This is a genomic window from Bacillus cereus group sp. MYBKT111-2, from assembly GCF_051915205.1.
GTDB classification, from domain to species: Bacteria; Bacillota; Bacilli; order Bacillales; family Bacillaceae_G; genus Bacillus_A; species Bacillus_A paranthracis.
On sequence record NZ_JBQAEG010000007.1, the window covers coordinates 173,015 to 215,232 of the forward strand.

The following is a 42,218-nucleotide window of genomic DNA, read 5'->3' on the forward strand; positions in this document are numbered from 1 at the left end:
TTCCACCTTTTTGAATAGCATCTTCAATATGTTCTTGTACTTTTGAAACTGCATTCTCGTCAATAAGTGGTCCTACAGTCGTTCCGTCACTGAAACCGTCCCCTACTTTTAACTGCCCTACTGCCTTTTGAAACTTCTCTACAAACGCTTCATACACTTCTTCCTGAACAAATACTCGGTTTGTACATATACACGTTTGTCCTGCGTTACGGAATTTCGAACCGATTACTGCCTCTACTGCTTTATCTAAGTCTGCATCATTCATAACAATAAACGGTGCGTGACCGCCTAACTCAAGTGAAACCTTTTTCATCGTTTGTGCCGCACTAGCCATTAACTCTTTCCCAATTTCCGTTGATCCTGTAAAGGACACTTTTCGAACACGCCCATCTTCCATCCACGTATCAGCAATTGCTTTCGCACTACCTGTTACAATATTTATTACGCCTTTTGGAATGTCTGCTTCATGAGCTAATTCAGCTAATTTTAACGCAGTTAACGGCGTTTGACTTGCAGGTTTTACAACCGCTGTACATCCTGCTGCAAGCGCCGGAGCTACCTTTCTCGTAATCATAGCAGCCGGGAAGTTCCAAGGCGTAATAGCTGCCATAACACCAACTGGTTGCTTCATGACTAAAATACGTTTATTCGGATGAGAAGCAGGAATCATTTCACCATATACGCGTTTTCCTTCTTCTGCATACCATTCAACAAAACTATTTGCATAATTCACTTCACCAAGCGCTTCTGCAAAGGGCTTTCCTTGTTCTTTCGTCATGATCGCTGCAATCTCTTCTTTATTTTCTTCAATAAGTGTGAACCATTTTTTTAATTTCGCTGCACGATCTGCCGCTGTTAACTTAGACCATAATTTAAAAGCTTCATGCGCAGCATCAACAGCTTGCTTTGCCTCTGTTACCCCGCCCTTTGGTACAGTCGCAAATATTTCCTTCGTTGCTGGATTATTTACTTCGATTTGCTCTTGCAATGTAATCCACTCACCATTTATATACATCGCCTTTTTCTCTACATTTACAAACGTCGCTTTTTTATCCAATATTCTCTTCCTCCTCTATAAGTTTCTTTATTTTCCTAGTGGCAGCAGATTGACTTATTTTTAAAAACTCCGCTACTTTATAACTCGATCCATATGTTTTATATGCTTTCAAAATAATATTCCGTTCTACTTCTTCTAACATTTTATAGAGACTTTGACCGGACTGTTCAACTGTTGATTCTTGCATCGCTATTGGTAAATCTTCTATCGTAACGATATCATCGGCAGTTATAACAATTCGCTCAATCACATTTTCAATCTCTCTATTATTTCCTTCCCACGGGTAACTAACAAACATTTGTAATGTGCTAGGCGCTAATTTTACATTTCTACCATATTTCTCGTTAAAGTGTTGTAAATAATGATAAATAAGTGGCAAAATGTCTTCTGTTCTTTCCCGTAGTGGCGGGATTACAATGGGAATGACATTCAGACGATAATATAAATCTTTCCGAAATGTTCCTTGTTTCACCATCATACTTAAATCTCTATTTGTTGCCGCTACAATTCTAACGTCCACCTTTTTTAATTCTCTTCCGCCTATAGGGCGAAACGTTTTTTCTTGCAACACTTGCAAAAGCTTTGCTTGAGTTTCAAGCGGCATTTCGCCAATTTCATCTAAGAATAGCGTTCCTTTATGCGCTGATTCTAATAGTCCCTTTTTCCCTTCACGATTCGCACCTGTAAAGGATCCGCCCGAGTATCCAAAAAGCTCTGATTCAATTAAATTTGTCGGCAATGCCGCACAGTTAATTTCATAGAAACTTTCATTCTTCCGGTTACTCACTTCATGTAAATGACGCACCAATCGACTCTTTCCTACTCCTGTCTCACCTAAAACGAGAACCGTACTATCTACCACGGATACTTTCTTGATTGTCTCGACTATTTTTTGCATAGCGATACTTTTAAAAATAAGTCCTTCATGTTCATATGTTTCTCTTAATTCTTTTTTATATGTTTTTAACTGATTATCCATTTCTTCTACCTTTTGACGTAATTGATAGAGTTCTGTAAGATCACGAGAGTAACTAATTACTCTTCTTAAATTGCCCTCTTCATCAAAAACAGGCCTTGTACGAACGTGTAAATACTCTCCTGATTTTGTCGTCTGAACGAGTTCGATTGGCCTCTTTTTTTCAATTACTTCTAACGTTGCTGATGGATAAAAGATACCATCTTTCTGCAATTCTTTTACATGTTTACCCACTAACTCTTTTGCAGCCAATTGATAGTGCCTTTCACATGTACTATTTACACGTACAACGATTCCCTTTTCGTCAGTCACAAAAATTTCGTCAAACGCATATTCAAATACATCTTGTAAATCCATTAACACTCGTTCCTTTTCTGCAACCATCCTAGCCACCCCTAACTTCCAATCCGTCGATTCACTTCACTACCTTTATTATAAAGTGAATTTTCTGCATTTTATATAGAGTCAGCTAGAATGTTTGCTGTTTTATTATTTAACTTTTAAACACGAGCAATATTTGCTTTCTCATAACAGACTTGCAACGATTCTTCAATGATTGTTAATCCTTCTTCCAGTTGCTCATCTGTAATCACTAATGGCATTAGCACACGAATAACATTACCGTATGTTCCTGCTGATAGTAGAAGTAAGCCGCGTTTATTTGCTTCTGCGCATAAATTAGCTGTTAACGTTTTATCAGGTGCTTTCGTCTTACGATCTTGAACGAGCTCAAATGCACACATTGCTCCTAAACCGCGCACATCACCGATGCAATTATATTTATTTCTCATCTCTTCGAATCGGTTCATTACGACTTTTCCTAATTCTATCGCTCTATCATTTAAATTCTCTTTTTCTATTACATCAAGTACTGCTAATGCTGCCGCACATCCTAGCGGGCTTCCTGCATACGTTCCACCAAGTTCTCCTGGTGCAGACTCATTCATAATTTCTTTGCGCCCAATAACACCACTAATTGGTACACCAGCACCTAATGATTTAGATACCGTAATTAAATCCGGAACGACATCATAATGATCAATGGCGAAATATTTTCCTGTACGGCTAAATCCAGTTTGAATTTCATCCGCTACAAATAAGATGCCGTGTTCTGAACAAATATTGCGTACTTCTTGCACAAACTTCTTACTTGGGACGATAAATCCACCTTCCCCTTGAACAGGTTCCATTACAACGGCTGCAATCGTTTCTGGTGCTACTTCTGATACGAAGAAATTCTTAAACTCTTCAATCATAAAGTTATCGTACTGCTCTTCCGTTAATCCTTCTGGGCGGCGATATTCGTACGGGAATGGTGCTTTATAGACTTCAGGCGCAAATGGACCAAATCCAAACTTATATGGTTTTACTTTACTTGTCATCGTCATTGTCATTAATGTGCGTCCATGGAAACCTTTAGAAAATGCAATAATACCAGGTCTTTTTGTATATTTACGAGCGATTTTCACCGCATTCTCAACTGCTTCTGCACCACTATTTAAAAATAGTACTTGCTTATCAAAACTTCCCGGCGCTAATGCCGCAAGTTTTTCTGCTAATTCAATATATGGCTCATACATCATGACATTAAAGCCAGTATGAATGTATTGATCTACTTGTTTATGGAGCGCTTCTTTAACAGCTGGGTGACAATGTCCTACGTTAATTGTTCCTATCGCTCCAGCGAAATCAATGTACTGATTACCATCAACATCAGTAACAAGAGCACCATTTGCAGATTGTACAAACGTTGGGATGCCATTACTTACTCCTTTTGGTACTATATTTTGGCGGCGTTCTAATAAAGACGCTGCTTTCGGTCCAGGAATTTGTTCATTTACTTTAGCAAATTTTTTTATATTCATTACGTACCCCATCCTTTTCTTTACATTGTTTTCTCTTTTCATTGCAAAATGTATGCCAATATTCTTTTCTAGTATTCATCTATTTCGCCATAAAAAATAAGTCTATAAAGACTCATAACGAGTCTTTATAGACTTATTTTTCTTACACATTAGACTTTCCTTGTTCCCAAGTCAACTCACCTGAATGCGAAATAAAGTCCCCAACAGATTGTACTACTAAATCCGCAAGTGGTTCTAATGTTTGACGATTCCCTGTACCAGATAGTACTCCAATTGCATAGCAATCACCATTTTTCGCTAAATATAAATCAGTCGGTGTATCCCCAACGACCGCTACTTCACATGCCTTTAAATGAAACTTCTCACAGAAGGATTCTATAATTCTTTTATCGGGTTTTTGTGCCGCAAATGTATCTGAAGCTACAACATAATCAAAAAAGGTCTCTAATTGATACTGTTTTAAAAATAATTCTGTCGGTGCAAAATCATCAGCTGTAACAACACCTAAAATAAATCCTCTATCCTTTAAGCTTTGTAAAATTCTCGGTAAATCTGCCGTCATTTTCATGTAAGAACGATGCTCGTACATAAGGGCAAACAGTTTTTCACTTACCCATTCATGCATTTCCTCTTCTTTAGATGACGTAATATACTTACAAAGCCCCTTTGCCACATCAAGGCTTGTTCCTGCCGCTATTGCGCTACGTGGGTGAACAAATACCCCATCCACACCGATTTCTTTTAATAAAGTCGGCTGCATTGATTGTGGCAGTTGGTATAATTTTATACATTCAGCCACAAGTTCTTCAGCCACTTTTATCCAAATTGAATGAAAATCCATTAATGTCCCATCTTTATCAAATAGTATTGCTTTTACTTTCTCCATAACACCCCACCTCTCGTCTCTTATCTCCTCCAGTGTATCAATAAAGTATGGATATAAAATAAACGAATTGTAAAAATACCATGAAAATCAAACTAACTTCCAATTTACAATACAAACCGGATTGTTTGACTATTACGTAACAGAAGCGTAAAATTACTCTCATCTTATTGAAAATCAGCTAATTACTTAACCTCATTAACTATCATGATAGTTTCCTAATTCTTTTTTTAAGTAGGAGATGTTTATATATGGTTGAAGAAATATTTTATAAGAAAACATTAGAAAATCTGTTTTTAGATCCTGTTCAAATTACACTTTGGGATGGAAACACTGTACAGTACGGTGAAGGGAATCCTCAATTTCATATTACATTCCACAAACCTCTTGCCAAAAAAGAGATAATAAAAGATCCCTCCATCGCATTACTAACATAACTAATCAGCATTTCTTTATAGTTGATGTTGAAAGCTTGCGCAGACATTACGGTAAAACACTTCAACACTGGGCAGAAAACTTTGAAAATACACTAGATGAAATACGTAAAACAAAAGATGAACGATTTATTCGTATGTGGCGCTTGTATTTAAATGCTTGTGCAGCTTCGTTTTATACTGGTAACATTGATTTACATCAATTTGTATTTACAAAAGGGATTAGTGATTCCATTCCTTGGACACGTTCATATATGTATAAATAAAAAAGGATGCCTTTACAGGGCATCCTCTTGATGTTCAGGAACAAATAGTTCCAGACAATGATATATATTTTCGAATTCCATCGGTGCATCTCCACCATATTCACCGTCTAAATTAATCATTAGTTTATCTGGTGAATGTACTTTAATTCGGTTCGCTTGTGTGTACAGTACTTTTGGATTGTTAATATGTTCACCACGCTGCGCTTGTGTTGCAGCTTTAATTAAGTCGGCAATCGAACCTTTTTTCAGCACTAATAAATCAAATAAGCCATCGTTAATCGATGCATATGGTGCTACCTTTTCAAAGCCACCCACTGAACGAGTATTCGTAATTAAAAACATCGTAATTTCTTCTTGTAGTAATTTTCCATCATACTCAATTTCAACATATGTTGGATGTAGTGATGGTAGCATTTCGATACCTTTTAAATAATAAGCAAGTTGTCCTAATACAGTCTTTAGCTTACTTGGTACTTCATATGTTAATTCTGTAATACGGCCGCCACCAGCGATGTTAATAAAATATGTATCGTTTGCTCTACCAAGGTCTAATGGCACAGTTTTTCCTTCACAAATAATATCCGCTGCCTCTTCAATAGAACGAGGTACACCGATTGCACGTGCAAAGTCATTAGTCGTTCCAACCGGAATAATTCCAAACTTTGGACGATGTTCATGCCCTACTAAACCGTTCACTACTTCATTTAACGTGCCGTCACCACCAGCAGCGATAACAACATCAAATTTACGATCCGCAGCTTGCCTCGCCGCCACAGTTGCGTCTCCAGGACCCGTTGTCGCATGACAAGATGCTTCATATCCAGCTTGTTCTAATTTTTGTAATACTTCCGGTAAGCTCTTCTTAAATAGCTCACGCCCAGAAGTAGGATTATAAATAATTCTTGCTCGCTTCATCATTTATTAGCACAGGAAATTTCTTTATGTATCGACAAAGAACATACCGAACTTCTATTCAGTATTCCCGTGCCTACCTCCTCTCATCTTCCTATCCTTCTTTTATCTCGCTCAAACAGGCAGTAAGAACCCGATTCGTGTAGCCCATCAAAAGTAAATATTCATTTCAATGGTTTTGTTTTATTTGACAAAAAATGTATGTCCATCTATTTCCTCACAACAATTTACATATAACGAATAATAATTATCTATTATTTCATGAGATGAAAAAACCTCTATTTCTAGATTTATCATTATTCCCACCTTTTTGCAACTATCATACCATAGTTGCTATACAAACATTTTTCCACTTTTGACAGTTAATCAAACGTTTGTTTAAATGATTTTCTCTCATTTAAACAAACGTTTGATTAACCTAGAAAAACACCCATGTACGGGTGTTTTTCTGCTTAATCTTTAAAAGTTACTACTATTATCGCTTATTAATCTCTTCAAGTAAGATTTTGTTAACAAGCGGTGGATTTGCTTGTCCTTTTGTAGCTTTCATAATTTGACCAACTAAGAAGCCAATCGCACGGTCTTTACCGTTTTTAAAGTCTTCGATAGATTGCTCATTATTATCAAGAATTTCTGTTACAACTTTACGAAGTGTACCCTCGTCAGAAATTTGAACAAGACCTTTCGCTTTAACGATTTCCTCTGGGTCTCCACCTTTTTCAATTAATTCGTTAAATACTTTCTTCGCAATTTTAGAAGAAATTGTACCTTTTTCAATTAATTGAACCATTTTAGATAAACCAGCAGGCGTTAATGCAACATCTTTTAATTCTTTTTGTTGTTTGTTTAAGTATGCAAGTACTTCACCCATTAACCAGTTTGATGTTAATTTCGCATCAGCACCGTCTGCAACAGTTGCTTCAAAGAAATCAGACATTTCTTTCGTTAATGTTAATACGTGTGCATCATAAGCTGGTAAGCCTAATTCTGCAACGTAGCGAGCTTTACGTGCATCTGGAAGTTCTGGAATAGAAGCACGAACTGCTTCTTTCCACTCATCGTCGATGTAAAGTTCAACTAAGTCTGGTTCTGGGAAGTAACGGTAATCATCAGATCCTTCTTTCACACGCATTAAGATTGTTTTCTTCGTTGCTTCATCATAACGACGTGTTTCTTGTTGGATGATACCACCAGATAATAATTCTTTTTCTTGACGCACTTGCTCGTGCTCAAGACCTTTTTGTACGTAAGTGAATGAGTTTAAGTTTTTCAGTTCTGCTTTTGTACCGAACTTCTCTTGTCCAACTGGACGAAGAGAAATGTTCGCATCACAACGCAAGGAACCTTCTTCCATCTTACAATCAGATACGCCAGTGTATTGAATGATTGATTTTAACTTCTCTAAGTATGCATATGCTTCTTCCGGTGTACGCATATCTGGCTCAGACACGATCTCGATTAAAGGCATACCTTGACGATTGTAGTCTACTAATGAACCATCAGCCGTATGCGTTGATTTACCAGCATCTTCTTCTAAATGAAGACGTGTAATACCGATACGTTTCTTTTTACCGTCTACTTCGATTTCAATCCAGCCATTTTCACCAATTGGCTTATCAAATTGAGAAATTTGGTAAGCTTTCGGATTATCTGGGTAGAAATAGTTTTTACGGTCGAACTTCGTTTCCGTTGCGATTTCACAATTTAATGCCATTGCAGCTTTCATTGCAAAGTTAACTGCTTCTTTATTTAAAGTAGGAAGTACCCCTGGGTATCCTAAGTCAATTACACTTGTTTGTGTATTTGGCTCCGCTCCGAATTCTGTTGGACTCGCAGAGAAAATTTTCGAATTTGTTTTTAACTCAACGTGAACCTCTAAACCAATAATTGTTTCTAAATTCATCTATGCTCGCCTCCTTACAGACTTGCTTTTTTTGTATGATAGTCTGTTGCTTGCTCAAACGCATGTGCAACGCGGTAAATTGTCGCTTCATCGAAGTGTTTACCAATGATTTGTAAACCAAGTGGCATGTTGTTAGCACCGAATCCACATGGAACAGAAATCGCTGGAACACCCGCTAAGTTTACTGGGATTGTTAAAATGTCGTTTGCATACATTGTCATTGGATCATCAACCTTTTCGCCCACTTTAAATGCCGGAGTTGGCGTTGTTGGTCCAATAATAACATCGTAGTTAGCAAATACATTTTCAAAGTCGTTTTTAATTAATGTACGTACTTGTTGTGCTTTTTTGTAATATGCATCATAGTAACCAGAGCTAAGTGCAAATGTACCAAGCATAATACGACGTTTTACTTCATCACCGAAACCTTCGCTACGTGTGTTTTTGTAAAGGTCTAATAAATTATTTACATTATCAGAACGAACACCGTAACGTACGCCATCAAAGCGTGAAAGGTTAGCAGATGCTTCAGAAGAAGATAATAAGTAATACGTTGCTAGAGCGTATTTAGAGTGCGGAAGAGATACTTCCTCCCAAGTTGCGCCCATACCTTCTAATACTTTTAAAGCAGCTAGTACTGACTCACGAGCTTCTTCGCCAACACCTTCTCCTAAGTATTCTTTCGGTACAGCAATACGTAAACCTTTAACGTCGCCTGTTAAACCAGCTAAGTAGTTTCCTACTTCAACGTTTGCAGAAGTTGCATCCATACGGTCAAGACCTGAAATAGCTTGTAATAAGTATGCATTATCTTCTACTGTACGTGTAATCGGTCCGATTTGGTCAAGTGAAGATGCGAATGCAACTAATCCGTAACGAGATACACGTCCGTAAGTTGGTTTTAAACCTACAACGCCGCAATATGCAGCTGGCTGACGGATAGAACCACCCGTATCAGAACCTAGAGAGAATAATACTTCTCCTGCTGCTACAGCTGCTGCAGAACCACCACTAGATCCGCCTGGAACGTAATCTAAGTTCCATGGGTTTTTCGTAGCGTAGAATCCTGAGTTTTCATTTGAAGAACCCATTGCGAACTCGTCCATATTTAATTTACCGATTGTAACTGTGTCAGCAGCTTTTAGCTTTTGCACAACTGTCGCATCATAAATTGGATCAAAGTTTGCTAACATTTTGCTCGCACAAGTTGTACGAAGACCGTTAGTTACAATGTTATCTTTTACACCGATTGGCATACCGAATAATAAACCATTATCTTCAGCACCAATCTTTGCATCTAATTCTTTCGCTTTCGCGCGTGCATTTTCTTCATCTAATGTAAGAAAAGCTTTTACGTTATCTTCAACATCCGCAATACGTTTATAAGATTCTTCTACTAAATCCGTAACGGAAATTTCTTTGTTGTTTAACTTCTTATGTAACTCTGATACTGAATGATCAAATAATGACATCGAAATTCCCCTCCTCTATTCTAATACTGCTGGAACACGGATTTGATTATCTTTGTGATCCGGTGCATTTTTTAATACTTCTTCTACTGGTAAACCTTTTTCTGGTACATCTTCACGCATAACATTTTTCATAGTTAATACATGAGTTGTTGGTTTTACATCAGTTGTATCTAATTCATTTAACTGTTCTGCAAATGTAACAATTGCATCTAGTTGTTTTTGAAATTTTTCTGCTTCTTGATCAGTAATTGCAAGACGTGCTAAATGTGCTACGTGCTTTACATTCTCAACGGAAATTCTTGACACGGCTAGGCCACCTCCATAATATATCGTTCAATCTACAATACTATTGATGATACCAAATTTTCAGTACTTCAAGCAAGTCAACACACGGCACTTACTGCATTTTTACATAAAAAAAGAAAGGCGAATGCCTTTCTTTACGATTTACTCTTTATCTAACGGTTTATTTTTCGGAAATCTCTCGTTATCTTCTTCATTATCACGAATTGTTTTTTGTAATACAAAACAAGACATCGTTAAAAATAATGTTCCAATTAAATAGTATCCTTTTACACTAAGCGTTTCATCTAGCGTATAAATACCAATTAGCATACCTGAAAGCGCACAAACAAATGAAGTCCATGCTAAAAACGTGAACGCTTGCGTATTACGTCTTCTCATCGTTCTCCCCCTCGTTAGCAGTACATCCATTATAGATAAGTATATTTACCATGATGGATTTTTATGTAAATTCTAGTTTTATATTTATAAATCTATCATAAAAGAATACTATTTTAAAGAAAGTTTTCTGTCTAATCTGAAAAAACAATTAAAATCATTGACAATTATTTCTATTCTACATAAAATAAAAATAAATATTACGAACCTCGAAATATACGGGAGTGGAATTAATTGTTGCAATATGAACATTTTTTAGACTTACTGCTAGATAACGCCAAGAAACTTTTCTATCCTGAAGAATGGGTAAGCCTAGATTTAACACTTTCTAAAACAGAAGTATTTTGTTTACTTTGGATGGAACGAAATACAGATATTACAATGACGAAAATTGCTGATCTTCTTGATATACCAATGAGTACAACGACAGGTGTTGTAAATCGCCTTGTAAAAAAGGGATATATTGAACGCTACCGTGATGAAAATGACCGACGTATTGTATTAATTCGTTTAACAGAAAACGGCGTAATACTCGTTCAAGAAGTAAAGCAAAATGCAGCCCATTACTTTAGCTTAGTAACAGAAGCTTTATCAGAAGAAGAAAAAGCATTCTTACTACAAATCTTCCAAAAGATTATGAATCACATCGCTACGTCACAGCAAAAAACAGAAGAAAAAGTTTCTACACCTAAAATGAAAAACATTCCGATTGAATAAAAACCCTAATAGGGTTTTTATTCAAAAAAATATTTCGACACTCGTAATATTCGACATTCGAAACAAAGGGGATATGAATGATGAGAATTATCTTGTATACAGGTAAAGGCGGCGTAGGAAAAACTAGCATTTCAGCAGCAACAGCAATTCAAAGTGCGAAACAAGGATTAAAAACTTTAGTAATGAGCACAGATCCTGCTCATAGTTTAGGAGATTCATTTGGTATAAAGCTATCTTCTGAGCCATTAGAAGTTCGTAAAAATTTGTGGGCACAAGAAATTAATACGATTTATGAGATGGAAAAAGGCTGGGGAAAATTACAGAAATATATTACACTACTCTTCACTTCCAAAGCAGCCGATGATATTACAACAGAAGAATTAACGATGTTTCCTGGTATGGAAGATTTAATTAGCTTACTTCGCGTGCTCGATTATTATAAACAAAACACATATGACGTTATTATCATTGATTGTGCTCCAACAGGAGAAACATTAGCAATGCTCAGCTTTCCAGACATGCTCGGCTGGTGGATGGAAAAACTCTTTCCTATTAAAAGAAAAGTTTTAAAAGTTGTTCGCCCTGTAGCTCAACCACTTCTTGGTGTCCCCCTGCCAACCGATGATATTATGGACGAATTAACAAATACACTTGAACAGCTCGGAGAAATGAGGGATATTTTATCAAACCGAGACGTAACGAGTATCCGCATCGTTGTAAATCCCGAAAAAATGGTTATTAAAGAGGCTCAGCGTAGCTTTACGTATTTAAATCTATACGATTATAACGTAGATGCCATTATGATCAATCGTGTCATTCCTAACACTGTCACCGATCCTTATTTTCAAGCATGGAAAGATACCCAAAAGAAATATAAAACATTAATTCAAGATAGTTTTGATCCACTTCCTATTTACGAAGCTCCAATGTTTGAACAAGAAGTTGTTGGTTTACCTATGTTAGAACGTGTAGGAGATGCTTTATTTAAAACGGATCATTGTCCTACTGAAGTAAAATTTAACGGTCGCACTCAATATGTAAAAAAAGATGGCGATGAATATATTTTCGTTCTGTCCATTCCCTTCTCTAACAAAAGTGAACTTGCATTAAATCAAAAAGGCGATGAGCTTATCATTCGTGCTGGTTCTGTTAAGCGGAACATCACATTACCCAAAACGTTAACACATCTTTCTATTCAAGGAGCAAAATTCGAAGATGATGTACTAAACATTCGATTTGGAGGTGTCGTACATGCATGAAGAACTACTAAGGAAAGTCATCCGTACAAAAATAAAAGTAGGTATGCATATATTAGAAGAGTTACCTGCCCCAATCCAGCAATCAGCTAAGCAAATGCTAAATATTTTACAAGAGGAACTATCTTCTTATGCTCCCGAACAACCACAACATAATAGCAATTTAAAAAGTATTGTAATTGAATAATTATATCCTTGTAGAAGGCCTTTTCCTATAGGCTTTCTACACCTTTATTGGAGCTGATGTAAATTGATAAAAACATTTTCTGTAAGACACTTTACTCCTCTTACAATCTGGCTAATTTCCTTTTTATTTTTCATTCATAACCTTGAAGAATCTTTCCAAATGCCACAATATCTTGCTAATCAATTTTCAATTACTTTTATAACTAGTCAACAATTTTCCATTGCGATCTCTATATTGACTCTCTTTGTTTTACTTATCGTCTTTCTATATCAACTAAACATCTTGCCTTCTATATACTGGATTATTTTTATACAAGGGGCAATTTTCTTCAACTCTGTTCAACATATTATTTTGTTTTTCATTTACCGTTCCTATAACCCTGGCGTAATATCCGCAGTTTTCATTGCCATCTTTTCTATTTTCTTTTTTTTATCCCAAAAACACTTAATTCATAAAAATAAATTCTTAATTACACTCGCTTTCAGCTTATTTTCTTATCCTATTATAATTTGGATTACCTTACTATTCGCTAGCTACTTTCATTCATAAAAAAGACCAGGAAAACTCCTGGTCCATTACTCTACTTAACAAACATTGGATTCTATGTTATACAGAATTGGAAGGTACAGAATTAGGGTTGTTTTGTTTGTTAAGTAGATTATATGTTGAACGAACTAACAGCGGAGGGGTTCCTTCTGTTAGTCCATTAAACCCAATCATTATTTTACGATTTTTTCAAGCTCATCAAGTGAAAGATCTACTGAAATCGAACCATCATTTGTTTCTTTCTTAATTGCATCTGTTACTTCTTTTGAATGATATAATTCAATTACTTTTTTCAGTGTTGGATCATCTTTATCTTTCGTACGAGCTGCGAAAATATTAATATATGGCTTCGCATTTTCATTCTTTGGATCTTCTAAGAAAATTGGATCCTTCGCTGGATCTAATCCCGCTTGACCAGCAACACCGTTATTAATAACTGAAGCTGCTACATCTTTTAATACACGAGGTGTTTGCTGTGCGATAACCGGTGTAATTTTTAACTTCTTCGGATTTTCAGCAATGCCGCTTGGATCTCCAAATAGACCAAAGTCTTTTTTAAGCTTTAATAACCCAGCTGCATCAAGAAGTTTTAATGCACGTGCTTGGTTCGTTGGGTCATTTGGAATCGCAATTTCTGAACCATCTGGAATTTCATTTGCTTTCTTATGTTTTTCAGAGTATAAACCCATTGGTGCAATTTGCGTTGTACCAACAGCTGTAATATCTAGCTTATGCTCCTTTTTAAATTGCTCTAAGAAAGCAATATGCTGGAATGAATTTAATTCAATATCTCCATCAGCTAACGCTTTATTTGGCGTTGTGTAATCAGAGAACTCAACCAGTTTAATTTTAATTCCTTCTTTTTCAGCTTTCCTCTTCAAAATTTCCCAAGCGTCTCCATCCGTTCCAGTTACACCGACGCGAACTACTTTTTCTTTCGCTCCTGCCCCTGTGTCTCCACTTGAGCAGCCGCTTAATGCTGAAACCCCTACAATCGCTGATAATGCAAATGCTAAAATTTTCTTCATTTCCTTTTCCCCGCTTCCTTTTTATGATCTGCGTAAAAAGACTTTCGCAAAGTAGTTTCCTAAGTTTTGAGCTAACTGTACAAGAATGATAAGTAAAACGACCGTTACGAACATAACTGATGTATCAAAACGTTGATAACCATATGTCATTGCTAAATCACCAAGACCGCCGCCACCGACAAGCCCAGCAACCGCAGAAAATTCAATTAAACCAACTGTCATAAATGTAACACCTAAAATTAATGGCGCTAACGCTTCTGGCACAAGGATTTCAAAGACAATTCTAAATGGTGAAGCACCCATTGCTTGTGCTGCTTCAATTACCCCTTTCGGAACAGAAACAAGATTTGTTTCAACCATTCTAGCAATACCGATTGATGCAACTAACGTCATTGGAAAAATTGCTGCCGCCGTTCCGATTGTCGTTCCGATAACACTTCTTGTTAGCGGGCTTAAAGCTACTAAGAAGATGATGAACGGAACCGGACGAATTGTATTAATGATGATATTAAGAATAGAAAAGACCCATTTATTTTCTAAAAAGTTTCCTTTTCTCGTTACATATAAAAGTAAACCTAGAGGTATACCGAGAATTGTAGCGAATATAAGGGTTACAATTACCATTAAGAGGGTATCCCCCGTCGCATCTAGTATGCGCGGCCAAAATATACTCCAATCAACTCGCATGAGCTTCTACCTCCTTCAGCTGCACTTGCAGTCTTAGATGTTGTAATGCTTTTTGAATTTCCCTCTGTTCGCCTTGCAATTCTACAAGAAGATTTCCAAATAGCACATTTTGAAGTTCAATAATATTTCCGTACAGTACATTTACATCAACATTATAGTTTTTTGCAATATATGATAGTACCGGCTGTCCTGTCTCCTCACCAGTAAATGTTAGGCGATAAATCTGACCACCATTTTGAATTTTCGCTAAAACACTTTCCGGTAAATGATCATTTATAACTGAGCGTACAAAGTTTTGAGTCGTCTTTGTTTTCGGTTGCGTGAAAACATCAAACAGTTTTCCTTCTTCTATAACTTTTCCTTTCTCCATTACAGCTACACGGTGACAAATTTCTTTCACAACATGCATTTCATGTGTAATGAGAAGAATTGTTAAATTGTATTCTCGATTTACTTTCTTTAATAAGTTTAGAATTTCTGTCGTTGTTTCTGGATCTAAAGCTGATGTTGCCTCATCACATATAAGAATATCTGGTGATGTTGCGAGTGCTCTAGCGATACCTACACGCTGCTTTTGTCCGCCTGATAGCTGCTCTGGATAATTGTTTGCCTTATCTTCTAACCCTACAAACTTCAGCAGTTCATTTACTCTTTCTTTTATCTCATTCTTTGGTACTTTCGCTAACTTTAATGGATAAGCAATATTCCCAAACACTGTTCTTGAATTAAATAAATTAAAGCTTTGAAAAATCATCCCGATTCTTTGTCTTAGCTTCCGTAATTCTTTCGTCGATAATGATGTAATATCTTTATCATCTATCGAAATCGTTCCTGACGTTGGTCTCTCTAACATGTTTACTAGGCGTAATAACGTACTCTTTCCAGCTCCACTAAAACCGATAATGCCAAAAATTTCGCCTTTTTCAACGGATAACGTTACATCCTCCACCGCATGAACAGATTGCCCACCTGATTCATATACTTTACTTACATTGTTAAAAGAAATCATTTTTTCCCCTCCTATATGCTGTAAAAACTTGAAGTAGAGCTTTCGAGGTAAAATAAAAAGTGCTCTCCTTCTTATCAACCATAAAGATAAGAAGGAGAGCACTTATATGTACTCGTTCACATCTTCTCATCTTCCAAGCCCTTATAGGCTTGCTGGAGTTAGCACGGTATTATAAAACCCGTTGCTGAGGTATCGTAGGGCCAGTCCCTCCACCTCTCTGGATAAGAATGTATCGATTTAATTGTCGTTTAATTAATTCTCATTATAGAACTCAGAATAATAAGAGTCAATACATTTTTTAGAAAAATATTAATTATTTCTTTATTAAAATTTTCAGATGAAAAATCATGAGAAAATAGCAAATTTAAAGGTTATGTAAAATTCCCTTCTCGCATATTTTTAAAAGGATAATCTTCTCTACTAATTGAATAACATTATTTGAATATGAAACTTGGAGGCAGATAAATATATGAAAACAGCTCTTTTACTCGTTGATATTCAAAATGATTATTTTCCACATGGAAAAATGGAATTGCGTAATCCAGTAGAAGCAAGTGCATATGCTAGTCAGCTACTAAAACTCTTTAGAACGAAAAACGAACCTATTTTTCATATCCAACACGTAGCAATAAAAGATGACGCTACTTTTTTCCTGCCCAATACAGAAGGTGTGCATATTCATGAAAGCGTACGTCCACTTAGAGAAGAAAACTTTGTACTCAAACATTATCCAAATAGTTTTCGCGAAACCGACCTTCTAGAACAATTACAACGTTTAAACATTGAGCACCTCGTCATATGCGGGATGATGACTCATATGTGTATTGATGCTACCGTAAGAGCTGCTTTTGATTTCGGCTTGCAATGTACCGTTATACATGATGCTTGTGCTACAAAAGATCTTTCTTTTAAGAATGCTACTATACCAGCCGTTTATATTCATAACACAATTTTGGCTAGTTTAAATGGCGTATATGCAAATGTAATGAGTACAGCGGAGTTTGTAGCTACAAAAAAACACTCCCTTCAGTGAGCAAAACCGAAAGGAGTGTTTCTTGTCAAACCATAGATTTTCTTTCAAATTGTATTATACAGGAAATCCTTAAAATGAATACTAAAAAATGTGACTAATAAGTCAACTTTTCTCGTTGCTTTGTTTCTATTTACATGTTTATCCCGATATGAATAGGGTTTAGCTAGTTCCACTTACTAAATAGTAATATTTGGTAAGTGTTTTAAATTCAAATTGACTAGTCTCTCCTATTATTTATCTGTTTGTTTTTGCTTCTTTTTCAAATACTCCGCACGCAAATTTTCAATTTGCTGCTTTTTATCAAATTTGGCAGGCGTCTGTTTTTCATGAAACTTTGCCACAGCTACCTGACTCTTGTAATCCAATTGATATTTTCCCACTTTGTTCACCTACTTTTCTTATCTTGAAAGAGAATTTATTCAACCAATATAATATACCTTATTTTACTTAAGTACACCTTATATTAATTTTTCTACTGATATGTATCTTAATCCACATATAAAAAATTTTTCAAAAAAAGAGATCTTCGCAGACTGCGAAGATCTCTTCTACTATTTCTTATAAAGTTTCAGAAGTAGTTTTTGCTTGCATGTGAAGTGCTAAGTAATCAGGGCCACCAGCTTTAGAGTCTGTACCAGACATGTTAAAGCCACCGAATGGTTGGTAACCTACAATTGCACCAGTACATCCACGGTTGAAGTATAAGTTACCTACGTGGAAGTCTTCACGTGCTTTTTCAATATGGTCACGGTTGTTAGAGATAACTGCTCCTGTTAAACCGTATTCTGTATTGTTTGCAATTGCAAGTGCATGGTCAAAGTCTTTTGCTTTACAGAATGCTACTACTGGTCCGAAGATTTCTTCTTTCATTAGGCGAGCATCTTCTGCAACGTCAGCAACGATTGTTGGTTGGATGAACCAGCCTTTAGAATCGTCTCCTTCGCCACCTGCTAAAATTCTACCTTCTTCTTTACCAATTGCAACATAGCTCATTACTTTATCAAATGCAGCTTGGTCATTAACAGGACCCATGTTTGTACCTAATACAGCTGGGTTAGCAACTGTTAATTCTTTCGTTAATTCAACAGCACGATTTAATACGTGATCGTATACATCTTCGTGGATTACTGCACGAGAACATGCAGAACATTTTTGTCCTGAGAATCCGAATGCTGATGCAACGATAGATTTAGCTGCTAATTCAAGATCTGCTTCTTTATCAACAACGATTGTATCTTTACCGCCCATTTCAGCGATAACGCGTTTTAACCAAATTTGGCCTGGGTTTACTTTCGCTGCGCGCTCATAAATACGGATACCTACATCACGAGATCCAGTGAAGCTAATGAAACGTGTACGAGGGTGATCTACTAAGTAGTCACCAACTTCAGAACCATTACCTGGTACGAAGTTTACTACGCCAGCTGGTAAGCCAGCTTCTTCTAATACTTCCATGAATTTCGCTGCTACTACAGGAGTTGTACTAGCTGGTTTTAGTAATACTGTGTTACCAGAAACTAAAGCAGCTGTTGTCATACCTGCCATAATCGCGAATGGGAAGTTCCAAGGAGAAATGATAACACCTACTCCTAATGGAATGTAAGAGAAACGATTATATTCAATTGGACGGCTTTCTACTGGAATACCGTCTTTTAATTTTAACATTTGACGACCATAATATTCCATAAAGTCGATTGCTTCTGCTGTATCAGCATCTGCCTCATTCCATGGTTTACCTGCTTCTTTTACAAGAATAGCAGAGAATTCATGTTTTCTACGACGAACGATCGCTGCAGCACGGAATAAAATGTCTGCACGCATTTCTGGCTTTGATTTTCTCCAAGTTTGGAATGTTTCATCCGCTACTTGCATTGCTTTTTCAGCTAACTCACGGCTTGCTTTTGAAACACGACCAACAAGTTCCTCTTTATTTGCAGGGTTTACAGAAACAATTTTGTCTTCTGTAGTGATTTTTTCTCCCCCAATAATTAATGGATAGTCTTGCCCAAGATAAGATTCTACTTTCTTTAAACCTTCTTCAAACGCTAATTTGTTAGCCTCCACTGAAAAATCTGTAAATGGCTCATGTTTGTATGCTACTACCATTATTTTTAGCCTCCCCTTAGAAAAACGTTTACATTTTACAACATTATTCTACACGATAATTTAGATTTATTCAAATATTCCTAGACTTATATTTTAAAAATTAATTAATTTTTAAAATATAATAAAAAAACAGAGTTATACAAATGTATAACTCTACAAAATATGAGTATATTCCAAAACGTTTTTGCTAATCAATAAAATAGTTACTAACAAAAATAAAGTCCTTACATATCCAACACCTTTTTGAACTGCAAACTTCGATCCAAAATAAGCGCCAAAAATCATCGATAACCCCATAATAATACCGTATTCAAAATGAATTACGTCTAAAAATAAAAAAGTGATTAATGATACGATATTACTAACAAAGTTCAAAAGTTTTCCAGATGCTGCCGCTTGAATAAAATCCAAACCAATTAATAAAAATGCAAAAATTAAAAAGGATCCTGTCCCTGGTCCAAAAAATCCATCGTAAAACCCTATCATTAAAATAACAAAGAAAAATATTAATGTTTTTCTTTTCGTCATCTTCTTATAGGTAGATACACTTCCCCAATCCTTTTTCGCAATAATATAAATAGCAATAAATACCAACATTACAAGCACTAACGGACGTAAAATATCTGGAGGAATAAACTTTACTACTAAAGCACCTGCTACTGCTCCTATAATAGTTAACGGGATTAACTTTCCTACAATTTTAAAATCGACCTTTCCCGATCGAATAAAGTAAATCGCACTCGTAAACGTCCCCATCGTTGCAGCTAATTTATTCGTTGCAATTGCCGAAGCTGGCGGTAAACCAACAAACATAAGTGCCGGAAGCGAAATTAACCCTCCACCGCCAACAACTGAATCAATAAAAGCTGCTAAAAAACCGAATGCGATTAATAAAATAATGACTTGAAAACTTAATTCGTCCATGCGCTTTACCCCTTACCCCATTATTTATAACATTTTAAATTATAACAAAATTACCCAAGAAAAAAAGCCGTTCCATAAAGGAACGGCCCTTCTATTTAATCTAAAATTTTCACATACGGCTCATCTTGCTTCGCCTCACGTATAATAATCGCTTCTGGACGTTCTACAGATTTAATCGTTACTTGTACTTTCATATAATTCGGGAAGTATTCCATAACAAGCCCGGCTACATATTGTGTAAAGCCAATTATTTCTGCTTTCCCATTAAACTGGACAGGAATATCAAGCTTTATTTCTCTTAATTCATCGTCTCTATACATACCAGTACCGATAACAGCTGTATAGTCACCTTGGAAATAATCGCTTAATTTTGCCTTGAAGTTTGATACTCTCGCCAAGTCCTCACGTTTATTATCTGTTTTCGCTTGTTCAGATGGGAACAAATAATATTTCTCATTAATTTGTTTCCAATCCTCAACCGTTTCACTACCTTTTTCGACATTCGCATAAGAAACAAAGTTACCTGGCACGAGCGAAGACTTCGGAGCCTGACGATAAATTGCAAATGTTATCGGAAGGTTTTTTGTCTCAGGATCTTGTTGATGCATAACTTTCAAGATTTCTGGCACCATTTTTTTCCCTTCAGCTAACATCTTTTCATTCGAAATTGCAGCCTCACGCGGGTACCCATGCTCTTCCTCATAATAATGAACCGAATTCATTGCTAATCCAACTACAATGCCACTACGCTCATCTTTTTCGCCTTTGTTCACATAATAATCATGCTCTAAAATATTTGAAATATATATTGGATTTTTTTTATTTTTCACTTCTAATGATTCGGATCCTGTACCTAATGCAGGATTTAACCCTATGTTCGGGAATTTAACCGCATCTTTTTTTAATGTATCTTCTAGTTCCTTTTGTTCTGCATCTGTACGTTTTCTTTTAACAAGCATCTGTATATACTGAGTAGTTAGGGATTTTCCGCCTTTGAAAACATTATCTTTCGTACTAAATGATTCTTTCGCAATACGCATTAATCCTGTTTCAAATTCATCTATATCAAGACGATTACTTACTCCTTGCACAACTAAGCCACGTGCGTTTCCTCCCACAAATGGAATAGTCGTCTTATAATATTCATCCGAAATAGAGTAATTCGGGACGATTGCTTGCTCTTTTGCTTTCCCCGATTTCTCAACCACTTTTTCATCTTTATCGGCACCTGCACTACACCCACTTACAAGTAGGCCAAGGCTTAATACCGCTAATGCTATTTTTTTCATGGTAAGTTTGCACCTCTTACTTATTTAGCTCTTGTAAGAACCTCTCTTCATTCCAAACCTCGACATTATGTTTCTCCGCTTGTGCTAATTTCGAACCTGCCGCTTCACCTGCAACAACTAAATCTGTACTTTTACTAACACTTCCTGTTACTTTTCCACCTAATGCCTCAATCTTTTTCTTCGCTTCACTACGTCCCATAACTTCTAATTTCCCTGTTAAAACGACAGTTTTTCCTGCGAAGTACGACTCAACGTTTTGTAAATCAGCAATTTTCATGCCTTTATATGTCATGTTCACGCCGTATTCTTTAAATTGTTGTAATAACTCTAATACGTCTTCATTATCGAAATACGTTACTACGGATTGAGCCATTTTTTCACCAATTTCATTAATTGCTTTTAGTTCTTCTTCCGTTGCCTTCACAAGCGCATCCATCGTTTCGAAATGCTCTGCAAATGTACGTGCCGCTTTCGCTCCAACATGGCGAATACCAAGACCGAATAATAATCGCTCTAATGAGTTTTCTTTAGAATTCTCAATTGCTTGTACTAAATTCGTTGCTGATTTTTCTCCAAATCGTTCTAGCTGTAATAATTGCTCTTTCGTCAACGAATATAAATCAGCAAATGTACGAATATAATCTGCCTCAAAGAGTTGTGTAATGACACGTTCTCCAAGTCCATCAATATTCATTGCATTTCTTGAAACGAAATGGATTAACCCTTCTCGAATTTGAGCAGGACAAGTTGGATTTATACAACGAAGTGCTACCTCTTCTTCTAAACGAACTAGTTCACTCTCACATGCTGGGCAATGCGTTGGCATATGATATTCTTCTTCCTCACCAGTACGCTTATCGAAAATAACATTCACAACTTCAGGAATAATATCTCCAGCCTTCTTCACAACAACGTAGTCACCAATTCGAATATCTTTTTCACGAATTAAATCTTCGTTATGTAAAGAAGCACGACGAACGATCGTACCAGCCACTCGCACTGGCTCTAGCTCTGCAGTCGGTGTTACAACCCCTGTACGACCAACACTTAATTCAATGCCTGTTAATCTTGTTACAACTTCTTCAGCTGGGAATTTATAAGCAATTGCCCATCTTGGACTCTTTGCTGTAGTGCCTAGACTTTCTTGAAGAGCAACATCATCTACTTTTATAACGATCCCGTCAATCTCATAATCAAGATGCGGACGTTTTTCTTGCCATTCTTCTACATAAGCTATAACTTCTTCAATTGTTTCACATGTGCGTCGATTTGGATTTGTTTTGAATCCAAGTTCACCTAAGAAATCAAGCGATTCACTATGTGATAGGATTGTTTTTTCTTCTACATTCGCAAGACCGTATACAAACATAGATAAGTTACGCTTCGCTGCAATTTTCGGATCAAGTTGGCGGATTGAACCTGCTGCCGCATTACGCGGATTCGCAAATACATCTTCACCATTTTGCTCTTTTTCTTCATTTAACTTAACGAATGAACGCTTCGGCATATAAGCTTCGCCTCGTGCCTCTAACGTTACTTCTTCATTTAAACGAAGCGGGATTGCTTTAATCGTTTTTAAATTTTGAGTAATATCTTCACCTGTTACACCATCACCACGTGTTGCCCCTTGAATGAAGCGTCCTTTTTCATAATGAAGTGAAACAGCAAGTCCGTCAATTTTTAATTCGCATATATATCTTACATTCGCATCATCAATTCCTTGACGTACTCGTCGGTCAAAATCACGTAAATCTCCTTCGTTAAATGCATTTCCTAAACTTAACATCGGTGACTTGTGTGTTACTTTTTCAAATATATCAAGAACCGTTCCCCCAACGCGAACGGAGGGAGAATCTTCACTCATAAACTCTGGGTTCTCTGCTTCTAATTTTATAAGCTCCTGCATATTACGGTCATACTCCGCATCAGAAACAGAAGGATTGTCTAATACGTGATATTGATAGTTAAATGTATTTAACAAATCACGTAGTTCTTCTATACGTTTTTTTGCTATCTCTTTTGACATATCCTCATTCCTTTCCTATTGTTTCGTCACAGGTGCAAATTTTGCTAACAAACGTTTAACACCAATTGGGCTTGGGAACGCAATATCTAATTCTTTTGCATCACCTTCACCTTTTACACTTACAACTGTACCGATTCCCCATTTTTGGTGGGAAGCTTTATCGCCTACTGCCCAGCCGATTTGTTCGCCGCCTGTCGTCTTAGCTGCAGGACGCGCGAAAGCTGAGCGAGAACGTGTTGTAGTTGTCGTTTTACTGCTACTTGCCACTCTTCCTTTTGCACCAAACGAAGTTTCACGCTTCGGCGCTGTTTCATTTAATGATTCCACTAGTTCTGTCGGGATTTCTGTAATAAATCGAGATGCGGCATTCATACTTGTTCTACCAAATAAAGTACGCATTTGTGCATTAGATAAATACAACTCTTCTTCTGCACGAGTAATACCTACATAAGCAAGACGACGCTCTTCTTGCATTTCATCTTCTTCCATTAGAGAACGAGTATGCGGGAATATTCCTTCCTCTAGACCAACAATAAAGACAACTGGGAATTCTAATCCTTTCGCTGAGTGCATCGTCATTAAAATAACTTCCTCACCAGCAGTTGGGTCTTCATCTACACGATCAATATCTGCAACAAGTGCTAAGTCTGTTAAGAATGCAACAAGACTCTTATCTTCGCTTTGAGATTCAAATGTTTGCGTAACAGATAAAAACTCATCTAGGTTCTCTAGACGACCTTCTGCTTCTAACGTACGCTCATTTTTCAACATATCGCGATAACCTGTTTTCTCAATAACTTCTTCTACCAATTCTGTAACAGATAAATACTCTTGCATATTTACCCAGTTGTGTAATAAACCTGCGAATTCCTTTACTGCCTTTGTAACCTTTGCACTTACTCCAACATGCTCAATCTCATCGAATACAGCTGTTAATGAAATTCCATTTTGTACACCGTAATTAATAATTTTGTCGATAGAAGTCGCACCAATTCCACGCTTTGGCACGTTAATAATACGTGCGAAACTAATCTCATCATCTGGATTACCGATTAAACGTAAGTACGCCAAAATATCTTTAATCTCTTTACGGTCGTAGAACTTCGTACCCCCGACAATTTTGTACGGAATGTTAGATTTAAGGAAAATCTCCTCGACCATACGAGACTGAGCATTCGTACGATATAACACTGCAAAATCAGTATATTTTCGTTTTCCCATTTGAATATCGTCACGAATTTTTTTCGCAACAAAATACGCTTCGTCTTTTTCCGTTGCAGCACGATAGTACGAGATTTTGCTTCCAACTTCATTATCAGTCCATAACTTCTTCGGTTTACGATTCGTATTTTTTTCAATAACAGCATTCGCTGCATTTAAAATATTTTGTGATGAACGATAGTTTTGTTCTAACAAAATAACTTGCGCATTCTCATAGTCTTTTTCGAATGACAAAATGTTGGAAATGTCCGCACCACGCCAGCGATAAATTGACTGATCTGAGTCACCTACAACACATAAATTTTTAAAACGTGCTGCTAAATGTTTAACAAGAAGGTACTGCGCTTTGTTCGTATCTTGATACTCATCCACGTGAATATACTGGAATTTGCGCTGATAAAACTCTAGTACTTCTGGAACACGTTCAAATAGTTGAATCGTCGTCATAATTAAATCATCAAAGTCTAATGAGTTATTTTTCAAAAGACGTTTTTGATATTCTGTATATACATCGCTCGTTAATTTTTCATACGGATCAGCAATTGTAATTTTCTTCGCATATTTATCCGCAGATAACAATTCATTTTTCGCATTACTAATACCAGCTAAAATAGAGCGCGGCTCAAATTTCTTCGGATCAATATTGCGCTCTTTCATAATTTTTTTGACTACAGTTAACTGATCACCTGAATCTAAAATTGTAAAGTTACGATTAATACCAATGCGATCGATATCACGTCGTAAAATACGTACACACATAGAGTGGAACGTAGAAATCCAAATATCTTCAGCTTCTGGTCCGACAAGTGTATCAATACGCTCGCGCATTTCACGAGCGGCTTTATTTGTAAAGGTAATAGCTAGTACATTCCATGGTGCTACTCCTTTTTCACCAAGTAAATACGCAATACGATGTGTTAACACACGTGTTTTACCACTGCCTGCGCCTGCCATTAATAGAAGTGGTCCGTTCGTTGTTTGTACTGCTTTTTGTTGCTGCGGATTTAAACCATTTAATAATCTATCTGTCATACTCATATATGCCTGCACCTACTCTCCTTTTACTGCTTTAACCGTTTTTAACGCTGCTTTTATATCATCATAAATAATATTTCCGACAACTACTGTATCAGCATACTGCGCCATTTCCTTCGCCTGTTCAGCATTAGAAATACCGCCGCCATAATATAACTTAGCTTGTTTCAATTGTGCTTTTACATTTTTAACAAGTTCAATATCTCCATACGTACCGCTATATTCTAAATAAAATATCGGTAAACGTAATAGCTTGTCTGCTAAACGCGCGTATGCAATCACATCATCTTCTGTTACATCACACTTTGCATCTGTAAGCTGGGCTACTTTCGCTTCAGGATTTAAAACACAATATCCTTCCATAAAAATTTCGTCCCAATCCATAATATCCCCAAATTCTTTCAAAGCCTCATGATGAACGCCTGTTACCCATTCCACCTTTCGGCTATTTAAAACGCTTGGGATATAATAAAAATCGAATCCTGGTGTAATTGCTTCCACATCAGAAACCTCTAACACACAAGGAACTGCATATCTACGAATGCTAACTAGCATGTGTAGTACATTATCAATTGTCACCCCATCACTTCCGCCTACAATAACAGCATCTGTTCCAGACTCACAAATCATTTCTAAATGTTCGTCACTTAATTCCTTATTCGGATCAAGCTTAAATACATGTTTCCATCCGGAAATATCGTACATGAAAACACCCTTTCTTTTCTCAAGTTGTATATATTTCTGTTTAAAATAACAGTTTATTTTCATCATTATTGTTTTAACTTCATCTTAAATATTTGTTTAAAACGGAGAATTAAGTTTGGAATTACCTCTTCCATATTTTTTAAACTAGAGGATTTAATTTTGAAGTTCCTTTTATGCATTCTTTCATTATAACAAAAAAAGTTACTTACACACACGCACATTCCAACATCTTTTTCACCGTCAAATGTTGGATTACATATCCGAAAAATCAAAAGGGATACTAATAAAAGAAATAGTATTATCTATTTCAACTTTCATAAAAGGAGTGTTTTTCTAATGAAGCAAAATATCGGTACAATAAATGCCCTAATTCGAATTACACTCGGACTTGTCCTCTTCGGTTGTAGTGCAACGAAACTCGTGCGCAAACCTTGGTGCACTTGGTCTAACATTTTGCTATGGATTGGTGCAATGAAAGTTGCAGAGGGAATTGTTCGTTTCTGCCCTATTGTTGAAATGTGGAAATTCGGAAAATACATGAACATGGGGGCATTTAAAATGCCTAGCATGGATTTTGCTAAAAAGGGACATACTAAAGAAGAAGCGAATCAAACTTCCAATCACGACAAACCACAGTCAAATGGAAGTTATGACGCTTCTGACAAAGAGATTGAGTCAGCGATTGAAGATATAATCCTGGCAAAACCGCTTTGAATCATTTGTCACGATGCAAGATGCTCTCAAAGGGACTTAGCTGCTGCAGTGGGCGGTTAAGTCTTCTTTATTTTACCACGAAACAGAACGTACATTCTCGTTTTAAGTATTTAAATATACATAATCAATAAAATTCAGAAAATTAGGTGCAACCCCCTTGATTAAAATGATATAAAAGTGATATCATTTTTATATCAGGAGGCGATCATATGAAAGAAAAACAAGTATTTTATGTTAATGGTTTTCTTGGAATTATTGGAATTTTGATTTTAGCCGCTATCGGTGTATTTTTCCTCGTGCAAGAAATTTTCATAGGAGCAGCATTAACTATTATTTTAGCCGCAGTTCTTGCTACAGGTATTGGTATTGTTCAACCAAACCAAGCAAAAGTCATTACGTTTTTCGGTAATTATTTAGGAACAATTCGTCAAAACGGTTTATTTTTAACGATTCCGTTCGCATTCCGTCAAACTGTATCGTTACGTGTTGAAAACTTTAATAGTAAGAAATTAAAAGTGAATGATGTTGACGGAAATCCAATTGAAATTGCAGCTGTTATCGTCTATAAAGTTGTTGATTCTGCAAAAGCAATGTTCGGCGTTGAACATTATGATCGATTTGTAGAAATTCAAAGTGAAACGGCAATCCGCCACGTTGCAACAAAATATCCTTATGACAATTTTCAAGATGAAACTTGCATTACGTTACGTGGAAACACTGAAGAAATCTCTGAAGAATTAAAACGTGAGTTAGAAGCACGCCTTGAAATTGCTGGCGTAGAAGTATTAGAAACTCGTTTAACACATTTAGCTTACGCAACAGAAATTGCCCATGCAATGCTACAACGTCAACAAGCAAAAGCAGTATTAGCTGCTAGAAAAGAGATTGTTGAAGGTGCTGTGAAGATGGCCAAAGATTCAATCCATATGTTAGATGAAGAAGGCGTACTAGAACTCGATGACGAGCGTAAAGCAAATATGGTGAATAACTTATTAGTTGCCATCGTTTCAGACAAAGGTGCGCAACCAGTTATTAATACAGGAAGCCTATACTAAAAGGTTGTAAATCCTTATGGCTAAAAAGAAAAGCTTTCCATTACGTATTGATCCTGAATTACACGCAGTCATCGAAAAATGGGCGAATGATGAGTTTCGTAGCGTCAATGCACACATCGAATATTTACTTCGAGAAATGGCAAAGCAAAAAGGGAAATTAAAAAAGGATAAAGATGCATAAAAAATCCCGCTGAGGAATCAGCGGGATTTTTCACATATTAATTTCTCGTCATCTCATGCCCAATTGCACGATATCCTATATCACTTCGGTAAAATAGACCATCACTCTCAATTTTACCGATTTCTTTATATACTTTATCTTTTGCTTCTTGTAAACTATTCGCCTTACAAGCAACAAATAGTACACGGCCACCGTTTGTCACAAAGTCACCATGTTTCATTGCTGTACCCGCATGGAAAACAATTACATCTTGCAATGTATCTAGCCCTTTAATAATTTCACCTTTTTTATATGCTTCCGGGTATCCTTTCGAAGCAAGCACAACACCAATTACCGATTCCTCTGACCATTGTAACGTTAACTCACTTTCATCTAATACAGCGTTACATACGTCCACTAAATCATTTTCTAAACGGGGTAATACAACTTCAGTTTCAGGATCGCCAAAACGTGCATTAAATTCAATTACCTTTGGACCATCATTTGTTAAAATAAGTCCCGCATATAAAATTCCTGTAAACGATCGATTTTCTTGGATCATCGCTTTAGCAGTTGGATGTAACACCGTTTCAATCGCCTCTTGAACTGCTGACTCCGAAATTTGTGGTACTGGAGAATATGCACCCATTCCGCCAGTATTTGGACCTTTATCACCATCAAAAGCTCGTTTATGATCTTGTGCAATTACCATCGGATGTACAGTTGTTCCATTCACAAATGCCATTAATGAAAATTCTTGTCCATCTAAAAACTCTTCAATAACAACTTTCTTACTCGCTTCCCCGAACTTTACATCTTGCAGCATTTCTTTCACAGCTTGTAATGCCTCTTCAAGTGTCATTGCTACCGTTACACCTTTACCAGCCGCTAAACCGTCTGCCTTAATAACAATTGGTGCACCAACCTTTTCAATGTACTTTACTGCTTCTTCATAGTCTGTAAAAGTTTCGTACGCTGCAGTTGGAATATTATATTTTTTCATAAGCTCTTTTGTAAAAGCTTTACTACCTTCAATAACAGCAGCCGCTTGATTCGGACCAAATACGCGAAGTCCCTCTTCTTTAAAACGATCAACAATTCCATTCATAAGTGGTATTTCTGGGCCAACGAAAGTTAATTCTACATGGTTCTCTTTAGCAAATAAAACTAATGCATCAAAATCATTTTCATCAATATCAACTGGCGTTGCAACATCACGCATACCTTCATTACCTGGTGCTACATATACCTTTTCTACTTTTTCAGATTGTGCAAACTTCCAAGCTAAAGCATGCTCACGCCCACCGCGTCCAATTACTAAAACATTCATATTTCATCCCCCAATATTTAAATAAGTACAAACTAGAAGCTATGCTCCTAGTTTGTTTTTTCATATCAATCAAAGTTTAAAAAGGAAGATTATCTTAACCGGACTTTTTAAACTTCCTCTATTAGTGTTTGAAATGACGTACGCCAGTGAACACCATAGCAATCCCATATGTATCCGCCACTTTAATAGAATCTTCATCACGGATTGATCCGCCTGGTTGAATGATTGCTGTAATTCCTGCTTTTGCTGCTTCTTCTAATGTATCTGGCATTGGGAAGAAAGCATCAGATGCAAGCGCGCTACCTTGTGCTTTTTCACCAGCTTGTGTAATTGCGATTTTTGCAGAACCTACACGGTTCATCTGTCCCGCACCGACACCAATTGTCATATCATCTTTTGCTAAAACAATTGCATTTGATTTCACATGCTTTACAACTTTCCAAGCTAATTTTAAATCTTTCCATTCTTGCTCTGAAGGTTCACGTTTCGTTGGAATTGAAATTGTACTTTCATCTAATGATAACGTATCTTCCTCTTGAACGAGAAGGCCACCTTGTACAGAAGTTAATTTTTTGCTTGCGCTTGTCGCTTTTTCAATATTTACAGTTAATAAACGTAAGTTTTTCTTACTTTGCAATACTTCCAAAGCTTCTTTTGAGAAAGAAGGTGCAATAATAATTTCTAAGAAAATTTCATGTAACTTTTCAGCTGTAGCTTTATCAATTTCACGATTCGCTGCAATAATGCCTCCAAAAATGGATACTGGATCCGCTTCATAAGCACGTGTGTATGCTTCATGAATATCCGTACCTACTCCAACACCACATGGATTCATATGTTTTACCGCTACTACTGCTGGTTCTGTAAATTCTTTCACGATGCTAAGCGCTGCGTCTGCATCATTAATATTGTTATACGATAATTCCTTACCGTGTAATTGTTCTGCGTATGCAACAGAAGAAGTTGCTGCGAATGGCGCTTTATAGAAAGTTGCTTTTTGATGTGGGTTCTCGCCATAACGTAAGTCTTGCTTTTTCTCAAATGTCACAGTTAATGTTTCAGGACTTTCTTCACCCATTTGCTCTGTTAAGTAATTAGAAATTAGTGCATCATATGCTGCTGTATGACGGAATACTTTTGCTGCTAGTTTACGTTTTGTTTCCTCTGCTACTTCACCGTTCTCTTTTAATTCAGCTAATACAACATCATAATCTACTGGATCTACAATTACAGATACGAATTTATGATTTTTCGCAGCAGAGCGAATCATTGTCGGGCCACCGATATCAATATTTTCAATTGCATCAGCAAATGTTACATCAGGCTTAGCGATTGTTTCTTTGAATGGGTATAAGTTAACGACAACAAAATCAATTGGCTCTATACCTAACTCATTCATTTGTGCTACATGCGTTTCATTATCGCGAACTGCTAATAGACCACCATGAATATTTGGATGTAATGTTTTCACACGACCATCCATAATTTCTGGGAAACCAGTTACTTCAGAAATACCGATTACTTGTAAGCCGTTTTCTTCTAGTAATTTTTTCGTACCACCTGTTGATATAACTTCGATCCCTTGTTCTAGTAAACCTTTAACAAATTCTACTACTCCTGTTTTATCTGAAACACTTACTAATGCACGCTTTTTCATTTACCCTTCACCCCTGGTTGTATGTTAGTTAACAGTTGGTTCTTTCGTAGATTGAACAATTTGATTCACTGTATTTACGTATAATTTATGTTCAACTTGTTGAATTTTCTTTTGTAAGCTTTCTCTCGTATCCCCTTCAGAAACAACTACTGCTTCTTGTGCAATAATTGGCCCTGTATCCATACCTGCGTCTACATAATGAATCGTTACTCCAGTTACTTTCACACCTGCTTCTAACGCTTGACCAACAGCATCTTTCCCTGGAAAACTCGGTAATAGTGATGGATGAATATTAATAATCCTTCCGCCGTAAGCTTCTAGTAAAGTTGGTCCAATTAAACGCATATATCCAGCTAAAATAACATAATCAATTTCATACTCTTCTAGCTTCTTTAATATCTCTTTTTCAAACGCTTCTTTTGACTCATATGCTTTCGCTGAAAAAGCGAAACACGGGATATGATGATAATGTGCTCGCCCAACAGCGCGTGCTTCTGGTTTATCACATACTAATAAACTAATTTCTGCATCCAATCTTTTTTCTTCTACTGCATTAACGAGAGATTGAAAGTTAGATCCGCTTCCAGAAGCAAAAACTGCTAATCTACTCATAGTGCTGTGCCCCCATTGAAGGTAACGCCAGCCCCTTGTACAGTACGTCCAATAATACGAGCTGTTTCTCCTTGCTCTTCAAGAAGACGGACGATATCTTTTGCATCTTCTTCCTTCACCGCTACTACCATACCAATACCCATGTTAAAAATATTGAACATTTCTTTCTCTTCTAGCTTGCCAACTTCTTGAAGTAAACTGAAAATCGGCTGAATTTCCCAAGATCCTAATTCAATTTCTGCACCGATTCCTTCTGGTAACATACGTGGAATATTTTCAATGAATCCGCCACCTGTAATATGCGCCATACCGTATACTTCATATTTCTTCAATAGTTCTAAAATAGGTTTGACATAAATTTTCGTTGGTTTTAATAATTCTTCACCAAGAGGTAGCTCTAAGCGTCCGTAAATGCGATTTAAAGATAGCTCTCCATCTTCTAATAATACTTTTCGTACTAAAGAATAACCGTTACTATGAATACCGCTAGATGCCAAGCCAATTAATACGTGACCAGCTTCAATTTTTTCACCTGTTACAATTTTCTTTTTATCAACAATCCCAACTGTAAAACCAGCTAAATCGTATTCTTCTGTAGAATACATTCCTGGCATTTCAGCTGTTTCTCCACCAATTAAAGCACAACCTGCTTGGCGACAGCCCTCTGATATACCTTTGACGATGTTTTCAATTTTACTAGGTTCAGCTTTACCACAAGCAATATAATCAAGGAAGAAAAGCGGCTCTGCTCCTTGGACAACAATATCATTTACACACATTGCTACTGCATCAATACCAATTGTGTCATGTTTATCTGCCATAAAAGCGAGCATCAATTTCGTTCCCACGCCATCTGTTCCAGATACTAATACAGGTTCTTCTAATGCAAATTTTGATAGATCAAACATACCTCCAAAACCGCCTAAACCGCCTAGTACTTCTTTTCTCATTGTTGTTTGTACGTGTTTTTTCATGCGAGATACCGCTTCATATCCAGCTTCAATATCTACTCCTGCTTGCTTATATGCATTCGCCATCGTTATTTACACCTCGTCTTTTAATTTCTCCCTATCCTGTGCGGGCCGTTTTAAGAAAGAAGCTAGCTTCTACATCAAAAGAAGTAGAAGCTTTTTTCTTCTTATTTTATACTTTCTAAAAGCTCTTGCTCATAATCATAAAGAGCTGTTGGATAATCTCCATTGAAGTACGCCATACAAAGGCCACCGTATTTCCCTTCATATGGACGTCCAATTGCATCTACTAATCCATCTTCACTTAAAAATGTTAATGAGTCTGCACCGATTATTTCACGAATTTCTTCTACCGTATGATTTGCTGCAATTAATTCTTTTCTCGTTTGAATATCAATGCCATAGAAACATGGATATTTCAAAGGTGGTGAAGCTATTCTTACGTGAACTTCTGTCGCTCCAGCCTCGCGAAGCATACGAACAATTCGTTTACTCGTTGTTCCTCGTACGATAGAATCATCAATCATAACAACTCGTTTCCCCTCAACCACACCTCTTACTGCTGAAAGCTTCATCTTAACCCCTTGCTCTCGCAGTTCTTGAGAAGGTTGAATAAATGTACGTCCAACGTAACGATTTTTAATTAATCCTAACTCATATGGAATGCCTGTCGCCTCCGCATAGCCAATCGCAGCTGAAATGCTAGAGTCTGGTACGCCAGTAACAACATCTGCTTCAATAGGAGCTTCTGCCGCTAAACGTTTCCCCATGTTTTTACGTGCTGCATGAACGTTAACGCCTGCGATATTAGAATCTGGTCGTGCAAAGTAAATGTATTCCATACTACAAATTGCATGTTCTACATCATTTGTAAAACGATCTACGTGAATTCCATCATCATTAATGATAAGTAATTCACCCGGTTCTACATCACGAATGTATGTTGCACCTACTACATCAAAAGCACATGTTTCTGATGCTACAACGTAAGCATCTCCCATCTTTCCAATTGAAAGGGGACGGAATCCATTTGGATCTAGCGCAACAATCATTTCATTTCCAGTTAGTAAAAGATATGCAAACGCACCTTTCACTTTATTTAGAGCTTCTTTTACACTTTCAATTAACGAATCTTTCGTACTACGTTTAATAAGATGTAAAAGTACTTCTGTATCTGAACTTGTTTGAAAAATACTGCCCTCTGCCTCTAATTCACGACGAAGCATTTTGGCATTAATTAAATTCCCGTTATGAGCTAATGCCATACTATGATCAGAAAAACGGAATAGTAATGGTTGAACGTTAGCCACTTCACTTCCACCAGCCGTCGCGTATCGTACGTGTCCGATTGCTGATTTTCCGTTCAATCCTTCTAGCTCTCCTCTTGAAAACACTTCTGATATTAAGCCTAACCCCTTGTGACCGACGATTTTCTCTCCATTATTTACGACAATGCCTGCGCCTTCTTGTCCACGGTGCTGTAAACTGTGCAATCCGTAGTATGAAACTTGTGCCGCATTTTCATGCCCCCAAATTCCGAAAACGCCACATTCTTCGTTTAACCCCTTTATTTCAGCAAGCATGGGATTGCCCCTTTCCAAGCCTTTCTCATTTCATCTACATTTGCTGTAAGTAATACTTCATTTTCTTCATTATGAATTGTTACTTCATTTGTATTTGTTACTTCTCCAACTTGAATTGCTTCTACCGCTTTTTCGAACGCTTCTTTATTTTCACGTTTTACAGTTATTACGAAGCGAGATTGTGATTCCGCAAATAATGCCGCTGTTGCTTCCCCGTCTAATTTCACAGTAGCACCTAAGCCGTTAGCACCAATTGCACTTTCTGAAATTGCAACTGCTAAACCACCTTCAGCAACGTCATGTGCAGATTGAACAAGGCCAGCTTGAATGGCTGCTAATACTTGTTTTTGACGTTTTAATTCTACGTCTAGATCGATACTTGGTGATTGACCGAAAATTTTGCCGTGAAGCATTTTCTGTAATTCACTTCCACCAAACTCAGCTTTCGTCTCTCCGATAACATAAACTAAATCGCCAGCTTGCTTAAACTCTTGTGTTGTTACATGTTTTAAATCGTGTACAAGTCCAACCATCCCAACTGTCGGTGTTGGGTATACCGCTTCACCACTACGTTCGTTATACATTGATACATTTCCGCCAATAACTGGTGTTTGTAATGTGCGACAAGCTTCACTCATACCATCTACTGATTTCTCAATTTGCCAGAAGATTTCTGGTTTTTCTGGGTTACCGAAGTTTAAGCAATCTGTAATTGCAAGTGGCTCCCCGCCAGAACATACGATATTACGTGCTGCCTCTGCTACTGCAATTTTACCGCCCACTTCTGGATCTAAATAAATGTAGCGAGAGTTACAATCTGTCGTCATTGCTAATCCTTTTTCTGTACCGCGTACACGTACAACTGCTGCATCTGAACCTGGTGTAACAACTGTGCTTGTGCGAACTTGATAATCATATTGATCATAAACCCACTCTTTACTTGCAATCGTCGGTTGTTGTAATAGAGCGAATAACGTTTCTTTATAGTTTTCTACTTTCGGCGTTTCCATTTTCATTTCTTGGAACTCAGCAAAATATGCTGCTTCTTGTGATGGTTTATGGTAAATTGGTGCTTCTTCTGCAAGAGCATCTGCTGGTACTTCAGCTACCATTTCACCTTTATGGAATAAGCGAAGCATTTTGTCTTCCGTTACTTTCCCCATCGTAACGGCTGCAAGACCATACTTCTCAAATAAATCTACTATCTCTTGTTCTCTACCTTTTTTCACAACAATTAACATACGCTCTTGTGATTCAGATAGCATCATTTCATATGGTGTCATTCCTGTTTCACGCTGTGGTACATCATCTAAGTACATTTCAATACCCATGCCTGCTTTACTTGCCATTTCTGCAGAAGATGATGTTAAACCAGCTGCACCCATATCTTGAATTCCAACAAGTGCATCCGATTGAATAAGTTCTAAGCAAGCTTCGATAAGAAGTTTCTCCATAAATGGATCTCCTACTTGAACTGCTGGACGCTTCGCTTCTGAGCTTTCAGATAACTCTTCAGATGCGAATGTTGCACCGTGGATACCATCACGACCAGTTGATGCTCCTACGTACATTACTGTATTTCCAGCACCGTGCGCTTGCCCTTTTTTAATGTCCTCGTGGTTAATTAAGCCTACGCACATTGCATTTACAAGTGGATTTCCTTCATAACATGGATCAAACTGTACTTCGCCGCCAACAGTTGGAATACCGATACAGTTACCGTATCCTGCAATTCCTGCTACTACTTCTTCGAATAAGTATTTCACACGTGGTGATTGTAATTCTCCAAATCGAAGTGAGTTTAATAGAGCTACTGGACGTGCTCCCATAGAGAATACGTCACGAATAATACCGCCAACACCTGTTGCTGCTCCTTGATATGGCTCAATAGCAGAAGGGTGGTTATGACTTTCCATTTTAAATACAACCGCTTGATTATCACCGATGTCTACAATGCCAGCACCTTCCCCAGGTCCTTGCAAGACACGCTCACCTGTTGTTGGGAATTTTCGAAGCACTGGTTTTGAATTTTTATAACTACAATGTTCAGACCACATAACAGAGAATAATCCTGTTTCTGTATAATTTGGCAGACGGCCTAAAATCTTTTCAACCATGGTAAACTCTTCGTCTGTTAGCCCCATTTCCGCATATATGCGCTCTTCTTTAATTTGTGTTGGATTTGGTTCAAGCATTAACGACATATGTTTCCCTCCACTGTTTTAAGATAGATTGAAAGACTTTTAACCCTTCAGCACCGCCAAGTAATTCATCTACAGCACGCTCTGGGTGTGGCATCATACCAAGTACATTTCCTTTTTCGTTTACAATACCAGCAATATCTGAAACGCTTCCGTTCGGGTTTTCTACGTAACGGAATGCGATTTGATTATTCTCTTCTAATTGTTTAAGAGTCTCTTCATCACAATAGTAATTCCCCTCACCATGTGCAATTGGAATATTGATTACTTCATCTTTTTCATATTGTGATGTAAACATCGTTTCATTATTTTCAACACGTAACTGAACTGTTCGACACATAAATTTTAAGTTTTCATTTCTCATTAATGCTCCTGGTAATAATCCTGATTCAACAAGAATCTGGAATCCATTACATACACCTAAAATTGGCTTTCCTTGCTCAGCAGCTTTTTGTACTGCTTTCATTGCATTTGCAAAGCGAGAAATAGCACCGCAGCGTAAGTAGTCACCGTAAGAGAAACCACCTGGTAGTAGAATTGCATCATATTCATCTAAATTCTCTGTATCGTGCCAAACGTAATCTACTTCTTCGCCAAGCTCATCTTTAATTGCATGGAACATATCGACATCACAGTTCGAACCTGGAAATACTATTACGGCAAATTTCACTGTGCGACAACCTCCTCAACTTCATAACGGAAGTCTTCCATTACAACGTTTGCTAATAGTTTTTCACACATTTCCTTTACCTTACTATCTAAGTCAGTTACCGATTTATCAATTGTTAGTTCCATGTACTTTCCAATTCGAACATCTTGTACTTCTGTGAATGAAAGGCTATGAAGTACTCCTTTTACTGCTGTTCCTTGTGGATCTAATACGCTTTCTCTTAATGTTACATATACCTTAACTTTATACATGTGAAATTCCCCCTAAACGTTTTAAAATCTCTTCATAAGCATCTGTTAAATTTCCAAGATCACGACGGAATACGTCTTTATCAAACTTCTCATTGCTCGTTTCATCCCATAAACGGCAAGTATCTGGTGAAATTTCATCTGCTAAAATGATTTCTCCTTCATCCGTTACACCAAACTCTAATTTGAAATCTACTAATCTTACACGACAGCTTGCGAAATGATCAATCAACACTTGATTGATTTGTAGAGCCATATCTCGTAATACGCTTACTTGCTCTGGCGATGCAACGTTTAATACACGAATATGATCTTCCGTTACAAGCGGATCTCCTAAATCATCATCTTTGAAGTAAAATTCTACGATTGGTTCTGCAAGTACAGTTCCCTCTTCCATTCCTAATCGTTTTGAAAGACTTCCTGCAATTACATTTCTTGTGACAACTTCTAAAGGAATAATACTCACTTTTTTAACAAGTTGTTCTGTTTCAGATAGCTTCTCAACAAAGTGTGTTTTAATTCCTACTTCTTGTAACTTTCTGAACAATAAAGTTGTAATCTCATTGTTCAAACGACCTTTTCCTGTAATCGTCTCTTTTTTCTCCCCATTGAAAGCAGTCGCACTATCTTTGTACTCTACCCAAACCATATCTGCTGATTCTGTACGATAAATTCTTTTTGCCTTACCTTCATACAGCAATTCTAGCTTTTGCATTTCGCAAGCCCCCTGTAGTTTGAAAAATGTGAATAATGTTTTTATAAAGAATGGCACAGAATGACTCTATTCTGTGCCATATGAAATTTTACGCTTCGTTTAATCCTAGGCGTTCAAAGATTGTATCAACGTGTTGCATATGATGCTCATAGTTGAAGCATTCATTAATTTCTTCTTGTGTTAACTTGCTCGTAATACGCTCATCAGCTTCTACAAGCTCTTTAAATTGTACTTGTGTTTCCCAAGCTTCCATCGCTTTAGGTTGTACGATATCGTAAGCTTCTTCACGCACCATACCTTTATCGATTAATGTAAGCATTACGCGCTGAGAATAAATTAAGCCGTATGTTCTTGTCATATTGCGTTTCATATTCTCTGGGTATACAGTTAAGTTTTTAACGATATTACCAAAGCGATTTAGCATGTAATTTAACGCGATTGTAGCATCTGGTAAAATTACGCGTTCTGCTGAAGAATGAGAAATATCACGCTCATGCCATAATGGAACATTCTCATAAGCTGTCATCATATAACCGCGGATAACACGAGCTAAACCAGTCATATTTTCAGATCCAATTGGATTACGCTTATGCGGCATTGCAGAAGAACCTTTTTGACCTTTTGCGAAAGCTTCTTCAACTTCACGTGTTTCACTCTTTTGTAAACCACGAATCTCAACTGCCATCTTTTCAATAGATGTTGCGATTAATGCAAGTGTTGACATGTAATGAGCATGGCGATCACGTTGCAATGTTTGTGTTGAAATTGGTGCTGCTTCTAATCCTAAGTTTTCACAAACATACTTTTCTACGAATGGATCGATATTTGCATATGTACCAACCGCACCAGATAATTTACCAACACGAACTGTATTAGCAGCTTGTTTGAAACGCTCTACGTTACGTTTCATTTCTTCATACCAAAGACCAAGTTTTAAACCGAATGTTGTTGGTTCTGCATGAACACCGTGTGTTCTTCCCATCATGATCGTGTATTTATGCTCTTTTGCTTTATTAGCTAAAATACTTACGAAGTTTTCTAAGTCTTTTAATATGATTTCATTCGCTTGTTTTAAGATATAAGATAATGCTGTATCTACTACGTCTGTAGATGTTAAACCGTAATGAATCCATTTACGTTCCTCGCCTAATGCTGGTGTTTCTGATACAGCACGAGTGAATGCAACTACGTCATGACGTGTCTCTTTTTCAATTTCATAAATACGATCAATATCAAATGATGCATGCTCACGAATTTTCTTAACATCTTCTTTCGGAATATCGCCAAGCTCAGCCCATGCTTCACAAGCTAAAATCTCAACTTCTAACCACGCTTTAAATTTGTTCTCTTCCGTCCAAATTGCACCCATTTCTGGGCGTGTATAACGACTAATCATCTTTTTCCCTCCAACAGTTGTTCTTGATGGTCCCAAATATGCAAACTCTTCGCTTTTTCTAGAGCGACTTCAATATTATCACTTAAAATATTAACATGCCCCATTTTTCGCTGCGCTTTTGCTTCTTCTTTTCCATACAAATGTAAATAGCACCCGGTTAATCTATTCACTTGTCTTAGGACCCCTTCTATATGTTCGCCTAAAATGTTTACCATGACAACTGGTTTTAACAAATTTGTTTCTCCAAGAGGTAAATTACAGATTGCTCGAATATGTTGGCCGAATTGACTCGTTTCACATGCATCCTGTGTATAGTGTCCTGAATTGTGAGGTCTTGGCGCTAATTCATTAATGTAAATCTTACCATCAGCTGTAACAAACATCTCTACCGCTAGTGTTCCCACAAGTTCTAGTTCATCCGCAAGCACTTTTGCATAAGCAATAGCTTTTTGAGAAAGTTCTTCTGTAATGCGAGCCGGAACGATGGATTCATGCAAAATGTTATTTACATGAATATTTTCCGCTACCGGAAATACTTTCGTTTCACCACTTACACTACGAATGACAATAACTGATACTTCTTTTTCAAAAGGCACCCATTTCTCTAAAATACACTCTGCTGCATTCGCAAGCTCTCGCGCTGTATCAACGTCATCCTCACTTCTTAAAACAACTTGCCCTTTCCCATCATATCCGCCTGTCGTCGTTTTTAAGACGGAAGGATATGATAATTCAGCGATTGCTTCAGTAAGCTGATCTTGATTTTGAACTAATCTATACGTTGCTACTGGTAATCCTGCTTTCTCAATCGCATTCTTTTCTGTAAAACGATTTTGTGTTTTACTTAACAACTGACTGCCTTGCGGTAAGTAAGCATGTTTTTCAAGCCATTGTAAACATCTATAATCAATATTCTCAAATTCATATGTGACAACATCACTGATCTCCGCTAAATGCTGAATTGCTTTTAAATCGTCATATGATGCAACAATTTCAATATCAGCAACTTGTGCACATGGTGAGTTTTTTGTAGGATCTAAAACAGCAATTTTATATCCCATTTCCTTAGCTGCCAATGCCATCATTCTTCCTAACTGGCCGCCTCCAATAATGCCGATTGTTTTTCCGGGTAAAATGATTCTCGTCATACTAGCTCACTACCTTCGCGCACATCTTTTTCAATTGCTTCTCTTCTCAATTCTAATGCATCATGTATGTCATCATGGAATGATCCAAGTATTTGTGCAGCAAGTAAACCAGCATTTGTTGAACCAGCCTTACCAATTGCAACAGTTGCAACTGGAACCCCTCCTGGCATTTGGACGATGGATAATAATGAATCTAAGCCGTTTAACGCTTTTGATTGAACTGGCACTCCGATTACAGGAAGATTCGTCTTCGCTGCAACCATTCCTGGTAAATGCGCTGCTCCACCAGCTCCAGCAATAATAACCTTCAATCCACGTTCACGAGCCGTCTCTGCATATTCAAACATATAATCCGGAGTCCGATGAGCGGATACAACTTTTTTCTCATACGGTATATTTAATTCATCTAAAATGTCACAAGCATATTTCATTGTTTCCCAGTCTGACGTGCTTCCCATTATGACTCCAACTAGTGATTTCATATTAGAATCCCCCCGATTCAAATAAAAAAAGCCTGAAATAGAACAGTTTCTCTTTTACTATGAGAGAAAGCGCTCTACTCAGGCATACGTATCCCTTGTGAATAGAAAAATACCGAGTGACTTTCCCTCATAGTCTAACGAATAACGGTCGTTAGGTAGAGACTTGCAGGCCATATCCCCGCGATTATATGAGGTCTTATATATTATTCTTTCTATGGCTATATTAACAATATTTTATAAACAATGTCAACAAATAATCGAATGTTTTTTTATTACTCACCAATAACGTTCGTGTTTTAGTTATATTCAAAAGAATAATTGTAACTATATGCAAGAAGGATAAGCAATTAGAATATATATTTCTAGAGATCTACCATACACAAAACGGTTTGTATATTAATTCCGTATGCTTTTATATAAAGTGAAACTTTAATCAACCCTCACCAATCAGGCTTTTACGGGCAGTTGATCCCCTACCTAGCTTCTTTGCTTCCGCTGAAATTTGAGGTGGGGGTCTTACTGCCCGTTAATGCGGAATAAAGCATATCGTTTCTATTCCTTTGTATCGCATTCATTACTGTAATGATTGGATACTTATTTTCATTCTTATATCATCCCGCTTTTCTTACTCTCATTATGTAAAATATATACTTGTAGTAAGAAATAACAGTTACTCTCAATAGCCTCATTTTCATTCTTTTCTCTCATTAAGATTACTAAATTTACGGATTATGACATTTGATATATAAATAAACACAAAAAAACCTAAGTCGAAACGACTTAGGTTTTTGCTTGGCGACGTCCTACTCTCACAGGGACAAGGTCCCAACTACCATCGGCGCTAGAGAGCTTAACTTCCGTGTTCGGTATGGGAACGGGTGTGACCTCTCTGCCATCATCACCAAACTATGAAGGCATATTCCTTCAAAACTAGATAACATTTGCTACATATTATATGGTTAAGTCCTCGATCTATTAGTATTCGTCAGCTCCACATGTCACCATGCTTCCACCTCGAACCTATCAACCTGATCATCTTTCAGGGATCTTACTAGCTT

Annotated in this window: 40 protein-coding genes, 2 rRNA genes, 1 pseudogene and 2 riboswitches (1 of these 45 cut by a window edge); of the genes and pseudogenes, 10 read left to right on the forward strand and 33 right to left on the reverse strand. The window is 37.1% G+C overall.

The features are described from left to right. The 4 genes from gabD to ACTFNE_RS20150 form a co-directional block, all read right to left on the reverse strand. On the reverse strand, window positions 1–1,057 hold the 5' portion of the coding sequence (gabD, locus tag ACTFNE_RS20135) for an NADP-dependent succinate-semialdehyde dehydrogenase (RefSeq protein WP_000358101.1). The gene continues 395 nt to the left of window position 1, outside the view; only the first 1,057 of its 1,452 coding nucleotides appear in the window; it begins with the start codon at window positions 1,055–1,057; its stop codon lies beyond the left edge, outside the window. Continuing rightward, a complete protein-coding gene (locus ACTFNE_RS20140; RefSeq protein ID WP_046199386.1) occupies window positions 1,050–2,417 on the reverse strand; it encodes a sigma-54 interaction domain-containing protein in 1,368 nt (455 codons plus the stop codon). The genes gabD and ACTFNE_RS20140 overlap by 8 nt, the downstream gene beginning before the upstream one ends. A 116-nt stretch (window positions 2,418–2,533) precedes the next feature. Continuing rightward, the gene (gene gabT, locus ACTFNE_RS20145) at window positions 2,534–3,898 is read right to left on the reverse strand and encodes a 4-aminobutyrate--2-oxoglutarate transaminase (protein WP_046199387.1); all 1,365 of its coding nucleotides are present in this window, start codon (window positions 3,896–3,898) and stop codon (window positions 2,534–2,536) included. Window positions 3,899–4,040: 142 nt separating this feature from the next. Next, the gene (locus ACTFNE_RS20150; protein WP_046199388.1) at window positions 4,041–4,784 is read right to left on the reverse strand and encodes an HAD family hydrolase; all 744 of its coding nucleotides are present in this window, start codon (window positions 4,782–4,784) and stop codon (window positions 4,041–4,043) included. Window positions 4,785–5,032: 248 nt separating this feature from the next. Between ACTFNE_RS20150 and ACTFNE_RS20155 the strand changes: the two genes are divergently transcribed. Both ACTFNE_RS20155 and ACTFNE_RS20160 read left to right on the forward strand, forming a co-directional pair. Then, on the forward strand, window positions 5,033–5,218 hold the full coding sequence (locus ACTFNE_RS20155; RefSeq protein WP_046199389.1) for a DUF7884 domain-containing protein: 186 nt from the start codon (window positions 5,033–5,035) through the stop codon (window positions 5,216–5,218). Continuing rightward, window positions 5,206–5,481: pseudogene (locus tag ACTFNE_RS20160) on the forward strand (class I SAM-dependent methyltransferase); the annotation flags it as partial. The gene ACTFNE_RS20155 and the pseudogene ACTFNE_RS20160, both read left to right, overlap by 13 nt. A 12-nt stretch (window positions 5,482–5,493) precedes the next feature. Here the strand turns inward: ACTFNE_RS20160 and ACTFNE_RS20165 are convergent. From ACTFNE_RS20165 to ACTFNE_RS20185, 5 genes are all read right to left on the reverse strand, one after another. Further along, window positions 5,494–6,399: a diacylglycerol kinase gene (locus ACTFNE_RS20165; RefSeq protein ID WP_000977671.1), complete on the reverse strand. Its 906-nt coding sequence runs from the start codon at window positions 6,397–6,399 to the stop codon at window positions 5,494–5,496. A gap of 469 nt (window positions 6,400–6,868) precedes the next feature. Continuing rightward, window positions 6,869–8,296, reverse strand: a complete 1,428-nt coding sequence (gene gatB, locus ACTFNE_RS20170; RefSeq protein ID WP_001047685.1) for an Asp-tRNA(Asn)/Glu-tRNA(Gln) amidotransferase subunit GatB — start codon at window positions 8,294–8,296, stop codon at window positions 6,869–6,871. A gap of 14 nt (window positions 8,297–8,310) precedes the next feature. Further along, a complete protein-coding gene (gene gatA / locus ACTFNE_RS20175) occupies window positions 8,311–9,768 on the reverse strand; it encodes an Asp-tRNA(Asn)/Glu-tRNA(Gln) amidotransferase subunit GatA (RefSeq protein ID WP_270705144.1) in 1,458 nt (485 codons plus the stop codon). Between the two features lie 15 nt (window positions 9,769–9,783). Further along, a complete protein-coding gene (gene gatC / locus ACTFNE_RS20180) occupies window positions 9,784–10,074 on the reverse strand; it encodes an Asp-tRNA(Asn)/Glu-tRNA(Gln) amidotransferase subunit GatC (RefSeq protein WP_000086999.1) in 291 nt (96 codons plus the stop codon). Window positions 10,075–10,215: 141 nt separating this feature from the next. After that, window positions 10,216–10,452, reverse strand: a complete 237-nt coding sequence (locus tag ACTFNE_RS20185; RefSeq protein ID WP_001254393.1) for a YiaA/YiaB family inner membrane protein — start codon at window positions 10,450–10,452, stop codon at window positions 10,216–10,218. Between the two features lie 231 nt (window positions 10,453–10,683). Between ACTFNE_RS20185 and ACTFNE_RS20190 the strand changes: the two genes are divergently transcribed. The 4 genes from ACTFNE_RS20190 to ACTFNE_RS20205 all read left to right on the forward strand — a co-directional run bounded on the left by ACTFNE_RS20190 (window position 10,684) and on the right by ACTFNE_RS20205 (window position 13,158). Then, the gene (locus ACTFNE_RS20190; protein ID WP_000942473.1) at window positions 10,684–11,166 is read left to right on the forward strand and encodes a MarR family winged helix-turn-helix transcriptional regulator; all 483 of its coding nucleotides are present in this window, start codon (window positions 10,684–10,686) and stop codon (window positions 11,164–11,166) included. Between the two features lie 77 nt (window positions 11,167–11,243). After that, window positions 11,244–12,425 carry an ArsA family ATPase gene (locus tag ACTFNE_RS20195; RefSeq protein WP_073543755.1) on the forward strand — a complete coding sequence of 394 codons (1,182 nt, stop codon included), beginning with the start codon at window positions 11,244–11,246 and terminating at the stop codon, window positions 12,423–12,425. Beyond that, the gene (locus tag ACTFNE_RS20200) at window positions 12,418–12,609 is read left to right on the forward strand and encodes a DUF3926 domain-containing protein (protein WP_046199392.1); all 192 of its coding nucleotides are present in this window, start codon (window positions 12,418–12,420) and stop codon (window positions 12,607–12,609) included. The genes ACTFNE_RS20195 and ACTFNE_RS20200 overlap by 8 nt, the downstream gene beginning before the upstream one ends. A 63-nt stretch (window positions 12,610–12,672) precedes the next feature. Beyond that, the gene (locus ACTFNE_RS20205) at window positions 12,673–13,158 is read left to right on the forward strand and encodes an HXXEE domain-containing protein (RefSeq protein ID WP_270705143.1); all 486 of its coding nucleotides are present in this window, start codon (window positions 12,673–12,675) and stop codon (window positions 13,156–13,158) included. Window positions 13,159–13,328: 170 nt separating this feature from the next. On the opposite strand, the gene ACTFNE_RS20210 is transcribed toward ACTFNE_RS20205, so the two are convergent. The 3 genes from ACTFNE_RS20210 to ACTFNE_RS20220 are packed head-to-tail and all read right to left on the reverse strand — an operon-like array spanning window position 13,329 to window position 15,879. Then, window positions 13,329–14,183, reverse strand: a complete 855-nt coding sequence (locus tag ACTFNE_RS20210) for a MetQ/NlpA family ABC transporter substrate-binding protein (RefSeq protein ID WP_000721603.1) — start codon at window positions 14,181–14,183, stop codon at window positions 13,329–13,331. Between the two features lie 21 nt (window positions 14,184–14,204). After that, a complete protein-coding gene (locus tag ACTFNE_RS20215) occupies window positions 14,205–14,870 on the reverse strand; it encodes a methionine ABC transporter permease (protein ID WP_046199393.1) in 666 nt (221 codons plus the stop codon). Further along, entirely contained in the window at window positions 14,860–15,879 is a 1,020-nt protein-coding gene (locus tag ACTFNE_RS20220) for a methionine ABC transporter ATP-binding protein (RefSeq protein WP_046199394.1), read from the reverse strand. The genes ACTFNE_RS20215 and ACTFNE_RS20220 overlap by 11 nt, the downstream gene beginning before the upstream one ends. A 123-nt stretch (window positions 15,880–16,002) precedes the next feature. After that, window positions 16,003–16,107, reverse strand: a riboswitch (SAM riboswitch). A gap of 241 nt (window positions 16,108–16,348) precedes the next feature. Between ACTFNE_RS20220 and ACTFNE_RS20225 the strand changes: the two genes are divergently transcribed. Continuing rightward, window positions 16,349–16,912 (forward strand): cysteine hydrolase family protein, encoded by a 564-nt coding sequence (locus tag ACTFNE_RS20225; RefSeq protein ID WP_046199395.1) that lies wholly within the window; start codon window positions 16,349–16,351, stop codon window positions 16,910–16,912. A gap of 230 nt (window positions 16,913–17,142) precedes the next feature. Here ACTFNE_RS20225 and ACTFNE_RS20230 read toward each other — a convergent pair whose 3' ends face one another. The 7 genes from ACTFNE_RS20230 to ACTFNE_RS20260 all read right to left on the reverse strand — a co-directional run bounded on the left by ACTFNE_RS20230 (window position 17,143) and on the right by ACTFNE_RS20260 (window position 26,218). Then, the gene (locus tag ACTFNE_RS20230) at window positions 17,143–17,292 is read right to left on the reverse strand and encodes a hypothetical protein (RefSeq protein WP_000521652.1); all 150 of its coding nucleotides are present in this window, start codon (window positions 17,290–17,292) and stop codon (window positions 17,143–17,145) included. A 178-nt stretch (window positions 17,293–17,470) separates the two neighbouring features. Continuing rightward, window positions 17,471–19,018: an L-glutamate gamma-semialdehyde dehydrogenase gene (gene pruA, locus ACTFNE_RS20235; protein WP_000259550.1), complete on the reverse strand. Its 1,548-nt coding sequence runs from the start codon at window positions 19,016–19,018 to the stop codon at window positions 17,471–17,473. A 153-nt stretch (window positions 19,019–19,171) separates the two neighbouring features. Then, on the reverse strand, window positions 19,172–19,942 hold the full coding sequence (locus ACTFNE_RS20240; RefSeq protein ID WP_046199396.1) for a TSUP family transporter: 771 nt from the start codon (window positions 19,940–19,942) through the stop codon (window positions 19,172–19,174). Between the two features lie 95 nt (window positions 19,943–20,037). Beyond that, window positions 20,038–21,231, reverse strand: coding sequence for a CamS family sex pheromone protein (locus ACTFNE_RS20245; RefSeq protein WP_000717043.1), 1,194 nt, complete (start codon window positions 21,229–21,231; stop codon window positions 20,038–20,040). 16 nt (window positions 21,232–21,247) lie between these two features. Beyond that, entirely contained in the window at window positions 21,248–23,257 is a 2,010-nt protein-coding gene (ligA, locus tag ACTFNE_RS20250) for an NAD-dependent DNA ligase LigA (protein ID WP_000031440.1), read from the reverse strand. 15 nt (window positions 23,258–23,272) lie between these two features. Then, the gene (gene pcrA / locus ACTFNE_RS20255; RefSeq protein WP_046199401.1) at window positions 23,273–25,516 is read right to left on the reverse strand and encodes a DNA helicase PcrA; all 2,244 of its coding nucleotides are present in this window, start codon (window positions 25,514–25,516) and stop codon (window positions 23,273–23,275) included. 12 nt (window positions 25,517–25,528) lie between these two features. Beyond that, on the reverse strand, window positions 25,529–26,218 hold the full coding sequence (locus ACTFNE_RS20260) for a heptaprenylglyceryl phosphate synthase (protein ID WP_046199397.1): 690 nt from the start codon (window positions 26,216–26,218) through the stop codon (window positions 25,529–25,531). A 336-nt stretch (window positions 26,219–26,554) separates the two neighbouring features. Here ACTFNE_RS20260 and ACTFNE_RS20265 point away from each other — a divergent pair, with 336 nt between their 5' ends. From ACTFNE_RS20265 to ACTFNE_RS20275, 3 genes are all read left to right on the forward strand, one after another. Then, entirely contained in the window at window positions 26,555–26,932 is a 378-nt protein-coding gene (locus ACTFNE_RS20265) for a YgaP family membrane protein (RefSeq protein ID WP_000812349.1), read from the forward strand. A 209-nt stretch (window positions 26,933–27,141) separates the two neighbouring features. After that, a complete protein-coding gene (locus ACTFNE_RS20270) occupies window positions 27,142–27,987 on the forward strand; it encodes an SPFH domain-containing protein (RefSeq protein WP_000660683.1) in 846 nt (281 codons plus the stop codon). 16 nt (window positions 27,988–28,003) lie between these two features. Then, window positions 28,004–28,168: a toxin-antitoxin system HicB family antitoxin gene (locus tag ACTFNE_RS20275; RefSeq protein ID WP_001085171.1), complete on the forward strand. Its 165-nt coding sequence runs from the start codon at window positions 28,004–28,006 to the stop codon at window positions 28,166–28,168. 37 nt (window positions 28,169–28,205) lie between these two features. Here the strand turns inward: ACTFNE_RS20275 and purD are convergent, their stop codons facing one another. From purD to ACTFNE_RS20345, 14 genes are all read right to left on the reverse strand, one after another. Beyond that, window positions 28,206–29,477: a phosphoribosylamine--glycine ligase gene (gene purD / locus ACTFNE_RS20280; protein WP_046199398.1), complete on the reverse strand. Its 1,272-nt coding sequence runs from the start codon at window positions 29,475–29,477 to the stop codon at window positions 28,206–28,208. Window positions 29,478–29,598: 121 nt separating this feature from the next. Beyond that, window positions 29,599–31,134, reverse strand: coding sequence for a bifunctional phosphoribosylaminoimidazolecarboxamide formyltransferase/IMP cyclohydrolase (gene purH / locus ACTFNE_RS20285; RefSeq protein WP_046199399.1), 1,536 nt, complete (start codon window positions 31,132–31,134; stop codon window positions 29,599–29,601). 24 nt (window positions 31,135–31,158) lie between these two features. Continuing rightward, a complete protein-coding gene (purN, locus tag ACTFNE_RS20290) occupies window positions 31,159–31,746 on the reverse strand; it encodes a phosphoribosylglycinamide formyltransferase (RefSeq protein ID WP_000088580.1) in 588 nt (195 codons plus the stop codon). Further along, a complete protein-coding gene (gene purM / locus ACTFNE_RS20295) occupies window positions 31,743–32,783 on the reverse strand; it encodes a phosphoribosylformylglycinamidine cyclo-ligase (protein ID WP_001262445.1) in 1,041 nt (346 codons plus the stop codon). The genes purN and purM overlap by 4 nt, the downstream gene beginning before the upstream one ends. 101 nt (window positions 32,784–32,884) lie before the next feature. Next, window positions 32,885–34,300, reverse strand: a complete 1,416-nt coding sequence (gene purF / locus ACTFNE_RS20300; protein WP_046199400.1) for an amidophosphoribosyltransferase — start codon at window positions 34,298–34,300, stop codon at window positions 32,885–32,887. Continuing rightward, window positions 34,285–36,504 carry a phosphoribosylformylglycinamidine synthase II gene (purL, locus tag ACTFNE_RS20305; RefSeq protein ID WP_270705141.1) on the reverse strand — a complete coding sequence of 740 codons (2,220 nt, stop codon included), beginning with the start codon at window positions 36,502–36,504 and terminating at the stop codon, window positions 34,285–34,287. The genes purF and purL overlap by 16 nt, the downstream gene beginning before the upstream one ends. Next, the gene (gene purQ, locus ACTFNE_RS20310; RefSeq protein WP_000666779.1) at window positions 36,488–37,171 is read right to left on the reverse strand and encodes a phosphoribosylformylglycinamidine synthase subunit PurQ; all 684 of its coding nucleotides are present in this window, start codon (window positions 37,169–37,171) and stop codon (window positions 36,488–36,490) included. The genes purL and purQ overlap by 17 nt, the downstream gene beginning before the upstream one ends. Further along, window positions 37,168–37,422: a phosphoribosylformylglycinamidine synthase subunit PurS gene (gene purS / locus ACTFNE_RS20315; RefSeq protein WP_270705140.1), complete on the reverse strand. Its 255-nt coding sequence runs from the start codon at window positions 37,420–37,422 to the stop codon at window positions 37,168–37,170. The genes purQ and purS overlap by 4 nt, the downstream gene beginning before the upstream one ends. Then, complete coding sequence (gene purC / locus ACTFNE_RS20320; RefSeq protein WP_001170542.1) at window positions 37,415–38,134, reverse strand: phosphoribosylaminoimidazolesuccinocarboxamide synthase; 720 nt, start codon at window positions 38,132–38,134, stop codon at window positions 37,415–37,417. Before purC ends, purS begins: the two co-directional genes overlap by 8 nt. 88 nt (window positions 38,135–38,222) lie before the next feature. Further along, window positions 38,223–39,530: an adenylosuccinate lyase gene (gene purB, locus ACTFNE_RS20325; RefSeq protein WP_000625677.1), complete on the reverse strand. Its 1,308-nt coding sequence runs from the start codon at window positions 39,528–39,530 to the stop codon at window positions 38,223–38,225. Then, window positions 39,527–40,678: a 5-(carboxyamino)imidazole ribonucleotide synthase gene (purK, locus tag ACTFNE_RS20330; RefSeq protein WP_270705139.1), complete on the reverse strand. Its 1,152-nt coding sequence runs from the start codon at window positions 40,676–40,678 to the stop codon at window positions 39,527–39,529. Before purK ends, purB begins: the two co-directional genes overlap by 4 nt. Beyond that, a complete protein-coding gene (purE, locus tag ACTFNE_RS20335; protein ID WP_000839367.1) occupies window positions 40,675–41,160 on the reverse strand; it encodes a 5-(carboxyamino)imidazole ribonucleotide mutase in 486 nt (161 codons plus the stop codon). Before purE ends, purK begins: the two co-directional genes overlap by 4 nt. A gap of 110 nt (window positions 41,161–41,270) precedes the next feature. Beyond that, window positions 41,271–41,372, reverse strand: a riboswitch (purine riboswitch). Window positions 41,373–41,950: 578 nt separating this feature from the next. Beyond that, window positions 41,951–42,066 (reverse strand): 5S ribosomal RNA (gene rrf, locus ACTFNE_RS20340). A 49-nt stretch (window positions 42,067–42,115) separates the two neighbouring features. After that, window positions 42,116–42,218: ribosomal RNA gene (locus ACTFNE_RS20345) — 23S ribosomal RNA — on the reverse strand; the annotation flags it as partial.

Excerpts from the sequence above, each read along its gene's own strand:
- ACTFNE_RS20140 (WP_046199386.1), bottom strand. The coding sequence starts at position 2,417 with ATGGTTGCAGAAAAGGAACGAGTGTTAATGGATTTACAAGATGTATTT.
- gabT (WP_046199387.1), bottom strand. The coding sequence starts at position 3,898 with ATGAATATAAAAAAATTTGCTAAAGTAAATGAACAAATTCCTGGACCG.
- ACTFNE_RS20150 (WP_046199388.1), bottom strand. The coding sequence starts at position 4,784 with ATGGAGAAAGTAAAAGCAATACTATTTGATAAAGATGGGACATTAATG.
- ACTFNE_RS20155 (WP_046199389.1), top strand. The coding sequence starts at position 5,033 with ATGGTTGAAGAAATATTTTATAAGAAAACATTAGAAAATCTGTTTTTA.
- ACTFNE_RS20165 (WP_000977671.1), bottom strand. The coding sequence starts at position 6,399 with ATGATGAAGCGAGCAAGAATTATTTATAATCCTACTTCTGGGCGTGAG.
- gatB (WP_001047685.1), bottom strand. The coding sequence starts at position 8,296 with ATGAATTTAGAAACAATTATTGGTTTAGAGGTTCACGTTGAGTTAAAA.
- gatA (WP_270705144.1), bottom strand. The coding sequence starts at position 9,768 with ATGTCATTATTTGATCATTCAGTATCAGAGTTACATAAGAAGTTAAAC.
- ACTFNE_RS20185 (WP_001254393.1), bottom strand. The coding sequence starts at position 10,452 with ATGAGAAGACGTAATACGCAAGCGTTCACGTTTTTAGCATGGACTTCA.
- ACTFNE_RS20195 (WP_073543755.1), top strand. The coding sequence starts at position 11,244 with ATGATGAGAATTATCTTGTATACAGGTAAAGGCGGCGTAGGAAAAACT.
- ACTFNE_RS20200 (WP_046199392.1), top strand. The coding sequence starts at position 12,418 with ATGCATGAAGAACTACTAAGGAAAGTCATCCGTACAAAAATAAAAGTA.
- ACTFNE_RS20210 (WP_000721603.1), bottom strand. The coding sequence starts at position 14,183 with ATGAAGAAAATTTTAGCATTTGCATTATCAGCGATTGTAGGGGTTTCA.
- ACTFNE_RS20215 (WP_046199393.1), bottom strand. The coding sequence starts at position 14,870 with ATGCGAGTTGATTGGAGTATATTTTGGCCGCGCATACTAGATGCGACG.
- ACTFNE_RS20220 (WP_046199394.1), bottom strand. The coding sequence starts at position 15,879 with ATGATTTCTTTTAACAATGTAAGTAAAGTATATGAATCAGGTGGGCAA.
- ACTFNE_RS20225 (WP_046199395.1), top strand. The coding sequence starts at position 16,349 with ATGAAAACAGCTCTTTTACTCGTTGATATTCAAAATGATTATTTTCCA.
- pruA (WP_000259550.1), bottom strand. The coding sequence starts at position 19,018 with ATGGTAGTAGCATACAAACATGAGCCATTTACAGATTTTTCAGTGGAG.
- ACTFNE_RS20240 (WP_046199396.1), bottom strand. The coding sequence starts at position 19,942 with ATGGACGAATTAAGTTTTCAAGTCATTATTTTATTAATCGCATTCGGT.
- ACTFNE_RS20245 (WP_000717043.1), bottom strand. The coding sequence starts at position 21,231 with ATGAAAAAAATAGCATTAGCGGTATTAAGCCTTGGCCTACTTGTAAGT.
- ligA (WP_000031440.1), bottom strand. The coding sequence starts at position 23,257 with ATGTCAAAAGAGATAGCAAAAAAACGTATAGAAGAACTACGTGATTTG.
- pcrA (WP_046199401.1), bottom strand. The coding sequence starts at position 25,516 with ATGAGTATGACAGATAGATTATTAAATGGTTTAAATCCGCAGCAACAA.
- ACTFNE_RS20260 (WP_046199397.1), bottom strand. The coding sequence starts at position 26,218 with ATGTACGATATTTCCGGATGGAAACATGTATTTAAGCTTGATCCGAAT.
- ACTFNE_RS20265 (WP_000812349.1), top strand. The coding sequence starts at position 26,555 with ATGAAGCAAAATATCGGTACAATAAATGCCCTAATTCGAATTACACTC.
- ACTFNE_RS20270 (WP_000660683.1), top strand. The coding sequence starts at position 27,142 with ATGAAAGAAAAACAAGTATTTTATGTTAATGGTTTTCTTGGAATTATT.
- ACTFNE_RS20275 (WP_001085171.1), top strand. The coding sequence starts at position 28,004 with ATGGCTAAAAAGAAAAGCTTTCCATTACGTATTGATCCTGAATTACAC.
- purD (WP_046199398.1), bottom strand. The coding sequence starts at position 29,477 with ATGAATGTTTTAGTAATTGGACGCGGTGGGCGTGAGCATGCTTTAGCT.
- purH (WP_046199399.1), bottom strand. The coding sequence starts at position 31,134 with ATGAAAAAGCGTGCATTAGTAAGTGTTTCAGATAAAACAGGAGTAGTA.
- purN (WP_000088580.1), bottom strand. The coding sequence starts at position 31,746 with ATGAGTAGATTAGCAGTTTTTGCTTCTGGAAGCGGATCTAACTTTCAA.
- purM (WP_001262445.1), bottom strand. The coding sequence starts at position 32,783 with ATGGCGAATGCATATAAGCAAGCAGGAGTAGATATTGAAGCTGGATAT.
- purF (WP_046199400.1), bottom strand. The coding sequence starts at position 34,300 with ATGCTTGCTGAAATAAAGGGGTTAAACGAAGAATGTGGCGTTTTCGGA.
- purL (WP_270705141.1), bottom strand. The coding sequence starts at position 36,504 with ATGTCGTTAATGCTTGAACCAAATCCAACACAAATTAAAGAAGAGCGC.
- purS (WP_270705140.1), bottom strand. The coding sequence starts at position 37,422 with ATGTATAAAGTTAAGGTATATGTAACATTAAGAGAAAGCGTATTAGAT.
- purC (WP_001170542.1), bottom strand. The coding sequence starts at position 38,134 with ATGCAAAAGCTAGAATTGCTGTATGAAGGTAAGGCAAAAAGAATTTAT.
- purB (WP_000625677.1), bottom strand. The coding sequence starts at position 39,530 with ATGATTAGTCGTTATACACGCCCAGAAATGGGTGCAATTTGGACGGAA.
- purK (WP_270705139.1), bottom strand. The coding sequence starts at position 40,678 with ATGACGAGAATCATTTTACCCGGAAAAACAATCGGCATTATTGGAGGC.
- purE (WP_000839367.1), bottom strand. The coding sequence starts at position 41,160 with ATGAAATCACTAGTTGGAGTCATAATGGGAAGCACGTCAGACTGGGAA.